Raw genomic sequence first — 54,131 nt, 5'->3', positions numbered from 1 at the left:
GTCGGGTTGGCGAGCTGCGCCTCGAAGATCATCGAGAACTTCACGGAACTTCCTCCTGGAGAGCTCAGGCAGGCGTGCCGGCCAGATGTGCCGGCCGGGTCATCGACTATGTATTTCGAATAGAAATATGTCTAGCAGGTATACGAGGGCTGGGGAAGTGGAGTTGGCGATGTCCTGTCAGGTGCGGTGTGAGGCGGACCGTAGACTGCGGACCGTGACGGAGAAGAAGGCGAGCGGACCGAAGGCCGGCGACGTCGAACGCCCGGCGCTGCCGGCGACGAGTTGGGCGGTGCTGGGGTTGCTCTCGTTCGGCGAGGAGCTCTCCGGCTACGACCTGAAGAAGTGGTCGGACTGGTCGTTGCGCTTCTTCTACTGGAGCCCGTCCTTCAGCCAGATCTACGGCGAACTGAAGCGGCTCGAGAAGGTCAGTTACGTCACCTCGCGGATGGTCGCGCAGGAGACCGGCAACCGCGACAAGCGGGTCTATCTGATCACCGACGAGGGGATGGACGCGGTGCGCCACTGGGCGCGCGAGGCGTCGGTGGAGCCCCCGGTCCTCAAGCACGGCGTGATGCTGCGGCTCTGGCTCGGCCACCTGCTCGAGGGTGACCAGATGCGTGAAGTGCTCGGCCGGCACCGGGAGTACGCCGAGACCATGCGCCGGCGCGCCGAGGTCGATGCGGCGGGCGCCCGGGACAAGGAGGAGTGGGCCTACCCGTCACTCGTCCTGAAGTGGTCGGAGCGGTACTACGCCTCCGAGCGGGATCTGGCCGACGCGATGCTGGCCGACCTGGACGAGATGGACCGCAAGCGCCCGTAGGTGCGGCGGAAGTAGAGCAGCGGACCGGTGTCCCGGACCCGGTCCGCGGGCGTGAGCGCGGTGACCCTGCCCAGCGCGATGACATGGTCGCCGCCCGGCAGGGTGTCCACCAGGTCGCATTCGATCGTCGCGAGCGCGGCGGTTAGCAGCGGCGCTCCGTTCACCCCGGTCCGCCAGTCGACCCCGGTGAACTTGTCCCCGCCGGTGACCGCGAACCGGCGGCACAACTCCTGCTGATCGGCCGCCAGAAGATTGACCGCGAACCGCCCGGCGGCGCTGATCTTCGGCCAGGTGGTGGAGGTCCGCGCCGGGCAGAAGCACACCAGGGGCGGGTCGAGGGACACCGAGGCGAACGACTGCACCGCCATACCGGCCGGCCGGCCGTCGGGCCGGCGCGCGGTGATCACGGCGACGCCGGTGCAGAAGCTGCTCAGTGCGTCGCGCATCGCCGCGTCGTCGACGGAGGGCGCCGGTGCGGCGGGCGGCGGCGGGGTGTCGGGGGCGAAGGTGGGCGCGCGGCCTCCCAAAGTTGTTTCTACTAGGTATATGTCTAACCGAAACACTGTGATTGGATACCGGCCACGTCCGCACGTCAAGTAGGCGGCACCGCGCGGGACCGCGGCCGCCACCCCCGAGCAAGGGAGCGGGAGGCCATGACCAGGGCACACCACCATCAAGGGCCGCCTGACCAAGGAGAGCCGGCCACCATCGCACAGCTCGTCGCGCACGCCGCGCGGGCATTCGGCGACCGGGAAGCGCTCGTCGACGGCGAGGTCCGCTGGACCTTCGCCCAGCTGCGGGAGGAGATAGCCGCCGCGGCACGCGCCGCCATCGCACACGGTGTACGGCACGGCGACCGGATCGCCGTCTGGGCCCCCAACAGCCGCCAATGGATCACCGCGGTGCTCGGCGCCGTCTCCGTCGGGGCCGTCCTGGTCCTCCTCACGGTGCGCCGTCCGCGGAAGACGCCGGAGCGCCGCACCCGGCCACCGCGACCGCGACCTTCGGCGACTATCTGGACGGCGGCCGTACCGTCACCGACGCCGAACTCACCGCCCGCCAGGACGCCGTCGGCCCCGACGACCTCGCCGACATCCTCTTCACCTCCGGCACCACCGGCCGCCCCAAGGGTGTGATGACCACCCACGGCCAGACCCTCCGCGTCTTCGACGCCTGGTCCCGCCTGGTAACCCTGCGCGAGGGCGACCGCTACCTCCTCGTCAACCCCTTCTTCCACACCTTCGGCTACAAGGCCGGCATCCTCGCCTGCCTCCTGCGCGGCGTCACCATGCTGCCCGAACCGGTCTACGACACCGACCGCATCCTGCGGCGCATGGCGGCCGAATCCGTCAGCGTGCTCATGGGCCCGCCGACCGTCTTCCACGGCCTGATCCACCACCCGGCCCGCGACCGCCACCACCTCACCGCGCTCCGCCTGGCCGGAACCGGAGCCGCCACCGTGCCCACGGAACTCGTCCAGGAGATCCGCGACGTGCTCGGCGCCCCGGACGTCTTCACCGCCTACGGGCTGACCGAGTCCGCCGGTGTGGTGACGGTCTGCCCGACCGACGCCGACGCCTGGACCCTCGCGCACACCGTCGGCCTGCCACTGCCCGGCACCGAACTGCGCATCGTCGACCCGGCCGGGGAGCCGCTACCCACGGGCGAACCGGGCGAGGTGGTCGTCCGGGGCTACCACGTCATGCGCGGCAACCTCGACGACCCGGTGGCCACCGGCCGGGCCATCGACCCGGACGGCTGGCTGCACACCGGCGACGTCGGAGTGCTCGACGAACGCGGCTTCCTCGCCCTCACCGACCGGATCAAGGACATGTACGTCGTCGGCGGCTTCAACGCCTACCCCGCGGAGGTCGAACAGGTGCTGCGCGGACATCCCGCCGTCGCCGACATCGCCGTCGTCGGAGCCCCCGACGACCGGCTCGGCGAGGTGGGCATCGCCTTCGTCGTGCCCACGCCGGGCACCGCCCCCGACCCCGACGAGCTCACCGCCTGGACCCGCGAACGGCTCGCCAACTCCAAGGCGCCGCGCCGCTACCACCTGCTGCCGGAACTGCCCCGCAACGCCGGCGGCAAGATCCTCAAGGGCGAGCTGCGCCGCATGGCACGGAAAGGAGCACTCGGCGCATGAGGCTGACCGGGGAACACGAGGAACTGCGCGCCGCCGTACGGGCGTTGCTCACCCGCCATCCGGACGAGAGCGCATGGCGCCCGCTGACCGAGCAGATCGGTGTGGCCGGGCTGGCGGTGCCCGAGGAGTACGCAGGCGCGGGCTGCGGCGCGCTCGAAGTCCATGTCGTCATGGAGGAACTGGGGCGCGCGCTGGCTCCCGTACCGTTCCTCGGCTCCGCCGTGCTGACGACCCAGGCCGTGCTCGCCGCGGGCGACGCCGGCCTGCTGCCGGGGCTGGCGGGGGGAGGCGTGGTGGGCGCGCTGGCCTGGGCCGAGAACGGTTCCTGGCATCCGGACGCGGTCCGCGCCGGGGCCCGCCGCTCGGCAGCGGGGACCTGGCGGCTCACCGGCGTCAAGGAACACGTCCTGGACGGCGCGGACGCCGGTCTCCTCGTCGTGGCCGCGCGCACCGATGCGGGGCTGTCGCTGTTCGAGGTGGCGGTGGACGCTCCGGGGCTGCGGCGCGAGCGGCTGGTGACGATGGATTCCTCCCGGCCGCAGGCGCGAATCGTCCTGGACGGGGCCGAGGGGCGGCTGATCGGTACGGACGGCGACGGCGGGCGCGTGCTGCGGCACGTAACGGACCTCGGCTGTGTGGCACTGGCCGCCGAGCAGGTGGGCGCGGCGGAGCGCTGCCTCGAACTGACCGTGGCGTACGCCGGGGAGCGGGTGCAGTTCGGCCGCCCCATCGGCTCCTTCCAGGCCGTCAAACACCGGCTGGCGGATGCCTATGTACGGGTGGAGGCGGCGCGGTCGGCAGCCCTGGGCGCCGCCTTCGCGGCGGCCGAGGGGGCGCCGGAGCTCCGCCGTTATGCGGCCGTCGCCAAGTCGGCCTGCTCGGAGGCGTTTTCGGCGGTGGCGGGGGAGATGATCCAGCTGCACGGGGGCATCGGGATCACCTGGGAGCACGATGCCCATCGGTACTTCAAGCGGGCGCATGGCGCAGCTCAGCTCCTGGGGGCCCCGGCCCGGCACCGGGAGCGGATCGCCAAGGAGCTGGGATGGGTCGCGAGCCGGGGCTGATCCGCGCACGTGACGTGGCGGGGCGGCGCCCATCGGATCCCGATGCGCAGGACGCCGCCCCCGGCCCGCGGCGGTGCGTACGAGAAGGCGCCGCGAGCCCGACCTGACCGAACGACAGGCCCTAACCCGCCAGCACGAGGGCCCGGCACTCGGCAGGCGTCCCCCAGGCGTCCCGTAGCGCGCGGGCCTTGCGGATCCAGAGGGAGAGGTCCAGCTCGTCGGTGTAGCCGAGGGCGCCGTGCAGCTGGAGTGCGGTACGGGCCGCGGCGTAGCCGGCCTCGCCCGCCGCGACCTTCGCCGCGGCGGTCTCCCGGCCGGCCGACGGGGCGCCCGCCGCCATGGCCAGCGCCGCGGCGTCCACCAGCGGCTGCGCGAACTCCAGCCCGATGAGGGTGTCGGCCAGCCGGTGCTTCACCGCCTGGAAGGAGCCGATGGGCACCGCGAACTGGGTGCGCTGCTTGACGTAGGCGACGGTCGCCGCCAGCAGTGCGCGGCCCAGGCCGAGGGACTGCGCCGCCGTGGTCAGCCGCGCGATGCCGACGGCGTGCGCGGCGGCGGCGGTGACCGCCGGGCCCTGGGCGAGGACGGTGCCGCCGACGGGACGGGACAACCGGCGGGCCGGGTCGAGGGACGGCTGGACGGGGCCGTGGCGTCCGGTGAGACGCGCGGTGTCGCCCTGGACGGCGATCACGGCGTCGGCGGCGTCCGCGTCCAGCGCGTACGGGCCGCCGGCGCACATGCTGACGACGGCCTTTCCCGATGCGATCCGCGGCAGCCACTCACCGGCCGCCGCACCCTCACCCAGGCGGCCCAGGAAGACGGCCGCGGCCACCGTCTCCACCAGAGGGCCCGGCACCACGTGGCGCCCCAACTCGGCGAATGCGGTGGTGAGTTCGACCGGCAGTACGCCCATCCCGCCCTGCTCTTCGGCCACGGCGAGACCGAAGACCCCCGCCTCCGCCACTCGCGCCCACACGTCGCGTCCCGGCTGGTGATCCCCGGCAGCCCAGGCTCGTACGGCGGCAGGGGTGCCGGAGGCGCCGAGCATGTCGTCCAGCGTCCGTCCGAACTCCCGCTGTTCATCGGTCAGGAGGAACCGCATCACCGGCATCCCTTCGCCAGGCCGAGCAGCCGCTCGGCGATACCGCGCTGTCCCGGGGGACAGCCCCCGGACCCCCGGCCGGACCGGCCCGCCCGGCGTGCGCCGCCTGCTGGGCGTGCGTCGTCGTTGCGCGGGGTGAGGCCCCTGCACACGGTCTGTGTTGTCACGTCCTTCGCCCCTTCGGCAGCCCGAGCAGCCGCTCGGCGATGATGTCGCGCTGGATCTCGTTGGTGCCGGCATAGATGGGGCCGGCGAGGGAGAAGGTGTAACCCTCGGCCCAACTCCCGTGCGCGGGAGCGTCGTTGGCGTCGTCGGCGAGGGTGCCGTACGGGCCGAGAAGGTCGAGTGCGGTCTCGTGCAAGGCGATGTCCAGCTCGGACCAGAAGACCTTGTTGAGGCTGGACTCGGCGCCCAAGGAGCCCCCCGCGGCGAGCCGGGAGGCGTTGGCGTAGGTGAAGAGCTGGTAGGCGCGGGCGCCGATCACCGCGTCGGCGACCCGGTCGCCGAGCGCGGCGTCGGGGTTCTCGCGCCACAGCGCGGCCAGCCGGCCGGCCGTCGCCGTGAAGCGTCCGGGGCTGCGCAGCGTCAGCCCGCGCTCGTTCCCGGCCGTACTCATCGCGACCCGCCATCCCTGCCCCGGCTCGCCGATGACGTCCGCATCGGGCACGAAGACCTCGTCGAGGAAGAGTTCGGCGAAGGCGGGCTTGCCGTCGAGGCGGCCGATGGGGCGGACCGTCACGCCCGGCGCGTCCAGCGGGAACATGAGGTAGGTGAGCCCCTGGTGCGGCTTCGGCCGGGTGGCCGGGGGCATCCCCGGGGAAGGCGCGGTCGGGTCGCTGCGGAAGAGCCCGAAGGCGCGGTCGGCGAAGGCGGCCCGGGACGACCAGGTCTTCTGTCCGCTCAGCAGCCAGCCGCCGCCGGTGCGTACGGCCGTCGAGCGCAGCGACGCCAGATCCGAGCCCGACTCCGGCTCCGACCAGGCCTGCGCCCAGATGACCTCGCCGCCGGCCATGGGGCCCAGGATGCGGGCGCGTTGCTCGTCGGTGCCGTGCTCGAAGAGGGTGGGGGCCAGGAGGTTGATGCCGTTCTGGCTGACCCGGCCCGGCGCGCCCGCGGCGTAGTACTCCTCCTCGAAGATCAGCCACTGGAGGATCGATGCGCCCCGGCCGCCGTACTCCGCCGGCCAGGAGACCACCGACCAGCGGTCCGTGGCGAGGGTGTGTTCCCAGGCGCGGTGGGCGGCGAAGCCCTCCGCGGTCTCCAGTGAGGGGAGGGGCGTGGCGGGTACGTGCCCGGCGAGCCAGGCGCGGGCCTCGGCCCGGAACGCGTCCTCATCGCCGGTGAAATCGAGGTCCATCAGGCTCCCGCCTTCTTCATCGCCGCGATGTCCATGCCGCCGAGCGGGTCCGCGGCCGTCTCCGCGTTGTGCGCGTGCGCCAGGTGGTGCAGGCCGAAGACGGAGTCCATGCCGGTGTGCAGCCCCTGGAGGTCCTCGGCCTGGTTGACGGCGCGCTTGGTCAGGGCCAGCCCGAGGCGCGGCATCTCCGCGATGCGCAGCGCCAACTCCTCGGTACGGTCGGCCAGTTCGGTGCGCGGTACGACGCGGTTGACCATCCCCACCTCGTACGCCCGCCGGGCGCTCATCCGGTCCCCGGTGTAGAGGAATTCCTTGGCGATGCGCGGTGGCATCACCCACGGGTGGGCGAAGTACTCGACGCCGGGGATCCCCATCCGTACGACGGGGTCGGCGAAGAAGGCGTCGTCGGAGGCGACGATCAGATCGCAGATCCAGGCGAGCATCAACCCGCCTGCCACACACGCCCCTTGTACGGAGGCGATGACCGGTTTGGGCAGCTCCCGCCAGCGGCGGCACATGCCCAGATAGACCTCGGACTCGCGGGCGAACCGGCTCTCGGCCCCGCTCTTGTCCGAGTGGTCCCACCACAGCCCCGCCGTCCGCTCGAAGGGCAGATGCGCATCGCGCTCGGGGGTGCCGATGTCATGGCCCGCGGAGAAGTGCCGGCCCTCGCCGGCCAGTACGACGACCTTGACCTCGCTGTCGTCCGCGGCGCGGTAGAGGGCGCGGTCGAGGGCGTAGGTCATCGCGGAATTCTGGGCGTTGCGGTAATCCGGCCGGTTCATGGTGACGGTCGCGACCGGCCCTTGCCGTTGATAGCGCACGGGCCCGTCGTCGTGGGCAGCGGTCATTCCCCGCCCCTCCTTCCCTCACGGACAACTTCCCTAACAAGTGTTTGGTAGGTTAACGTACCGCCATGAGCAGCGTCGAGGCCCCACCCCACGTCGAGAGCTTCCGCACCGAGTTCCGCGGCTGGCTGCGGGACAACCTCACCGGCGAATTCGCCGCCCTGCGCGGCCGCGGCGGCCCCGGCCGCGAACACGAGGCCTTCCCCGAACGCCTCGCCTGGGAGCGGCACATGGCCGCCGCGGGCTGGACCTGCGTCGGCTGGCCGGTGGAGCACGGCGGCCGCGGCGCCACCCTGGAACAACAGGTCGCCCACCACGAGGAGTACGCCCTCGCCGACGCCCCCGCACGGGTCAACCACATCGGCGAGCAGCTGCTCGGCCCCACCCTCATCGCCCACGGCACGCCCGAGCAGCGCGCCCGCTTCCTGCCGCCGATCCGCGCCGTCGAGGAACTGTGGTGCCAGGGCTACAGCGAGCCGGACGCCGGCTCCGACCTGGCCAACGTACGGACCCGGGCGGTACGGGACGACAACCGCGGCGAGTGGATCGTCGACGGCCAGAAGATCTGGACGTCACTGGCCCATGAGTCACAGTGGTGCTTCGTCGTGGCGCGGACCGAGGCGGGCTCCGTACGGCACCGAGGCCTGTCCTACCTGCTCGTCCCGCTGGACCAGCCGGGTGTCGAGATCCGGCCCATCGTCCAGCTGACCGGCACATCGGAATTCAACGAGGTCTTCTTCGACGGAGCCCGTGCCCGGCACGTCGTGGGCGCGCCCGGCGACGGCTGGAAGGTCGCCATGGCCATCCGCGGCGCCGGCGGCACCCTGGCCGCCGGGGAACCGTACGACCTGGACGACTGGCAGCGGCTGTTCCTCTTCTCCCGCGCGGACACCCTCTACGCCGGCTCCAACGAGATCCAGCGGAACATCATCGCCGAGCGGGTGCTCGGCCTGCCGAAGGAGGCTCGCGCATGACCGCCGTACCGCCCCCCTACGTGCCCGGCCACCACCTGCTCGCCGGCCGGACCGCCGTGATCACCGCCGCCGCCGGAGCCGGCATCGGCGGCGCCACCGCCCGCCGGTTTCTCGAGGAAGGCGCCCGCATCGTCATCGGCGATGCGCATGCGCGACGCCTGACGGAGAGCACCGACGCGCTCGCCGCGGAATTCGGTGCGGACAAGGTGGCCGGTCTGCCGTGCGACGTCACCGACGAAGCCCAGGTCAATGCGCTGCTCGACCTCGCACAGGAGCGCCATGGCCGCCTCGACATCATGGTCAACAACGCCGGGCTCGGCGGCACCGCCGACCTCGTCGACATGACCGACGACCAGTGGAGCACCGTCCTCGACGTGACGTTGAACGGCACCTTCCGCTGCACCCGGGCCGCACTGCGCCGGATGAAGGCGGCGGGCGACGGCGGAGTGATCGTCAACAACGCCTCCGTCGTCGGCTGGCGCGCCCAGCGCGGCCAGGCCCACTACGCCGCCGCCAAGGCCGGGGTGATGGCCCTGACCCGCTGCGCCGCCATGGAGGCCGCCGCGTACGGCGTACGGATCAACGCGGTCGCACCCAGCCTCGCCATGCACCCGCACCTGGTGAAGGTCACCACCCCCGAGCTGCTGGCCGAACTCACCGAGAAGGAGGCGTTCGGCCGCTACGCCGAGCCCTGGGAAGTCGCCAACGTCATCGTCTTCCTGGCCGGCGACTACGCCTCGTACATGACCGGGGAGACCGTATCGGTCAGCTCGCAGCATGCCTGAAACCCGCCGCGGCGAACTCCTCGCCACCGCGGCGGAGGTGTTCGCCGCCCAGGGCTACAACGCGACCACCGTCCGGCAGATCGCGGACGCGGCCGGCATGCTCGCGGGCAGCCTCTACTACCACTTCGACTCCAAGGAGTCGATGCTCGACGAGATCCTCGCCACCTTCCTGGACGAGCTGGGGGCCGGCTACGAGGCGGTGCTCGCCGCCGGGCTCGGCCCCCGGGAGACCATCGAGGCCCTCGTCACCGAGTCCTTCCGGGAGATCGACCACCACCGCGCGGCCGTCGCGATCTACCAGAAGGAAGCCAAGCACCTGGCCGCCCAGCAGCCGCGCTTCGGCTACCTCGCCGACGCCCAGCGCAACTTCGAGCAGGCCTGGCTGGGCACGCTGCGGCGCGGGGTGGCCGCCAACGTCTTCCGCGCCGATCTCGACCTCCGGCTCACGTACCGGTTCGTCCGCGACACCGTCTGGGTCGCCGCCTCCTGGTACCGGCCGGGCGCACAGCACAGCCCCGAGGAGATCGCCCGCCAGTACCTGTCCATGGTGCTCGACGGCATCGCCTTGCGGAACCGACCGGCACATCTGCAGACTTTCCAGTAAGGAGACCAGCATGGCCGAGGCATACATCGTCGATGCGCTGCGCACTCCCGTCGGCAAGAAGGGCGGCGGACTGGCCGCCGTCCACCCCGCCGACCTCGGCGCGCATGTGCTCCAGGCGCTGATGGAGCGTACGGGCGCCGATCCGGCCGCCGTGGAGGACGTCGTCTTCGGCTGCCTGGACACGGTGGGACCGCAGGCCGGGGACATCGCCCGGACCTGCTGGCTGGCCGCCGGACTGCCCGAAGAGGTGCCCGGCGTCACCGTCGACCGCCAGTGCGGCTCCTCGCAGCAGGCCGTCCACTTCGCGGCCCAGGGCGTGCTCTCCGGCACCCAGGACCTGGTGGTCGCGGGCGGCGTACAGAACATGTCGCAGGTCCCGATCGCCTTCGCCGGCCGCCAGGCCGCCGAACCGCTGGGCCTGACCGAGGGCCCGTACGCCGGCTCCGACGGCTGGCGGGCCCGCTACGGCGACGCCCCCGTCAACCAGTTCCACGGCGCCGAGCTGATCGCCACCAAATGGGGCATCTCCCGCGCGGACATGGAGGAGTTCGCGCTCCGGTCGCATCACAGGGCGGTGCGCGCCATGGACGAAGGCCGCTTCGACCGGGAGATCGTCGCCTACGGGGACATGACCGCCGACGAGGGACCGCGCCGGAACACCTCGCTGGAGAAAATGGCCTCGCTGGCACCGGTTGTCGAGGGCGGCCGGCTGACCGCGGCGGTCTCCTCACAGGTCTCCGACGGCGCGGCCGCCATGCTGCTGGCCTCCGAGCGGGCGGTGGCCGAATACGGCCTGACCCCGCGCGCCCGCATCCACCACCTCTCGGTACGCGGCGATGACCCGATCCGGATGCTGTCCGCGCCGATCCCGGCCACCGCGTACGCGCTGAAGAAGACCGGCATGACGATCGACGACATCGACCTGGTCGAGATCAACGAGGCGTTCGCGCCGGTGGTACTGGCCTGGCTGAAGGAAACCGGCGCCGACCCCGAGCGGGTCAATGTCAACGGCGGTGCCATCGCGCTCGGCCACCCGCTCGGTGCCACCGGCGTCCGGCTGATGACCACACTGCTGCACGAACTGGAGCGCACCGGCGGCCGGTTCGGCCTCCAGACCATGTGCGAAGGCGGCGGCCAGGCCAACGTCACCATCATCGAGCGCCTGTGATGCGCTGGGACGCCGAAACCGATCCCCGCGCTGTGGGATGCGGCGCCGCCGGGGCGTCCACCGCCATCGAGGCCGCGGACGCGGCGTTCTCCGGCCGCCGCGCCGGGGCCCGCGCCACCGCCCGCTGACCGGGCGGCGGACCCCGACCGGGTCAGCGCAGCAGATGGGCGCGGATCCGGTCCGGCGTGGTCCGCGCCGGCCCGAGCCCCTCGGCGAGATAGCGCGGGACGCCGCCGTATTCCTTGCGCAGCTCCGCCGGCCCCGCGTCCAGATAGCTGGTGCGGACCTCCTGAAGCGGCCGCAGCAGATCCGTGTCCCGCATCATCCCGGCCTTCTCGAGACCCGCGTTGACCTTGGCGTCCGCCGGGCGCCGGATCGTGTGGGAGAGCAGGTAGTCCTGCACCGCGGCGGCATGCGGGACGCCGAGCAGGCGCAGCAGCAGATAGGGCGGGGACCCGCAGGCGGTGACGGAGCCCGGACCGCCGAGGGTGAGGGCGGAGCCGAAGAGGAGAGTGGTGGCGCGGCGACGGGAGGGGAACACGCGGCAGCTCCAGGTCAGGGGAGGGGGAGATGGTGAGGGGGAGAGAAGGGGAGGGCCCCACCCGGGCCGGCGTTCGGCTTGAACTCCGGCCCGGGGCGAGGGCGTTGACCCGTGCGCGGGAAGCTCAGCGCGGCAGGGCCGCCAGCGCCGCATGCGCCTCGGCCATGATCCGGTCCACGAGTTCGGCGCACGACGGCAGATCGTCGATCACGCCGGCGACCTGGCCGGAGGCCATCACGCCGAGGTCGGTACGGCCGTCCACCATCGACGCCTTCAGCAGCATCGGGGTGTTGGCCGCGAGCAGAACCTGACTCCAGGTCAGATCCTTGCCGTGCTTCATCGCCAGACCGTCGCGGACCATCTGCACCCAGCTCAGCCCGGACAGCTTCTTGAATGACGCGGCATGCCGCACCGCCTTGGCGAGCGCGGCGGTGCGCCCGGACCGCTCCAGCGCCGCGACCAGCTCGCTGCGCAGCATCCGGTGCGGCAGACCGTCCACCTTGGTGGTGACGGTGATGTCCTTGACGGACGCTTCCAGATAGCGGGCCTGTACGGCCTGCGGCACGGTGCTGTCCGAGGTCAGCAGGAAACGGGTGCCCATCGCGATCCCGGCCGCACCGTAGGCCAGCGCGGCGACCAGGCCCCGGCCGTCGAAGAATCCGCCGGCGGCGATCACCGGAATGCCGACCGCGTCGACGACCTGGGGGAGCAGCACGGTGGTGGCGACGTTCCCGGTGTGGCCGCCGCCCTCGCCGCCCTGGACGACGACCGCGTCGGCTCCCCAGGCCGCGACCTTCTCGGCGTGCCGACGCGCGCCGATGGACGGGATGACGATGACTCCCGCGTCCTTGAGCCGGGCGATCAGCTCACGGGACGGGGCCAGCGCGAAGGAGGCGACCCGTACGCCCTCCTCCACGAGGATCCGTACGCGTTCGGCGGCATCGCCCGCGTCCGCGCGCAGATTTACGCCGAACGGCTCGTCCGTACGGGAGGCGACCTCGCGGATGGCGGCCCGCAGCTGATCGGGGGTCATGGTGGCGGAGGCAAGGATCCCGAGAGCGCCCGCGTTGGCGGCCGCCGACACCAGCCGGGGTCCGGCCACCCAGCCCATGCCGGTCTGCACGATCGGACGCCGCACGCCGACCAGCTTCGTCAGCGCGGTCGCGAGGTCCGCACCACTGGTACCGCTCGCCTCGCTGGTACGGCTTGCCTCGCTGGTACCGCTCGCCTCGCTGGTACGGCTCGCCTCACTCGCACCGCTCGCCTCACTCGTCTCGCTCACGACGGCACCTCGCGGTCGCGCAGCCCCTTCGGGTCGATGACCTCGCGGATCAGCCGCAGCTCCTCGGGGGTGGGCTCGCGGGTGTACGGGATGTCCGCGGGCAGGGTGAGCGGGAAGCCGGTGGCCTCCAGGATCTCGTCCACCGTCACGCCGGGATGGCGGGAGGCCAGGCGCATGGCGCGGCCGGGGGTCTCGAAGTCGAGGACGCCGAGGTTGGTGACGACTCGCGGGATGCGGTGGTAGCGGGTCGCCGACGGGCCGGCCGCGGCCGCGCTGTCGTAGCCGACGCCGCTGATCATGTCGACCCGCTCCACGAAGACCCGCGTCGAGTGCTTCGGGACCCAGTAACTGACCGGATTGTTCAGGGTGTTGACGGGTGCGCCGCGGACGCCGAGAAGCTGGCGGGCGGGCTGCTGCCAGTCGCCGATACAGGAGATGTTCTGGTTGCCGAAGCGGTCGAGCTGGCTCGCGCCCATCATGACGTGACGCTTGCCGCCGGTGACCATGACCAGGTGCTGGCGGTAGGGCAGCCAGCCCTCGGCCTCCCCGTCGAGCCCGACGATCATCGCCTCGCCGTCGGTGAGGAGAAGGTCGGGGGAGAAGGTGCGCTTGGCGAGCCGGGCGCCGATGGAGGGAATCACGCCCATCGGGCTGGCCAGCACCTCGCCGTTGTCGCGCCAGGCGTCGGCGCAGGCGACCACGCAGTACTCGGCGCGGCCGGCGGTCGTGGTCGTGGCTCCCGTGGTCGTGCTCACTTCTGCTCCTCGTGCCAGGTCTGGACCGCGGACTGGTACGCCTTCTCGTCGCCGTACAGGAACCGTTCGGCGAACTCGGGCCAGGGGGTGGTGGCGTACAGCTTCTGGAAGGGCTCGTCACGGCCGTAGTCGGGGGCGCAGGAGGTGAAGTGCGCACCGTTCGGAGTCTCGGTGACTCCGGTGACCGCGTGCCGTTTGATGAGCAGGCTCTGTGGGACGGCACCGGCGAAGGTGTCCACCAGCCGCTCGCAGGAGACATACGCGCTGTCCGCGGCCTCGCAGAACAGGTCGTCGAAGTACGGGTCCGGGCCCAGGTACTGCCCGTTGCCGAACCGGTCGGCGCGGTTGACGTGCACCAGCGCCGCATCCAGGCGCAGGGCGGGCATCGCGACGAAGGTCTCCCCGTCCTCGTACGGCGAGGTCACCGTCTTCAGGCCGGGGTTGACCCGCATGACGTCGGAGCCGAGGCCGGCGCGAACGGGGAGGAAGGGCAGGCGGTTCGCGGCGGCGTGCAGGCCCCACATGAACATCGCCTCGTCGACCTCCATCAGCTCGAAGCCGCCGCGCTGGCGGGCCGCACGGAAATGCGGTTCGAGGGGGATGGTGTCGAGGGTCGCGAACGGGGCGACCAGCTTGCGGATCTTCCCGGCGGCGGCGAGCAGGCCGACGTCGGGACCGCCGTACGAGACGACGGTGAGATCGCTGATCCCGGACCGGAGCAGCGCTCTCACCAGCGCCATCGGCTTACGGCGCGAACCCCAGCCGCCGATGCCGAGGGTCATCCCGCTGGTCAGCCGCGAGACGACGTCCTCGGGTGTCATGGTCTTGTCGGTCAACGGTCAGTCCTCCTTGCTGTCTGCCGCGCCCTGGGCCCCGAAGGTGTCGCGGACGCGGTCGGCGACGCCGCTGAGGTTCGCCTCGAAGGTGAAGCCCTGCTCGAAGCGGTAGCTGCGGTGGACGTCGACGGGGTCGATGCCGTTGATGGCGGCCTTGGCGAGGCGGATGAGAGAGCCGTCCTTCCGGGCGATCTCGCGCGCCAACTCCAGTGCGGCATCGCGGAGTTGGTCGCGCGGTACGACCTCCCAGACCGAGCCGTGGGCGTGCAGTTCGGCGGCGGTGGCGGTGCGCGAGGTGTAGTAGAGCGCCCGCATCAGGTGCTGCGGGACCAGCCGGGCCAGGTGGGTGGCCGCGCCGAGCGCGCCGCGGTCCAGCTCCGGCAGGCCGAACGTGGCATCGTCGCTCGCCACGATCGCATCCGCGTTCCCGACGAGGCCGATGCCGCCGCCCAGGCAGAAGCCGTGCACTGCGGCGACGACCGGCACCTCGCACTCGTAGACCGCCGAAAACGCCTCCGCACAGCCCCGGTTGGCGCCGATGAGCGCTCCATGGCCGCCGGACGCCGTATCGCGCTGCATCTCCTTGATGTCGACGCCCGCATTGAAGCCGCGTCCCTCGGCGGCGAGCACGACACAGCGGACGTCGGGGTCGCGGCCCGCCGCTCGGACCGCGTCCGCGAGGTCGTACCAGCCCTGTACGGGAAGGGCGTTGACCGGCGGGAAATCGACGGTGATGACCGCGACGCCCTTGTCCGGCCGGGAGGTGGAGACACCCATGAGCAGATCAGCTACCTTTCCACCAAGCGTTTGTTAGGTAGCGAAGTTAGCAGCGGATCGCGCGCTGCGGGAGGGGTGCCACATGAGCCTGACCCTCGATCTGACCGGGCAGGTGGCCGTCGTCACCGGCGGTACCAGGGGCGTCGGCGCGGGGATCGCCCGCGCATTCCTGCAGGCCGGGGCGGAGGTCGTGGTCTGCGCACGGAGACCGCCGGACACACCCGTCGAAAGCGGCGGCCGCTCGGCACACTTCCGCCCCCTCGACCTTCGCGACCCGGCGGCCGTACGGGACTTCCTCCCCCAGGTCGCCGCCGACCACGGCCGCCTGGACTGCCTGGTCAACAACGCCGGCGGCACCCCGTACCGCCTCCTCGGCGAGACCGACGCCGAACGCCACGCCCGGGTCGTCGAACTCAACCTCACCGCACCGATGACCGCCTCGCTCGCCGCATACGACGTCATGCGCACCCAGCCGGGCGGCGGCGCGGTCATCATGATCGGCAGCGTCAGCGGCACCCGCCCCTCACCCGGTACCGCCGCCTACGGCGCCGCCAAGGCCGGCCTGGACAACCTCGCCCGCTCCATGGCCGTCGAATGGGCGCCGACGGTCCGTGTCAACACCCTCGTCCTGGGCATGGTGCGCACCGAACTCTCCGCCCTCCACTACGGCGACGAGGCGGGCATCGCAGCCGTCGGCGCCACCGTGCCGCTCGGCCGGCTCGCCGAACCCGCCGAGATCGGCGACGCCTGCGTCTTCCTCGCCTCCGACCGCGCCACCTACCTCAGCGGCGCCAGCCTGCTCGTCCACGGCGGCGGCGAGCGCCCCGCCTTCCTCGACGCCGCCACCGTCAACCACACCGAAGACAGCAAGGAGAAATGACATGACCGGAATCTGCACCGGCCGCGTCGCCGCCGTCACCGGAGCCGGCCGGGGACTTGGCCGCGCCCATGCACGCGCCCTCGCCGCCGAAGGAGCCCACGTCGTGGTCAACGACCTCGGCGTGGCCGCCGACGGGGCCGGCTCCTCCGCGGGACCGGCCCAGCAGGTCGTGGACGAAATCCGCGCCCTCGGCGGCCAGGCCGTCGCCCACACCGGCGACATCACCACCACCGACGGCGCCGCCTCGCTCATCGCGACCGCACTCGACTCCTTCGGCCGCCTCGACACCCTCGTCAACAACGCCGGCTTCCTGCGCGACCGGATGCTCGTCAACCTCGACGAGGACGACTGGGACGCGGTGATGCGCGTCCACCTCAAGGGGCACTTCCTGCCGCTCAAGCACGCCGCCGCACACTGGCGCGCCGAGGCCAAGGCCGGCCGTACGCCCGCCGCCCGGGTCGTCAACACCAGCTCGGGCGCCGGACTGCTCGGCAGCGTCGGCCAGGGCAACTACTCCGCCGCCAAGGCCGGAATCATCGGCCTCACCCTCGTCGCCGCCGCCGAAATGGGCCGCTACGGCGTCCAGATCAACGCCATCGCCCCGGCCGCCCGCACCCGCATGACCGAGCAGACCTTCGCCGAGACGATGGCGGCACCCGCCGAGGGGGAGTTCGACGCGATGGCCCCGGAAAACGTCTCCCCGCTGGTGGTCTGGCTGTCCTCCGCCGCCAGCGACGGCGTCACCGGCCGGGTCTTCGAGGCCGAGGCCGGCCGGATCACCGTGATGGAGGGCTGGCGCCCCGGCCCCACCGCCGACAAGGCCGCCCGCTGGACCCCGGCCGAGGCGGGCGAGACCGCCCGCAAGCTCCTCACCGCCGCCGAGCCGCCGCAGCCGGTGTACGGGGCGCGGTGACGGGGCACTGACGGCGTGGGCACTGACGGCGCGGGGGCGGGCGGCGGGGGACGGGCGGCCCGCCCCCCCCGAACCACCCCGCCGGCAGGGTGACTTACCAACGGGTAATAACTCCACGCGCCGAAATCCCGCTCAGCGGGAACGCACGCTCCCCGCCCGCAGGCCGCCCCGCTTAGCCTCCCCGGACGAACCGACCGCTCCGCGGAGGACCACCCCATGCTCACGGACCGCCAACGCCACCTCGCGGCAGAACTGCTGCGGGACGCCGAGCGCAGCGGCACCCCCGTCGCCCCCTCGTCGACATCTTCCCGGGCATCGACGCCGAGGACGCATACGAGATCCAGCTGATCAACATCCGGCAGCGGTGCGCGGCCGGCGCCACCGTCACCGGCCACAAGGTCGGACTGTCGTCCCCGGTCATGCAGCAGATGATGGGCGTCGACGAACCCGACTACGGCCATCTGCTCGACGGCATGGAGCTGCACCGGCACCGGCGGGTGCGCCGCGCGCCCACGCCGGGTTCCGCCCGGCGTGGGGCGCGCGGCCCAGGCAGCGTCTTGCCGATAACCGGCACCCCTAGGGGCGGGGCCCGATGACGTTCCCGGTGTCGTCGGACACGCTGATGGCCATGGCCGGACAGACGTCGGCGGCGTCCAGCGCCCGCTCGTCCGCCGCGATCTCCTCGTCCACCGGGCGGGAGTAGCTCTCACCGAGGACGAACAGCTCCGGCGCGATGTTCGCGCACATCCCCGATGCCATGCACTGCTTCGGATCGATCGCCACTTTCCACGTCATCCGCAGTCACCACCCCACCGGCATGACCCGCGGGCCACGCACCAGCATCTGGCTCTTCCACACCACGTCGCCGGCCAGGCGGAGACCGGGGAACCGCGAGATGAGAGCACCGATCGCTTCCTGGAGCTCCAGTCTCGCCAGTGGCGCGCCCAGGCAGTGATGCACGCCGTGTCCGAAGCCCAGGTGCTGATTGCCGTCCCGGGCGATGTCCAGCGTCCCCGGCGAACCGAACCGCAGCGCATCGCGGTTGGCGGCGCCCACCGCGACCAGTACGGGTGATCCGGCCCGTACGAGCGTGCCGCCGACATCGATGTCTTCCTTGGCGTAGCGCGGCTGGCTCGCACCGCTGCCCAGCGGGACGAACCGCAGCAACTCCTCCACGGCGCCGCCGATCAGCTCCGGCCGGTCGCGGAGCAGGGCGAGTTCGTCCGGATGGTCGAGCAGCGCGAGCACAAAGTTGGGGATCTGGGTGGCGGTCGTCTCATGGCCCGCGACCAGGATCCCGACACACAGATCGACGAGTTCCAGCTCGGACAGCCGGTCGTCGACGTCCCGCGCGTCGATCAGCGCCGTCATCAGGTCATCGCGCGGCGCCCGCCGGTGTTCCTCGATCAACTGCCCCATATAGGCGCGGAGTTCTTCAAGATTGGTATCGAATTCCTCCGCCGTCAGCGAGCTGGTCGACAGCGCCGCATCGCTCCAGACCCGGAATCGCGGCCGGTCCTCGGCCGGTACCCCGAGCAGGCGGCAGATCACCGCCACCGGAATGGGCAGCGCATACCGGTCGACCAGATCGACCGGCGGTCCGGCCGCCTCCAGCTCGTCCAGCAGCTCCCGCGTCAGTTCCTTGACCTGCGGCCGCAGCTTCTCGACCTGACGGACGGTGAAGGCCTTGGCGACCAGGGAACGCAGCCGGGTGTGATCGGGCGGGTCCATGCCCAGGATGCCGCTGCTACGGCGGCCCTCGGACTGCCGGGGCTCGTCGTGCAGCGCGCCCTCGGCCCGGCTGAAGCGCTGATCGCCGAGGACGAGTCGGGCCTCGGTGTACCGGGTGACGAGCCAGGCCGGCTCCCCGTAGGCCATCCGTACTCTGAGCAGGCCGGGACGGTTGCGCGCCTGCTCGTATTCTTCGGCGAGCTCAAGGCTCTCGGGCGTATTGAAGGGGTAGGAGAGTGGTGCTGTGTCGGCCGTGGTCATGGTGACCTCCCTCATGTAAGCACCTGCTTACACAAGGATGACCGCTCCCTCCGGAGCGGTCAACGACGCATTGTGGCCGTCATCGTGACGTGCCGCCGGAGAGGAGTGTGGCAATGGGGCAGACCCCGCACGACAACGCCGACACGGCGAAGGAACACCGCCGCGACGCACAGGGCACCCGGCTGCGGTTGCTCGACGCCGCCTCGGAACTGTTCGCCGAACGCGGCTATGAACGCGCGACCGTACGCGACATCGCCGCCCGCGCCGACGCCAACCAGGCCCTTCTCTTCCGCTACTTCGGCTCGAAGAAAGCCCTGTTCGGAGAGGTGATGGCGCGCGGCGGCCAGGAGCAGCTCCGGGCCACCCCGCCGGACCGGCTCTTCGAGGTCGCGCTCCGGGACATGCTCGCCGGCGACGGCGCGGCCAAGGACCGCCTGCTGGAGGTGTGCCTGCGTTCCATCGGGGGCGGCGACGAAATCGGGGAGGCGCTACGGGGGCTGGGTGAGGAGTACGCGGCGGTGCTGGCGACCCTCTCGCGCGCCGAAAACGGCGACCTTCGGGCCGATCTGGCGCTTTCGTGGCTGCTCGGAATTGGCTTGATGCGAGTGGTTGTCGGAAAAGAACCTCTGGCGAGCGCCGACCCGGACACGATATGCGCCCTGACCGGCAGCGCCTTGAGCGCACTGCTCGAGGAACTGCCGCAGAGCCCGGCTCCCACCGAGCCCGGATGACCGGTCTACCGCACCGGCATGACGGGCGCCCCGGCCCCGGCGGCCGGAGGCTTCCCGCAGAACTCCGCCTCGATCACGCTCCCGTAGAGCGAACCGTCCCCCAGCCAGTCCCCGTTGATGTCGAACGTCAGCTGATGCCTGCCGTCCCTGGTCCCGGTCACCGCGGACACCGACCCGTTGGCGCGCCCGGTGTGCCCCCAGACCGTCACCCCGCAGGACAGCTTGAGGGAGTCGATCCCGAGCCCGAAGGCGTAGCCGTCGCCCGCCGGCACCCCGTCGAACATCTCCTTCATCTGGGGGGCGGGCAACAACTTGCCCAGCACCAGGGCGCGTTGGAAGCGATTGAGGTCCCTGCCGGTGGATATCAGCTCGCCGGATGCCCCCAGCCACGTCATGTTCTGTTCCGTCGCGTCATGGACCGGGGCGTCGGGCGCCGTGTCGTGCAGCCGGGAGTACGCGACCGGGTGCGGCGCCGGCAGTCGCGGATCGGTGCCGGGAAAGGACGTCTCGCGCAGCTTCAGCGGTCTGATGACCCGCCGCGTGACCTCCTCGGCGTACGAATGACCGGTGACCTTGCCGATCACCATCCCGGCGAGGACGTAGTTGGTGTTCGCATACGACGGGGCCTTGCCGGGTTCGGACACCGGCGGGTGCTGCATCGCCACGGCCACCAGATCCTCCGGCCGGTAGGTGTCGTACCGGTGCTCCGGGAAGTGCTTGCCGGAGGTGTTCCCCTGGAAGGTGCTGTCGCCGGAGAAATCGAAGAGGCCGCTGGTGTGGTTGAGCAGCTGACGCAGGGTGATCCGGCTGCCGTTGTTCCCGTTGCCCCGCACGACGCCCGGCAGCCACTTCTCGACCGTGTCGCCCAGGCTCAGCTTCCCCTCGGCCTCCAGCTGGAGCAGAATGGTCGCGATGAACATCTTGGTGTTGCTCGCCGCCCGGAAGTGGTCATCGGCCGACCACGGGCGCCCGGTAGCGGTATCGGCGGAGCCCGCCGAGGCGAACCACCGTCCCTTCCCGTCCTGGACGGTGGCCGCCACGCCGGGCAGGCCGCCCCGCTCCACCACCTGCCGCAGTGCGGTCCGTGTGGCGGCGTGGCCGCGCCCGGCTGCGTATGCGGGGGCGGTGAGGGTGCCGGCCCCGACGGCGGCGGCCGTCGTCAGGGCGAGTAACGCGGCGCGGGCCGCTCGCTGCTGCATGGAATTCCTCCGGCTGAGTCCGTGTGGCGTAAATGACGCCGAACTCAGCCCGGAGGTTGATCAGTTGGCCTGCCGGCTCCGACGGGACATCTCCTGGTGGATCCGGTGCAGGTCGGCGGTGAGGGTGTCCAGCCAGATGACCGAATCGACGAGTAGCGCCGCGGACACGGCGTGCGCCTGACCGTCGCTGCTCTCGCCCGCCGGCGGGGGTGCGGCGACCGTGAACAGGCCGCGGATGTCCAGTGGTTGGGTGTCATGGAGCGCGTCGGCGGTGTCGTCGGCACGCAGCTGCTCGGCGAGAGCGCGATAGCCGGCCGCCGTCTGCCCGGCCGCATGCCGTAGCCAGCCGCCGACCGCCGGATCGGTGATCCGCCCGGGACGGCCGGGCAGCAGCCGCTCGCCGCGCCGCGCGTGTGCCCCGGCGGCCAGCACCTTCGGCCAGTCCGGCTGCCGGGACGTCTCCTCGCGCGGCTCGCTCTGATACTGCGCCAGGCTCTCTTCGGCGAGGACGAGGGCGCTGTTGATGGCGGCGACATCGGCATCGCCGGCATCGCCGGCGGTCCGCTCCACCACCCGCGCCGTGGTCCGCCCGACGGCGTCGGCGACGGCCGAGCACACGCCCGCCATGCTCCGGCGCACCTCACTGCCCGCGCCCCGCGGCCACGCCAGCAGCCCGCAGGCCAGCCCGATCAGACTCCCGGTGAGCACATCCGCGAAGCGGGTCGGGGCCAGGTGCCACGTCACGGGCGCGACCTGCGCGAACAGCGAAGCGACGACCAGCGTGAAGCCACCCTGCGTCCAGGCCGGCCCGCGCAGCGGCCCCACGGTGAACGCCGCCAGCATCACCGCAGGCAGCACGATCGCGTACACCGTGTCCCGGTTCTGGACCAGCGCCAGCAGCACCCCGGCCGCCACCGCGCCGACCAGCGTGCCGATGAGCGCCTGCCGGACCACGGAACGGGTCTCCAGACTGGTCGTCCGGGTGAGCGTCAGCGTGGCCAGCAGAACCCAGAAGCCGTGCGACAGGTCGAGGACTCCGGCGATCGCCCGCGCCGCGGCCAGGCCCAGCGCGAACCGGCAGGCGTTCTGGAAGATCACCGAGCGCGGGGTGAAGTGCGTGGACAACCGCTGCCACCACAGCTGCGGGGCGCGCGCCCGTGCGTAGGCGAAGGCGTGCCCGGCGGGGTTCTCGCCGACGCTGCGGTCCCCGAGCAGCAGCCGGGTCGCCAGCACCAGCACCACCGCCGAGTCGGCCGCCTGCACCGCCAGCGCCCGGCGCCGCAGATAGGCCAGCCGGTCGTCGGCACCGAGCCGCTCCAGCGCGGCCACCGCCCGGTGGGTGCGTACGGGGTCCAGCTCGGCCTGCAGCGCCGCCGCGGAGGGGCCGGGCCGCCGGGCCCCGCGCAGCGCCCACGCCGTCTCCCGTACGGCGTCGCCGATGCCCCGCAGCAACGCCACCGTCTCCGGCCGGTACGAGCCCGCCGGCCCGGCCCCGCCGTGCAGCGCCGCCAACTGGGCCAGCAGCGTGCGGGCCGCCTCGGCGGCATGCCCCATGGCCTTGTGCCGCAGCGTGGGAGAGGCGGGCAGGTCGGCGGGCGGCACCCGGGACGGACGCAGCCGGTCGGCCGCCACCTCGGCCACCGCGAGCGCCCGCTCGGGGGCGGGCCCGCCATGGTGATCCGCCAGCACCCCGGCCGCCTCGGCGGCGTCGGCCAGCAGCGACCGGAACGGCGGCGTATCCGGCTCGGGCAGGACGAAACGCTGCGCCGCGGCCAGCAGCACCGTCCCCAGCACAAACCCGTAAACCCGCTGGTCCAGCGTGTCCGGCGCGTACGGCGGGAAGCACGGCAGGATGTACAGCAGCTGCATCCCCGGGGCCGCCCCGGCGATCCGCGGGCCCGCGATCCCGGCGTAGGCGACCATGAAGCCGATCACGAGCATGCCGAGGACGGCCGCCCAGGTGCGCACGGCAAGCAGCGTGCCCAGTGTGACGAGCGCCGCTCCCGCGGGGACCGCCATCAGCGTCGTGGCGGCGCGCTGCCGCCCCGACCCCGGGATCCGGGCGAGCGCGCCGAGCGCCACCGCCGCGAAGGTGGCGTACAACGACATGACCGTCTCGTCGAGCCCGTAACGGCACAGATAGAAGGCGGCACAGGCGGCAACCGTCACCCGGGCCGCGTTGCCCACCACGGCCCGGTGCCCCCGCAGACCAGGTCCGCCACGCTCCACATCTCCACTATTGGCCGTCCGCCGCGGCCGCGCACAGCGAGGCCCGGCTCCGTGCGGACGGGGCCCGGGTTTGGCGGAGCCGCCCCCGGCTACGTACAGTTCCGCCGAAGCGTGAACAGAACACACAATCCCAAGAAAGCGGCACAACGGCGATGACGGTGACCGAGGAAGGCCGGGCCGATGGCGCGGGTATCGACTTGGAGCGGATGGCGGTCTGCCTGAGCGTGCTCGAGGAACTCGACGCACTCCCGCTCGACCACCCCGACGCGATCGCCGTACGGCGCGCCACCGCGGGCATTTTCCGCAAGGTCAAGCAGCGCCGTCGGCAGGAACGCCGGGCCGCCAAGACCGCCAACGACCTGGCCGTCACCGCGGCCACCGCCACCGGAGCGCCCGACCGCATCGACGACGAGACCCAGGGCCTGGCTCTGACCAGCTCCGTGACCTCGGAGATCGCCGGGATCCTGGAACGGCCCCGGTCCTGCTACGTCTGCAAGAGCCGCTACGTCGAGGTCGACGCGTTCTACCACCAGCTCTGCCGGACCTGCGCCGCCGAGAACCGGGCGCGCCGCGACGCCCGTACGGACCTCACCGGACGGCGCGCCCTGCTCACCGGGGGCCGCGCCAAGATCGGCATGTACATAGCGCTGCGCCTGCTCCGCGACGGCGCGCACACCACCATCACCACCCGCTTCCCGAACGACGCGGTCCGGCGCTTCAAGGCCATGCCGGACAGCGCGGAGTGGCTGCACCGGCTGAAGATCGTCGGAATCGACCTGCGCGACCCGGCCCAGGTGATCGCCCTCGCCGACTCGGTCAGCGCCGAAGGCCCCCTCGACATCCTGATCAACAACGCCGCGCAGACCGTCCGCCGTTCCCCCGAGGCGTACGGACAGCTGGTCACCGCCGAATCCGCGCCCCTGCCGGCCGGCGAGCTGCCCGCCTCCCTCGTCCTCGGCCACTTCGGCAGCGGTGCCCCGGCGGCCCTGCCCGCGGCCACGGGGGAGAACGGCGGGCTCACCGCCGAAAACCTCACCTCCCTCGCCCTGACCGGCGGCTCCGCCTCGCTCGCCCGGATCGAGGCGGGCACCGCGATCGACGCGGGCGGGCTGGTACCCGATCTGCACGCGTCCAACAGCTGGATCCAGAAGGTGGACCAGGTCGAGCCGGTCGAGCTCCTCGAAGTCCAGCTGTGCAACATGACCGCGCCCTTCCTCCTGGTGAGCAAGCTGCGCCCGGCGATGGCCGCGGCCGCCGCCCGCCGGAAGTACGTGGTGAACGTCTCCGCCATGGAAGGCCAGTTCAGCCGCGGCTACAAGGGCGCCGGCCATCCGCACACCAACATGGCCAAGGCCGCGCTGAACATGCTCACCCGCACCAGCGCCCGGGAAATGCTGGAGACCGACGGCATCTTGATGACCGCCGTGGACACCGGCTGGATCACCGACGAGCGCCCGCACCCCGACAAGATGCGTCTGGCCGAGGAAGGCTTCCACGCCCCGCTCGACCTGGTCGACGGCGCGGCCCGGGTCTACGACCCGATCGTCCGCGGCGAGCTGGGTGAGGACCTGCACGGCTGCTTCCTCAAGGACTACGCGCCTGCGGCCTGGTGAACCCGTCCCGGAAGACCGGTGGCGGGCTCCGGCCCGCCACGCCGGACCACGCTCGTCGAGTTGCCGCGCACCCGGCGCCCGGCAACGGAGCTCACGCCGAAACGGTCATGTCCACCCGCTGAGCGAGCGGATCGACCGGCCGGGTGGGCCGCGAGTGGGCCAATAGCCGCACGCCGCGGGCCAGTTGCTGCCCGGCACGCCGGCGCGGCCCGATATTGTGCCGCGGTATGCACAATGCCGAGCCGTTCATCGATGACACCACCGACCATCGCGCCTGCTGGTTCTGCCCGTCCCTGCGGCTGCCCGCGGGCGGCTTCGACGTGCTGGACCGGCCGAGCCGGGACTACCCGTTCGATGCCGCGGACGGTTTCCGCTATCACCGCGTGACGCGGGTACCGGCGTGCGTCCACCCCGAGCGGGTCGGCCTGGCGGCGGGCAAGTACCGCTCCGAGGGCCGCACGCCGGAGCCGCCACAGCCGGCCGGCGTCATCGGGAGCGCCCCGGTTGCCGCCGTACTGCCGGCCCGCGAGTCCGATGCGGCGCCGCGGCCGCCGACGCTGGGGCCGGGGGAGCGCCGACGGCGTACGAGGCGCCCGGTCATCGACGAACTGGCGCCCTTCGAGGGGCCGTTGCCGCCCGGCGTACCGGACCGGATCGACAACCTCGCCTCCTGGATCCAGGCACTGCTGGCCGACGCGGAGCCCGAGCGGTTCGCCGACGTACTGGCCGGCGCCGAAGCGGCCGCCCGCGAGCGCTTCCCGGACGAGGCCGTGCTGTGCGTCCTGCGCCAGGTCCTGGCCGACGGGTGACGGGCGACGGCGCAGCGGACCCGGCCGTAGGCGCCGGCGTCACCCCAACCCGCCCTCGCCGCCGCGCATTTGGTGCTCATACCGCCGGCCCGTAGCCGCACCGCCCGTAGCCGCACCGCCCGGATCGCCACCGCCCGGATTGCCGCGGACCGACTGAACGCCCGCGCCGCCTCTCCCGTATTACTCCTCATTACTCATCGTCTGAGGAGGGGCACATGACCGAGCCCACCACCCCACCGCTGATCGCCTTGCCCGACGGCGAAGCCGAACTCCGCGTGGTACTCCGGCTGCAGTGGGAGGACGTCGCCGCACTCGGCCAGGAGGCCGGCCGGCTTGCCGCTCGGCTGCGGCGGCCGGTGAGCCTGGACGAGGCGGCCAGTCACCGGCTGCGCGGGCGCCCGTCCGCGGCGCACGCCAAACCCGTGGTGCAGGAGCGGGCCCAGCCGGCCGTCGCGCCGCCCTCCCCCGTATCGCCGCTGCCCGCCCGCTCGCCGGGTGATCAGGCCCGCCAGGCGATCGAGAAGATCACCGGTGGCGCGGGCCACGAGACGGCTTAGGGCGTCGGGGCTCCCCGCGTCCGGCGTCCGGGTACGCGGGGAGCCCAGCGGCATCGTCCGGGCCCGCCCAAGGGGTCAGGACTGGGGCCGCTTCCCGTGGTTGGCCGCGTGCTTGCGGCGGGACTTCTTCTTGCGGCGTCGCTTCGAGGACATGCCGCCTCCTTTCTCGCTGCTAGCGCCTCAGTGATTTCGCCTCATTTCTACCATTTCACACGGCTGCCCCTTTGGCCCCGCACGCCCCTTGATCCCGCATGCCCAGGCCGCCCCGCTCACTCGTCCCTCGGCGGGTGGCGCAGCACGTACAGGCCGACGCACACCGCCAGCACGATGACGCAGCCGGAAAACGTCAGGCCCGCGCCGCGCAGCCCCAGCGCCAGCGTGAGCGCTCCGACGCCGACGACCGGCAGCGAGATGCCCAGGTAGGCGACGAGGAAGAAGGCGGAGATGGTGCCGCCCCGGTGCTCGGGCGGCGCCGCGCCGCTGACCGCGGCCAGACCCGCACGGAAGGCGAGACCCTGGCCGATGCCGCCGCACACCGCGCCGATCACCAGCACCGGCAGCGACTGCACCGCCAGGGACGTACCGACCAGCACCAGGCCCACCACCAGCACCAGGCAGCCGCCCGGCAGGGCGCGGCGCACGCCCAGCCGCCCCGCCAGGAACTGGCCGAGGGTGGACCCCAGGAACACGGTGAAGACGATCGCGCCCGACACGGCCAGGTTGTGCACGTTCAGCGTCTGGCCCACGAAGCTGGGGGCGACGGCGGTGAACAGCCCCAGCAGCGAGAACCCGGCGAACGCCGCCACCGCGGACGGCGTGAACACCCCGCGGACCTCGGGCGGCAGCCGCAGCCCCTGCGGCCGCAGCCCGAGGTCCGCCGACGGCGCGCGACGGTCTCCGGCAGGAGCCAGGTGAGCACCGCCGCCACCGCCACCAGCAGCAGATGCGTCAGGAACGGCAGGGTCAGCGGCCAGGGCGCGTACTGGGCCAGTACGCCCGCGAGCAGCGGACCGCAGCCCAGGCCACCCATGTTCGCCGCCGTCGCGGCGAACCCCGCACGCCCCTCCTGTCCGGGCTTCGCCAGCTCCAGCACCGTGGCGGTCGCCGCGCCGCTGAACAGCCCCGCGGCGAATCCGGAGAGCACCCGCCCGGCGAACAGCGCCGGCAGCCCGCCCTCGAAGATGAAGCACAGCGCGCTGGCCGCGGACAGCCCCAGCGCGCACAGCAGCACCGGACGCCGGCCGACCTCGTCGGAGACGTTGCCGGCGAGCAGCAGCACGGCGATCACCCCGATCGCGTACGCGGCGAAGACCACGGTGACCATCAGCTCGGAGAAGCCGAGCTTCTGGCGGTAGAGCCCGTACAGCGGGGTGGGCAGTGTGGTGCCGGCCATCCCGATGGCGAACACCACCGCGGCCACGGGGTATCCCAGGCGTCGCTTCTGCCTCCGGGTGGTCCGCGCCGTCCGTGCTGTGTGAAGGAACATGATGGCAACGGTAGGAGCCGGTCGTACAGACTTGCTGCCGCATCGCGCCTATCTTGTGCCTTTATGACCAGGACCGCGCGTGATACGCCCGATGAGACGAACCCCTTGCTGGGGCTCTCCCTCGACCGGCTCCGGCAGCGTACGAGCATGAAGTGGCGCAGGTATCCGCCCGACGTGCTGCCGCTGTGGGTGGCCGAGATGGACGTGGCGCCGGCCCGGCCGGTGGTGCGGGCGGTCGCCGACGCGATGGCGCTCGGCGACACCGGCTATGCGTCCGGGACGGCGTACGCCGAGGCGCTGGCCGAGTTCGCGCGGACGCGCTGGGGCTGGGACGGGCTCGCCGTGGCACGTACGGCGATTGTGCCCGACGTCATGCTGGGCGTGGTCGAGATGCTGAAGCTGGTCACCGGACCCGGCGACCGGGTGGTCGTCAACTGCCCTGTGTATCCGCCCTTCTATCAGTTCGTCAGGAACATGGACCGGCGGGTTGTCGAGGCGCCGCTGGGCCAGGACCAGCGGATCGACTTCGCCGCGCTGGAGGCCGCGTTCCGGCGCGCCGCCGCGGGCGGACGCCCGGCCGCGTACCTCCTGTGCAGCCCGCACAATCCGACCGGCACGCTGCACACCGCCGACGAACTGGCCGCCGTCGCCGCACTGGCCGACCGGCACGGTGTACGGGTCGTGGCCGACGAGATCCACGCCCCGCTCGTGGCCTCGGGCACCGCCTTCGTGCCGTACCTGAGCGTGCCCGGCGGGGAGCGCGGCCTCTCCCTGATGTCGGCATCGAAGGCCTGGAACCTGGCCGGGCTCAAGGCCGCCCTCGCCGTCGCGGGCCCCGCCGCTGCCCAGGACCTCGCACGCCTCCCCGAAGAGGTCAGCCACGGCCCCAGCCACATCGGGGTCATCGCCCACACCGCCGCCCTGCGCGACGGCACCCCCTGGCTCGACGCCCTGCTGCCCGGCCTCGACGACAACCGCCGCCTGCTCACCGGCCTGCTGGCCGAGCAACTGCCCGCCGTCCGCTACCGGCCGGGCGAGGCCACCTACCTCGCCTGGCTGGACTGCCGGGCACTCGGCCTCGGCGAAGACCCCGCCGCCGTCTTCCTGGAACGCGGCCACGTGGCCCTCAGCTCCGGCCCGGCCTTCGGAACCGGGGGAGCGGGCTACGCACGGCTCAATCTGGCGACCTCACCGGAAGTGATCACGGAGGCGGTACGGCGCATGGCCTCGGCCGCTACACGTACCTGACGCAACGTCAGGCCGTCCCGCCTCCGCACACTCACGCGTCCCTCGTACCCGAGGGGGCCGGTACACGGCCCTGGCCCCTGGATGCCGGCCGGGCGTAGGCGCGGACATCGGCGTCCGGGTCGTCGGCGACCGTGGCCAGGGCGCGGAGGGCGTCCGGGCTCCCGGTGTGGCCGCGCAGGGCCAGGACCGCTGCCTTGCGTACGTCCGCATGGCTGTCGGTGAGGACGGATTGCAGTGCGGGCACGGCCGGTTCGGGGGCGGCGGCGGTCAGGGCCTTGGCGGCGCCGGCGCGGACCTGCCAGGCGGCGGCGCCCAGCGCGGCGGTGGCCAGGGCGTCGTACGGGGGCGGGCAGCCGGTGGTGGCCAGTGCCGCGAGCGCCGCGGCGCGTACGAGGGGGTCCGTGTCGCACAGCAGCGTCGCGAGGTCGTCCGGGGCGCCGATGGTGCCCAGCCCGTGCGCGGCGGCGACCCGGACCTCGCGCGAGGGATCCGTGGCGGCGCGCTGCAGGTCGTCGGCGGCGTCGACGGAAACCAGGGCGCGGATGGCCTGGATGCGGACGTCCACCGCGGCGTCGGCGAGGGCGGCGGCGAACAGCGGGCCGTCGCCGAGGCCCAGGACGTACAGGACGTTCAGGGCGGCCGACCGGACGAGCGCGTCGGAGCCGTGCGCGGCGACCGTGACCAGCGGTTCGCGCAGCTCGGGCGCCGCCGGCAGGACCTCGACCAGTTCGCGCAGGGAGGCTGCGGCGGCCGCGCGGACGGCCGGGTCGGCGTCGGCGAGGAGGGCGGCGAGGGCCCGGCCGGTGCCGGCCGGGACGCTTTCGGTGAGCGCATCGACGGCGGCGCGGCGCACGGCCGGTGCGGGGTCGGCGAGGTACGGACGCAGGGCCTCCAGGTCCGGCTGGTCCTCGGCGAGGGCGAGGAGCTCGAGGATGCGGGGGGAGGGGGCGGGCTCGGGCGCGACGGCGGCCGCACCCTCGCTCACCGCGGCCGCGCCCGCCGTCGTAGCGTCTCCCGTCGCCGTATCCACCGGCGGTGTGTCGCGCGCCCCCGCCGTGGCGACCTGCTCCGGATGCACCTCTCCGATGAAGCGGGATGCGCCGCCCGTCGGGGCGTACTCGTCCACGGGGATGAGATACGGCGCCACCGGCCGGGCCGTGAACTCCATCGCGCCCGTGGCCGACTTGCGCAGATCGAGGTGGTGCAGCCACTGGCTGTCATCGCGCTCCGGGTGGTCCGTACGCTCGTGATAGAGGCCCCACCGGGACTCCGTGCGGGCCAGCGAGGACCGGGCCGCCATCTCCGCGCAGTCGCGGATGAAGGTGACCTCGGCGCAGCGCATCAGCTCGTGCGGGGTGCGGGCGCCCATGGCGGCGATGTCGGTGCGCATCCGCGCGAAGTGCTCGACGGCCAGCGACAGGCGGGCGCCGCTCTTGGGCGGGGCGACATAGTCGTTGACGAAGCGGCGGAGCTTGTATTCGACCTGGGGCTGCGGCGGGCCGTCGGGGTTGCGCAGCGGCCGGTAGATCAGTTCATGGGCCGCACGCAACTGGTCGGCTGGCAACTCGCCCTCGTGCGGGCGGAATTGGGCGGCGTCCGCGCCCGCCAGATCGCCGAAGACGAACGCCCCGATCATGTAGTTGTGCGGGACGCAGGCCAGGTCCCCGGCCGCGTACAGGCGCGGCACGGTGGTGCGCGCGTGGTCATCCACGCGTACGCCCGACGCGGAATGGCCGCCGCACAGCCCGATCTCCGAGATGTGCATCTCCACGTCATGGGTGCGGTAGTCGTGGCCGCGCCCGGCGTGGAAGGTGCCGCGGGTGGGGCGTTCGGTGGTGTGCAGGATGGTCTCCAGGGCGGAGACGGACTCCTCGGGGAGGTGGCTGAGCTTCAGATAGACCGGGCCGCGCTCGGAGGCGACCTCGGCCGCGAACTCGGCCATCATCTGCCCCGACCAGTAGTCGGATTCGACGAACCGCTCGCCGTGCCGGTTGACCTGGTATCCGCCGAAGGGATTGGCGACATAGGCGCAGGCCGGGCCGTTGTAGTCCTTGATCAGCGGGTTGATCTGGAAGCATTCGATGCCGGTCAGTTCGGCGCCCGCGTGGTAGGCCATGGCATAGCCGTCGCCCGCGTTGGTGGGGTTCTCGTAGGTGCCGTAGAGATAGCCGGAGGCGGGCAGGCCCAGCCGCCCGCAGGCGCCGGTGGCAAGGATCACGGCGCCCGCGCGGACCGTGACGAAGCCGCCGGTGCGGGTGTGGAAGCCCGCCGCTCCGATGGCGCGGCCGTCGTGGCCGGTCAGGACGCGCACCGGCATCACACGGTTCTCGATACGGATCCGCTCGCGCATCTCGCGGCGGCGCAGCTGCCGGTAGAGGACCTTCTTGACGTCCTTGCCCTCGGGCATCGGCAGCACATACGAGCCGGAGCGGTGCACCTGGCGGACCGCGTACGCGCCGTGCTCGTCCTTCTCGAACTTCACCCCGTACGACTCCAGCCGCTGCACCATCGCGAAGCCGCGGGTCGCGGTCTGGCGGACGGTGGACTGGTCGACGATGCCGTCGTTGGCGCGGGTGATCTCGGCGACGTAGTCGTCGGGTTCGGCGCGGCCGGGCACGACGGCGTTGTTGACCCCGTCCATGCCCATGGCGAGCGCCCCGGAGTGGCGGACATGCGCCTTCTCCAGGAGGAGGACGTCCGCGCCCCGCTCGGCGGCGGTCAGCGCGGCCATGGTGCCGGCCGTGCCGCCGCCGATGACGAGGACGTCGCAGGAGAGTTCCTCGGGGGCGTCGGGGGCGGGGATCTCCATGGCGATGCCTTTCGGTTGCGGGGTACGTCGGGTCGGGGCGTGTCGTGCCTGGGGGTCACGCCCTCCGCCGTGCCGCCGCAGCCCGTGAGTGCGAGGGGGAGCAACAGGGCCGCGGCCGCGGGAGGGATCGTGCGCTTCCTGAGGATGTGCTGCATGGGACGTGCCTCTCATCGCAACAAATAGGGCATGTTGACCGTGACCGCTCCGGTGGGACAGCGGGCGGCGCACGGGCCGCAGTACCAGCACTCGTCGACGTGCATATACGCCTTGTTGCTGGCCGGATCGATGGCGAGCGAGTCCAGCGGGCACATGTCGACGCACAGCGTGCAGCCGTCGATGCACTTGGACTCGTCGATGGTCACGGGCACGTCAGCGCGTTGGGGTGCAAGAGGCATGGGGGTCTCCAGGCAAGGCGGAGGGACGGCGGGCCAACGGGGATCACCGGGCGCGGCGTACCAGGCCCCGCAGGGTGAGGCGATCGCCGCGATGGGCATGGGCGGACCATACCGACGTGTTCCGGCCCATGGTGTTGCCGCAGTATTGCGCCACCCGTGACCTCGCCGGCAGCGCTGTGACCTGCCCGTTTCGCCTCAAGCAGGGAAGATCCGCCACCCGGAAGCAGGCGGCGGTGAGATCAGGGGGAAGCGGCCGGCCGAGGCGCCGGACCGTCCTCCGGCGAGGCAGCGGAGACGCTGCCCGGACCGGCCGGGGCCTCGTCGGGTTCGGTGTCGTCGCCTTGCGGGGCGTATCCGCGGGGACCGTGGGTCCCGGACAGCAGAGCTTCTTCCTCGGGTGTGAGGCGGGGGCCGTTACTCATGGGGACCGCTCCCTTCGCTGCTCGAGTCGGGAGCTTCCACCGGCGGACCGGTCGGCCGGGGCGGCGCTCCGTCGAGGAATTCCAGTATGTCGAGGGAGTCGCTGCTGACGTACAGACCGGCACTCCGCTCGGTCCTGCCCGCGAAGCTCCCGTCGGGATGCATCCGCCACGCCGACTGCAGGAAGAACTCCGGAGGCCGGGGGTAGGAGGACGCATAGGAGTGGCGCCCGTACCAACCGCCCACCCAGGAGCCGTCCTTGAGCCGGGCGCGGACGAAACAGGGGCCACGGTCCCGGAAGGCGTGGTCCCAGGCGGTCGGCGTCGTACGGAAGACGGCGCGCAACCGGCGGCGCTGCCACCAGGACACGCCCCCCGCCGCCGCGGCCGGCACCACAACGAAGAGGGCGAGTCCGGTCAGCCCGGCCAAGCGCGGTGACTCGGCGATCCCGCTCCCGAAGACCCCGTCCTTGCCCCGTACCAGCTCCAGCAGCAAGGGACCCGCGACGACCAGATACGCCCCGTCGAGCACGACGGACGCCGTCACCGCGCGCAGCACCCGCTCGCCCAGATCCCGTTCACCCGGAACCGGCCCGCGCAGCCGCTCGCGCAGAAATTGGTACGTCACTCCGGGGAGCACGACCAGGACCAGCATCGCCAGCTGCGCCAAGGTCGAGGGAGCCTGTCCCAAAATCCCTCCCGGGATCGGTCGTTGGGGATCACGTTAGCGCCAGGTGAAGAGCCCGGCAGGCGGATTTGCCTATGCTGACGCCATGGGTATCGCCGAGCTGACCGCTGCCGTGAACAGCCGCCTGGAACGCCTCGCCGAGAGCCGCGACCGGCAGTGGGTGACCGGCCCCGATGCGCTTCGCGACGCGGAAGAGCTGCGGCGGCAGCTCGCGGCAGCCACGGGACCCGCTGTCCCGGCGCACCACGCGCTCGGCCGCCTCTACTGGCGCAGGTATCAACTGACCCTGGGCCGGGAGGAGTTCTCGGCCGCGGTGCTGCAGCACGCCCTGGCCTCGCTTGCCGTCGTCCATCCCGTGGACCCGCTGCTCGTCCCCGACACCGTGCGCGAGTTCTTCACCGAGGTCGCCGACGCCGCGTCGCGCGGCACCATGATTGGCTGCGACGCCGCCGCATTCCTCACCGTCCAAGCGGGCCGCGCGATCGACCACGCGCTACGGGCCGGCGGCTCGTTACCCATGACCAATACCGCGATCACCCTGCAGGAGTGGGCGATCGAGGCACTGCCGTCCGACAGCGACCCCCGGTGCGCCGCCTACCTCCACAACCTCGGCCGGGCCCAGTCTCTCCGGTTCGAGGCCACGCGGGACACCCACGACGCGGCGCGCGCGGTGGAAACCCTGCGGCTGTCCGTGGCCCAGAGCGGCCGCGGACCCCGCTCCGCGCACGGGGACCGGGAGCAAGCGGCCCACCTGTCCGGCCTCTGCGCCGCCCTGCACTCCATCTTCCTCCGCACGGGATCGGCAGCCGGTCTGGACGAAGCGATCGACGCGGGCCGGCGGGCGACAGCGAAGGACGGCGGGCACCCGGGCCATGCGTCGAACCTCTCCGGTGCGCTCCTGTCGCGGTACGAACACGCGGGGACCGTCAACGATCTCGACGAATGTATCGCCGTGATGTCACAGGCGAGGCACGGGATATCCCCGCAGCACCCGATGTACGCCATGCTCTCCACCAACCTCGGACTCGCCCTGCAGGCGAGGGCCGAGGAAACCGACGGCGACGACGACTGGGCCGGCGCCGTCGACACGCTCCAGGAGGCACTGCGGTCGACCCCTGACCATGATCCGCAGTCCGGGGGGCGCCATTTCAACCTCGGTGACGCGCTGGGCCGTTGGGCCATCCGCCACGGCGACCTGCCCGCGCTCGACGAAGCCATCGGCCTGATGCGTAATGCCGTCACCGCTCGGGGTTCCACCGGCGCCTCCGAAGCGGAACTCGCCGTCCGGTGGACCGGCCTCGGGCAGGCGCTGCGGTTCCGGGGCACCCGTACGTCGTCCCCGGCCGACCTGGACGACGCCGTCCAGGCCTCCAGGCGCGCGGCACAGCTGATCTCGTCCCATGACGCCGGCTGGGCGGACGTCCTCGCGAATCTCGCGACCGCGCTGCACGCCCGCTACTGGCACACACAGGTGGCCGACGACGCACAGGAAGCCGTCGCCCTCATGCGCCGCGTCAGCCAGACCCTCACCGCCGGCCGGCCGGAATACCCGGCGGCGCTGTCCCGGCTCGGCTCGTTCCTGCGGGATGTCTTCGGGCACACCGGCGAGCCGGAGCTCCTGTCCGAGTGCGTGGACACGCTCCGGCAGGCCTACCGTGCCCACACGACGAACGGTTCGGAGCGCGCCCGCACCGCGGCCCAGCTCGGCGCGGCGCTGCACACCAGATTCCAGGTCGCGGGCGAAGCGGCCGACCTCAACGACGCCGTCTCCCTGCTCCGGCAGGCGGCCCGGAAGCTGCGACCGGACGACCCCGCCCGCACCGCGACCCTCATCGGATGGGCGGCGGCCCTGACCGACCGCGCCCACCGGTCCGGGCAACTCGGGGACGCCTACGCCTCCGTGGAGATCCTCCAGCGGTCCGTCGGGGAGATCCCCGAACGGGACGTGAACCGTGCGGCCGCGCTGCGGTCACTCGCCCTCGCGATCGCCGCCCTGCCCGGCGCCGCGGACTCCGCCGCCGGGCAGGAGGAGGACGACCCCGTCAGGATCGCCCGTACGGCACTGGCCGCGGCCCCTCCTGGACATCCGCACCGTTCCGCGATGCTGATCACGCTCGCCGAAGTCCTCGAGTCGAGCCGGCCGAACGGCCTCCAGGGCGACACCCACGAGGAGGCCCTCGCCCTCCTGCGCGAGGCCGCCGACGCGACACCCGGCGACCGCCCCGAAGCCGGCCGCACACTCGTCCTGGCCGCCGAGGCGCTGCTGCGGCGGCGCAACGGCGGTGACCGCGAGCCCCGCGGCGCGGACACCCGCGACGCGCCCGAGCCCGATGCGGCGACCCGTGATCTGGAGGCCGCAGCGGCGTACGGCCGCCGCGCGGCCCGGATGGAGCTGAGCCCGCCGTCCACGCGCGTACGGGGCGCACGGGCCTGGGGCAGGGCGGCGGCCGGCCTCGGCCGGTGGGCGGAGGCCACGGAGGCTCTGACGGCCTGCGTACAGCTCCTGCCGCACCTGGCTGCGCCCTACTCGGCCCAGGCGACGCGACAGTACTGGCTCCGTGCCACCGCCGGCATCGCCCGCGACGCCGCACACTGCGCGATCCTCGCGGGAGATCCGCTGCAGGCCCTCACCCTGGCGGATCAGGGCCGCGGAATACTCCTCGCCCAGAGCCTGGGCCTGCGCGAAGACCTGACGGAGGTGCGCGCACACAGCCCCGAGCTGGCCGACCGCTTCGTACGCCTCCGCGACCGGCTCGAAGCCGACGCGGCGGCCCCCGGCCAGGGCTTCGGCCCGACAACGCTCCTGGCCGACGGAACACAGCAGCCGTACTCCGCCGAAGATGCCACCACCCGCCGCCGGCGCACCTACGACGAACTCTCCGAACTGACCCACCGCATCCGCGAACTTCCCGGCCACGGCGCCTTCTTGGAGCCTCCCGCCGCACCCTCGCTCCTCGCACAGGCCCAGGCGGGCCCCGTCGTCCTGCTCAACATCGCCACCCCCACCCCCACCCCCACCTCCACCTCCTCCTCTCCCTCCCCTTCCCATGCGCTGATCGTCACCATGGGCTCCGTCACGGTCGTCGACCTGCCGGGGGCGTCACCGGCGAAGGTGGCCGAGCAGGCGGAGGCGATGACCGAGGCCCTACGCGCCTCCGACCGGGCCTGGGTCACGCGAGACCGAAACGCTCAACTAGCCGCCCAGCAACGGCTGTTCGACATCCTGGCCTGGCTCTGGGACGCCATCACCGAACCGGTACTCGACCACCTCGGCGGCCGTGTAACGGACGGCAGCCTGCCCACCACGGACGGGGCACGTCCCCGCATCTGGTGGATCCCGACGGGCCCCCTCACGGCCCTGCCCCTGCATGCCGCACAACGCGACCGCCACAGCCTTCTCGACCGCTTCGTCTCGTCCTACGCGCCCACCCTCTCCACCCTCGCCCGCCTGCGCGCCCGCGCGGCCGGTCCGGCGGGCCCGCGGAGCCTGCTGACGGTGGCCATGCCGCGCACCCCGGGAGCCGGTGACCTGCCAGGCGCCGCGCAGGAAGCGGACTTCCTCGCCGCGCACTTCCCCGGTGCCGTGTCCCTGGCCGGGCCAACGGCGACCCGTGACCGCGTACGGGCCACGCTGCTCGAGCACCCCTGGATCCACCTCGCCTGCCACGCCTCCGACGCCCCGGACCCCGCACAGCGGCAACTCCTGCTGCACGACCACCGCTCGGCCCCCTTCACTGCCGCGGACATCGCCCGGCTCCACCACGAAACCGCCGAGCTCGCTTTTCTCTCCAGCTGCCGGACGGCCACCCCCGCCCAGGGCCTGGAGGACGAGGCCGTCCATCTGGCGTCGGCCTTCACCGCAGCCGGCTACCGCCACACCATCGCCACCCTGTGGCCCGTCCAGGACCCCGTCAGCGTGCCCGTGGCCACCCACTTCTACCACCGCCTCACTGCAGGCCACCCCACCGTGACCCCGGCAGCCGCCCTCAACGAGGCCTGCCGGACGGTACGCGACCAGTACCCCAACTTCCCTTCCCTGTGGGCGGGCCATGTGCACACCGGGCCGTAGCGGCCCCCTCGTCGGCCCCTGGCGCACCATCCCGTTCCGGCCGGGCTCTGACTCCGGGGCGGGGTGACAAGCCCCCTACCGCACCCGCCATTTCCTACCTGTTGTTCCTCGGTTGCCGTTTCCTGCCAGCCGATTCTCTCCACCAGAGGAGTTCATCCTGTCCGCGCATCCACCACCCCAGGGCAACCCCAACCCCTACGGCCAGCCGGGCCAGGCTCCGTACGGTCAACCGGGTCAGGCCCCCTACGGCCAGTACGGTCAGCCGAATTACCCGGGGCAGCAGCCGCAGTTCGGCCCACCCATGGCACCTCAGAACGGCTTCCTGGGCGCACCCGGATTTCCGGTACCCGGCGGCCGCCGCACGAACACGACCAGGGCACGCATCATCGCGGTGGTCGCGGTGGTCGTCGTCGGAAGCGTCTTTTGGGTGTGGGGGCGAGACGCTGACACCCGTGACCGCAGCACCAGAGCAGCCAAGGTCGGCGACTGCATGCAGGACAAGGGGTCGCACGCCGACCCGGTCCTCGAGATCATCGACTGCGGCAACGCCAAGGCGGAGTACAAGGTCGAGGTGATGGACTACAGGGACTTCGGATGCCCCGCCAAGTACAGCCACTACCAAGAGACCCGCAACGACGTCGTGAACCTGACGATCTGCCTCTCGAAGGTCGACCACTGATCCGAAGCGTGGCAGACGCATGGGGTCTCCGGCTCAGGGACTGACCGAAGAGGGCGGCCGCGTTCCCGTCACCGGTGTCCGTACACAACGTGCCCGCCATACCCACGCGTCCCGGCCTCCGCTTTCACGACAATTTCGCCCCGCCATTGGCCGAATTCCAGCCGGTACGCAACGCCGTTGTCACCCTCCCCATCCTTCCGCATGCACGTGTAATCACTTCTTCTGTACTCATTTCTTCTGTGGAGGTAAATCTTGCGACGGTTGGGAACAGCGGCCGCGGTGCTCGTGCTGGCTGCGGCCGGGTTGGCGACCACGGCCGGGGCGGCCAATGCCGCGACCGGCACGGCGGGCAAGGCCACCTCGGCCAAGGCTTGCCCGGCCGGCTGGGGCAGCGGCAACAAGTCGGCCACGGACGCCTACGCCAAGCCGCTGAAGGACATCAAGACCAGCCAGAGCGCGTGCTATGACCGCATGGTCTTCGACATCAGCGGTGCGGGTGGCAAGGTCGGCTACCACGTCGGGTATGTCGACAAGTTCTACCAGGACGGCTCCGGTGACCTCATACCGGTCAAGGGCGGCGCCATCCTGCAGGTCTTTGTGTCCGCGCCCAGCTACGACTCGTCGACCGGCAAGCAGACCTATGCCGGGAAGGCCGGGAAGCCGCTGCCGGGTGTGAATATCACGGGATACAAGACGTTCAAGGACACCAAGTTCGGGGCGAGTTTCGAGGGGCAGACCCAGGTCGGCCTGGGCACTCGGGCCAAGCTGCCGTTCCGGGTGCTGCAGTCCGGCCATCAGCTGATCGTGGACGTCGCACACTCCTGGTGATCCACCGCAAGCAAAGGGCCGCCCGGCCGCACCTGAGGTGTGGCCGGGCGGCCGGGTGGCCGAAGTGCGACGTACCCAATATTTCGGGTGGGTCCGTCTGCAACCGGCAGGAGGGGCAAATAGTCCTACCGGGTATGAAACGACTTCTGAACCTTCGCAAGCGGCGGTCCGGCGCCGGTCGCCGCGCGGGTGCGGCGCTTGCCGTCACGGCGTTGACCGTGCCCCTGACGGTGGCCTTCAGCTCCACCGCCTCCGCCGTGTCCACCACCTCCGCCGCCTCCCTCTCCTCCGCTTCCGTTTCCTCTTCCTCGTGCACCGCGGCCCGCGGCCCGTATCAGAAGCAGGCCGAGAAGTTCCTCGGGCTTCGGGTGGACGGGCGGCAGTCGGCGTCCGACTGCCGGGCGATCCGTGCCTTCCAGACCAGCCACGGCATCACCCCGAACATCGGCTATGCCGGTCCCGTCACATGGGGTGTGATGCGCGTCGTCGCCCAGCAGCAGGCTGCCGGGCACCACCCGAACAAGGCCCACAAGTGCCCGACCGGCAAAGGGCGAATAGCCTGCGTCGACCTGACCCGCCAGCTCAGCTGGATCCAGGACGGATCGAAGCTGGTGTTCGGCCCCGTCCCGGTCCGCACCGGCCGCGACGGCTATGAGACCCGCACCGGCGCCAAGAAGGTGTACTGGCGCCACCTGCACCACGTGTCGACGCTCTACCACGTGGCGATGCCGTACAGCCAGTTCTTCGACGGCGGCCAGGCGTTCCACTCCATCAGCGGCAGCGTCTGGTCGGCCCCCGGCTCGCACGGCTGCGTCAATATGCGCGGCAACGACGCCAAGAAATACTGGTCCCTGCTCAGGAATGGCGATGACGTCTACGTCTACGGCCGCAAGCCCGGCACCTGAGCCGCAAATCCCGCTACGGCGGTAAATCCGCTACGGCGGTGATTCCGCCACGACTGCTAGGGCCGTTACGGCTGCTGCGGTGTGGTGCGGGAGGCGGTGGGCAGCGCGCAGGCCGCGGTGCCGCCCGGCATGCGGTGGCGATTGTTCGCGACAAGTCTGTACAGGCCGTGGGTGGCCCAGCGTACGGGCGGAAGAGTGAGCAACGCACCCACGAGCGGCCATCCGCCGTGTGCGCTCAGCAGCAGCTTGGCGACGGCCTGCGCTCCACCGTGCACGGATCCGGCCGGTGTCACCCACAACACCTCGTGCTCGGCCCGCCGTTGACCGATCCCGAGCTTCTCCAGATCGGTGAACTGCCAGGGCGTTGCGTCACAGCGCGGGCGGAGGCGCCGTTCGGCGAACCGAACCGCGGAGGTGCAGAAAGCGCAGTCCCCGTCATAGACGAGTACGGGTTGCTTCCGCATCAGTCCGTACCTCCTCGCCCGCGCCTTCTTGCCGACCACGGCCTTGCCGACCACGACACGGCAAACGTTACCGCGCGGCATGGTGGGCCGATCAATGGGCTGCGCACTGCGGAGGCACGCCGCGGCGGGGCCGACGATCTGGGCCGGTCCCGCCGCGGTGTGCTCGGTCCCGGGTCAGCGGGCGAGCAGGTTGTGCAGGGCCATCGGCGTCACATAGCCGGGCCAGCGGCCGTCGGCGAAGAGATGCACATCGGCGTCCTGGTAGCACTGGTCGACGAGCTGGGAGCAGATCATGTGGCGGGTGCTGGCGATGTAGCGGCGCAGCCCCGGAAGCGGCAGGTGGAAGCGGTGCGCGGCGATGGCGAGGTAGTCGAGGAAGCTGTAGGGCACTCCGACGTACCGGGTCGCCGCGTCGCAGATGGCGGTGCGCTGCTGCTCGGTGAGCCCTTCCGGGCAGACGTACAGCACGTTGGCGCCGTTGTATCGGGTGAGGGGGCTGATGCGGGCCCCGCCCGGCTCGGCTTCCAGCAGCCGGTCGTCGGGCAGGACCAGGAAGGCGTGTTCGTAGTCGGCGAAGCCGTCTTTGTTGATCCACTGTCCAAAACGGATCAACTGGCCGGTGACCCCGGAAATCTGGGTGAGTCCGATGTCGCCGGGCAGGGGGTGGGTGTGCTTCATGAGCAGCTCCCGGGAGCGCAAAGGCGGATTACCAAGGGTGATACCCCGTGCCCGCTGCGTAGCACCACATCTGCCGGCGCCACATCTGCAGGCACCACATCTGCAGGCGCCACATCGGCCGGCGCCACATCTGCGGTCACCCCAAGTACGGGCCCGGTCAGGCCCGGCGCACGACAAGCTCCGTATTGCGGTCCGCCGCGGTTCCCGCCATCGCGTCGAGGACACCACCGGTCATGCCCGCGGCGAGACCAGGGGCGTTGTACGACAGCTCGCGGTAGAGGGACGCGAGACCCACGGCCGACAGGTCGTGGAAGTCCGTGCGGTGCGGTGCGGCGGATTCGATGAGGGTGGTGAACAGCGACAGGGTGCCGTCGTGGTTGTCGACGAGCTCGATCAGCCGTGCGTGCTGCGGATAGTCCACGTGTGAGGCGGTGTTGACCTCCCAGAAGGAGCGGGCGGCCGTGGGGTGGGGGTGCGGCGTGATGCGGTTGATGTGACTGTGGCCGTTGAGCCATGCGACCACGTTCGGGAACCGGCCGAGCAGCGCGATCACCTCTTCGCCGTCGTGCCGCCTCTCCTCGGTACGTGCCGCGTCCGGGCGCCGCGTCATGCTGGGGCTGTGGTGGTGGCTGAAGATCAGAACGTGCGCGTCATCGGCCCCGGAATTGCGCACCAGCCGCCCGTCCGCGTCGTAATAGCGGGAACTGTGCGCGGCCAACGTCCGCTCCAGCCAGCCGAGTTGTTCGCTGTCCAGGGACCCTTCGTAGTGGCCGCTGCGGTAGGTGGTGTCGATGCTGATGCCGATGACCCCGTCCGCGATGGCGAACGTGTAGTACATCCGCTCGCCGTCCAGGTGGTTCTCGTCGTATCCGTGTCCGGCCGGTCCCGCTCCGGCGTGGGCCGGGTCCAGGTGCGCACGCAGGTACTCGTGCGGCGTGACCATGCGCCGGCGCTCGTCCGGGGTCACGGTCCGGGCGCCGGCGGCATTGCGGCGCAGGATCTCCTTGAGCACGGTGCTCTTGGGGTCGCCGCCGCTCTGCAGTACGCGCGCGAGGGCGGCCACATCCGTATCCGGTACGGAGAACAGCTTGCGCGCCCCGGTGATGTAGTCCCGCAGTGCGGAATCCTGCGGCGCCAGACAGCCGCCCGGCAGGTCGTCGTGATTGCCGGGCGTCGAGTACCAGGGGACGCGCAGTCCGGGGCTGACCACCGGCCGCAGCGCGGCGTCCAGATAGCCGGGTATCTGCGGCAGACCGCGCCGCTTGTCCTGGTCGCGCAGGCCGTCGTCCGGATGCCAGTACATCGCCAGGCCGGAGTTCTGCACGCCTTCGTACGCTGTCGGGTCACCGGTGTTGGGCGTGATGCGGCCACCGCTCATGAGGGTGAGGAACCACTCCAGCTCCACCGCGGAGTGGTTGTCGATGTTGTCCCCGGTGGACATGACGAACGCCGGGGGCCGACCGGTGTGCGGACCGCCGCCGAGCGCGTTGACCTGCTCGACAAGTGACACGGAGCCGGCCACCGACAGCGCCTCCTGCGCCCGCCACGACCCCGCCGACCCGGCGCGCAGGAACTCGGTACGCAAAGGACTTTGGACATCGGCCACATGCAGATCGGTGAACTGTACGAAGCACGCCAGCGCCGTCCGCCGGTCCTGGCGCCCGCTTCGGGCAGTGGCGAGCTCGGGCCGGACGACCATCGGCCAACCGGGGCCGGAGACGATGCGCCGATAGCCGCCGCTGCCGGCGAGGCGCGCCGTTGTCTCCAGGGTCGTGGCCCCGTACGGAGCCGCTCGCCCGGCGCCAGGGGCTGCCGGCGACAGCCGGGGGCCGGACTGCGCGGGCGGGGTGTCCGCAGCCGCACTCACGCGGCGCTGGCCCGGCAGCACCAATGCGGCCCCGGTCCCGGCGACGGCGGCGCCGGAGGTGAGAAGGAATCGACGACGGTTGGTGGGGGTTTCGATACCGGCCATGAGGCCCTCCGTGCCGCGACCGGAGGGCCGGCCACAGCGGTGTCACCAAGCGGAACATCTCCTTCCGAAATCGTGTGCGGTGAGCGTGGCCAGAACCTGAACGGGGCCGGAATGGTCCACACCCATCACCTGTCAGAACGGACGTGCCGATCGGATGACTGTCGGCCTGCTGCCGGACTTGATCCACGGGGGCCGCGCCGGCGACGCCCGGGGGCACAGCCCGCCGGTCCGCCTGCCCCGGGCCCCTGCTCGCCGTCTACTCGGCCGCTACGCCGGCCTCACCGCGGGCTCCTGCCCCCTGCCCCCTGCCCCGGGCACCGGCCCGCCAGGCGGCATCCTCGTACGGTCGGCCGGGTCTGCAGCTCCCGCGCGGCGCCGCCGGGCTCAGACCCGAGCGGAGAAGGGGCACGCCCAATCGGCCGGCTTGCGGCGGCCCGAATAGCGTCGGGCCTCGGAGAGCATCTCGTATTCCACGAGGTTGGGATTGATATTGCCCTGCAGCTCGATGTCCTGCTTGCGGATCTTCTCCTGCAGCCGGTCCCACAGGCCGGCGGCCTTTATTCGGTCGAACTGGGCGTGGGAATTGAAGGCGAGCATCGGGAAGGGCGGGCGGCGGCCGATACGGCTGTGTGTCTCGTGCAGCCCGATCACAAAGAACGGGTGCCCGGCGACGCTGTACGCGAAAGCGCCGGACGACGGATCCTGGTCGTAGCCATCGGCCCAGGCGTGCGTGCGGCTGTCATGATCGTGTACGGCCTGCAGCTGCCGCCACATCAGCCGTTCGAACTCGACCTCCGAGACCATCAGCGGGCCCGAGAAGGTGGCCACAAAGCTCGTGAAGGGCTTGGCGCTCCAGTCCACCGCCGCCACGTACGCCTGCAGATCAGCGGCCATCTGCTGGGCCGACACGTCGTCCCCGAACGATGTGTAATGGCAATGGGTGATCCCGCCCTGCCGCCAGGCCGAACGGCCGGCCAGGCAAGGAAACGAGTCGCCGAGCAGGAACTGCCCGACTTCAGTGGCGGCGGAGACGTCAACCGTCATGTTCGCGAGACCTTTGGTAAGGGGAACTACCCGGGGTGGGGACCACGGCAGTCAAGATCGGACATGGCCATTTCGTCAAGCCACGGCCGTGACACCACCCCTACGACCGCCCTCGTGGTCGCTGAGGGTTGCGACGGGATGCGGTGCACGTAATCGAGGGCACGGTCGCCGGTGAGTACGAGGCAGTGCCCGGCGTGGGCCGCCGGATGCCGGCCGTCATGCCGGGTCCTACGGGTCCTACGGGCACTCCGGGTCCCCGGGTCCCGGGTCCTCCTGCTCCTCCGGGTCCGCCTGGGACAGCCGCCCGACCAGCGGGCGGCTGTCCCCTCACGGCGCTCTCAGTTGGCGTCCTGCTCGACGATGGCGATCGCCGCGGCGGGGCATAACCCGGCGGCCTCGCGGGCGGCTGTGCGGTGCTGGTGCGGCGGCTGGGGTTGCAGGAGCACTATCCGGCCGTCCTCGGTGTCCTGATCGAACACTTCGGGGGCGGTCAGTGCGCACATACCGGCGCTGACGCAGCGGTCGCGGTCGATGCTGAGTTTCACCGGGTTACTCCTTGTCCCAGGTGACCGGGAGCTTGCGCACGCCGTAGATGTTCATGTTGGTGCGCAGGGGCACGTCCTCGGGTGGGACGGCCAGGCGGAGGGTCGGGAAGCGGGTCAGGAGCGCGGGAAGGGCGACGCGCATCTCGACGCGGGCCAGCTGCTGGCCCAGGCACTGATGGATGCCGTGGCCGAAGCCCAGGTGTCCGGTGGCCTTGCGGTGCAGATCGAGGACGTCGGGGTCGTCGAAGCGCGCCGGGTCACGGTTGGCGGCCTGGAGCGAGAGGGTGACCGTCTCGCCGGCCTTGATCAGCCGACCGTTCAGCTCGACGTCTTCCAGCGCTGACCGCGCCCCGGGGTCGGCGATGCTCAGGTAGCGCATCAGCTCCTCGACGGCCTGGTCGGCAAGATCCGGATCGCTGCGCAGGGCGGCGAGCTGGTCCGGGTTGCTCAGCAGCGCGAAGGTACCGTGCGCGAGCATGTTGGCCGTGGTGTCGAGACCGGCGGCCAGCAGGAGGCCTCCGATGCCCGTGAGCTCCTCATCGGTGAGGTCGCTGCTGGTCAGGTCGCTGAGCAGGTCGTCGGTGGGCTCGGCGCGCTTGGCCGCCACCAGCTCGTGCAGGTACTCCTGAAGCGCGGTCATCGCGGCGTACTGCTGATCCTGGCTGGAGCCCTGGGTGAGCAACGTCGTCGTATGACGCTGGAAGATCTCCCGGTCGGCGTAGGGCACACCCAGCAGTTCGCAGATCATCAGCGCGGGGATGGGCTGGGCGTACGCCTCGACCAGGTCCACCGGCCCGCCCTGGCGCTCCATGGCGTCGAGGTGGTCGGCGGTGATCTGCTCGACGCGTTCGGTGAGCGCGCGCATCCGGCGGACGGTGAACTTGCCCATGAGCAGCCGCCGGTAGCGGGTGTGCTCGGGGGCGTCCATACCGGTCATGTCGCCGACCGGAGCCGGGGGCAGTTCGCCGATGTCGGCGAGCGGGTGATGCATGAGCTCCTGCCGCGAGCTGAAGCGGGGATCGGCGAGTATCGCCCGGACCACGGAGTGCCCGGTGGCCAGCCAGCCCGCGTGCCCGTCTGGGTAGCGCATCCGGATGAGCGGCTGCTGTTCGCGCAGCTGCGCCAGCTCGGCGGGCGGGTCGAAGGGACAGTCCGTGGGGCGGGCCGTCGGCAGTGACACCGGCTCGGAGCGCGGCGCTGCTTGCCGGGTGGCCGGCTCTGTTGAGTTGGTTGAGTCGGTCGACGGTTCGTAAGGCATGGTTGTCCTCGGGTGATGAATGACGTGCGGTGAACGTTGACGTGGGGTGAGCGCTGCCGTACGGAGTGACGTGGCGTGGTGGCGCGGCTTGCCGCAGCGGAGGGGGGAGTGGCTTGTTGCAGTGTCTGCGTGCGGCTTGACGCCCTACCGCTTGACGCCCTACCGCTCGGCGCTGTAGCGCTTGGTGCCGGACCGCTGCGCGCTACCGCTTCGCGCCGCGGTTGAAGGCCGTCCGGGCCCACAGGTAGCCGGCCAGGCTGAGGCCGACGCCCCAAGCGACCGCGGCGATCGCGCTGTTGCCGATCTCCGTGCCCATCAGCAGCCCCCGCAGCGTCTCGATGATCGGCGTGAAGGGCTGGTACTCGGCGAACCAGCGCAACCCGGTCGGCATCGACTCCGGCGGGACGATGGCGCTGCCGATGAAGGGGAGAAACTGCAGCGGCATGGGTATGTTGCTGGCGGTCTCGGGGTTCTTGGCCACCAGGCCGATCGCGGCCGCCAGCCAGGTGAGCGCCAGGGCGACCAGAGCGAGGAGACCGGCGGCGGCGAGCCACTCGATGGGCGTGGCGTTGGGCCTGAAGCCCATCAGGAGCGCGACGCCGATGACGAGCGCGATGCTGACCAGCGTCTGGATCACGCTGCCGACGACATGCCCGGTCAGGAACGATGCGCGGGAGATCGCCATCGTGCGGAACCGGTTGACGATGCCTTCGGTCATGTCGACGCAGACGCCGACCGCGGTGGCCAGGGCTCCGGAGGTCGCGGCCATCAGGATGATGCCGGGGGCGACGTAGTCGATGTATGCGACGCCGCCGGTGGACGTACCGCCGATGCCCGTACCCAGCGCGCCGCCGAAGACGTAGTTGAACAGGAGCAGCATCATGACGGGCATCGCGATGACCGAGATCGTCATGGAGGGGTAGCGCAGCGCGTGCTTCAGGTTGCGCCGCAGCATTGTCGCCGAGTCGCTGACGGCATAGGACAGGGTGTTGGTGGTCATCTGACGTTCTCCTTAAGGGAGTTGGTGGCCGCATCGCCGGAGCGGGGCCGGCCGGTGAGAGTGAGGAAGACGTCGTCGAGATCCGGGGTGTGCACGGTGAGCGTCTCGGCCTCGATCGAGGCGTTGTCCAGGACGTCGAGGACGGCTCGCAGGGCGGGAATGCTGCCGTCGCTGGGGATGTGCAGGGTGAGCGCTTCGCTGTCGCGCGCCGCGGAGTCGAAGAGGGCGGCGGCCGATTCGAGTCCGTACGCGTCGGGGAACCGGAGACGGATGTGGCCACCGGGGATACGGCGCTTGAGTTCCTCGGCGGTGCCTTCGGCGACCAGCTTTCCGTGGTCCAGGACCGCGATCCGGTCGGCGAGCTGGTCCGCCTCTTCCAGGTACTGCGTCGTCAGGAAGATGGTCACGCCGTCGTCGGCGACCAGGCCGCGGATGATCTCCCACATCGTGCGGCGGCTGCGTGGGTCGAGGCCGGTGGTCGGCTCGTCGAGGAAGATGATGCGAGGGTTGCCGACCAGGGTCATCGCGAGGTCGAGCTTGCGGCGCATACCGCCGGAGAAGGTGACAACGGGCTTGGCGGCCGCCTCGTCGAGGTCGAAGCGGCGCAGGAGTTCGGTCGCGCGCCGGCGGCCTTCGCGGCGGTCCAGATGGTGCAGGTTCGCCATGAGGAGCAGGTTCTCCTTGGCGGTGAGCAGGTTGTCCACCGCCGAGAACTGGCCGGTGACGCCGATCGCGCGGCGTACGGCATCGGACTGCCGGGCCAAATCGTGGCCCGCGACGTACGCCTCGCCGGCGTCGGCCGGGATGAGCGTGGAAAGGATCTCCACGGTGGTGGTCTTGCCGGCGCCGTTGGGGCCGAGCAGCCCGAAGACCGTGCCCTCCGGGATGCGCAGATCGATACCGTCCAGCACCAGCTTGTCGCCATAGGACTTGGACAACCCGACGGCTGTGATCGCCGTGGAAAGGGCGGTTGCGGTGGATGCGTGCATGGCAGCCATGTCTCTTTTCTGTTGTGGATGGTCACGTCGCTGCTGCGCGGTGGGCCTGTGGACCGGTCGCTGCTGCGCGGTGGGCCGGTAGACCAGTCGGTGCTGCGGGGGGCAGGTCAGGAGCGGCGGATCACGATGTCACCTGAAGTACGATCCGGCCGCGCTCCACTTCACCGATCCGGATGCCGCCGTTGGCGGTCTTGGCGTCGACTCCGGCCTGCGCGACGCCGACGGAGATACGGCCGTTGGCCGGCTTGCCGTGATCCGGGCGGCTCCGATGTCGAATTCGAGGGTGACGGTGATCGGGTCGGGAGTGTCGAAATCTGGCATGGCTGTCTCGTCCTCATGGCTCTGGTGTCAATTCCCGCTGGTCGGGCGGGTGATGGCAAGTGGTGCTGTGTGCGGGCCGGCCGGCCGCTAGCGGACCCAGCCGGTACGGCCCTGCCCGCCCAGGCGGCTGCCGCGGCCGGCGGGACGGCCCAGGTCGCCTGGTTCCAGGTCGCCCGGTTCCAGGGCGGTGGTGACGGCTCGTACCAGCCAGGCGTTCGCCGAGAGGCCTTCTTGCCCCGCGGCGTCCTCTACCCGGGTCTTGAGGTGGGCGGGAAGCCGGAAGTTGATGCGCGCCGTACCGCCCTCGTCGCTGTCCGAAGCAACCGGCGGCACGGGAGCTCGGACCCCACTCGGCGCGCTCTCGCGCACCTCGGTGTTCTCGTACGGCTCCTGGTACGACTCCTGGCCCGGCGGTGGCGTCACCACGAATTCGGGGTCGAGTCCGCGCAGCCGTACATCGACCGAGCCCGGCGCCAGCTCCCGGGTGATCTCGTCCATGGCGACCGACAGCGCATTCAGCAAGGCGAGCCGAGCGGCGGACTCCAGGGGCGCGGTGAGCCGCTCGGCCAGGGCGCGGGCCTCGTCCCCGCCCGCACCCGCGGCGACCGCGAGTTCGTGGCGGAGGTTGTCGACGTAGGGGGTGAGGTCCATGACGCCACTATGGCATCACTGTGGCGCCATGACAAGTCATGGTGGTGCGGGGATGGCGCCATGAGAGGGTTGATGGGGGCTTCGGTGGGCTCGGGAAGGGTCTGTGGAGGACCTGCGGGGGCGGCCTTGAGGGGGGGCTTGAGGGGGGCTTGGGTGGGGCTTGAGGGGGGCGCTCGGGTGGTGAGTGGGGCTGTGATCTGCGGTTTTACGAGGCGGGGGATGTCGGGGTGGAGTGGGGGGCGGCGGGTGATTGGGGTCGGCGGCCGCAATTTCCTCGCAGGCGCCGACATTGGCGCCATCGATGGTGCCAGTGGTGGCGCCGGCGTCGGTGCTGGCGCCTGCCCGGCGGCACGCGGTGCACGGCGCCCTTTGGCCGGCAGCCCGGCAGCCCGGCAGCCCGGCGGCGCGGCTGCACGACGCGGCGCCGCCGGCTGCGCGAGCGTCCGGCCGAAGTCGGCCTGGGTGCGTGGCGGCCGCTCGGGGGCTCGCCCTCCGGCGCCCAACTCCCGCTCCTCGTAGCCCCGGAGGGCCGGCAGGGTGAGCACGATACGTACCAGCGGTCGCCCCGATTATGCATGTGCCCGGCGTCACGTCATGGCGCGTTGACCTTCACATCAATGTGATGGTTCGAGCATGGACATCAAGCGAAACCGCAGCACACAGCACACAGCGCACACGAGGTGAGTTCTGATGGACAACCAGCTCTTCGACTACAGCCCGATCATCGAGCGTGAGGCGATCCACTGGCCGGGTGGCGCCAGGGTTGCCTTCTACGTCGGAGTGAACGTCGAGCACTACCAGGTCGACCGTCCCTCGACGAGCATCTTTCCGGGTACCGCGGGGCTGGCGCCGGATCCGTTGAACTACGGCTGGCGCGATTACGGGCCCCGGGTGGGCATCTGGCGGTTGATCAGGACTGGTCCAACGACGACCAGCCGTACCGGCTGAACGTGCCTGGAATGCTGAGCGTGCCGTATTCCATCGAGGTCAATGACATCAGCCTGTTCGTCGGCAAAAGCCTCAGTGGGCCGGACTTCGTTCAGATCGTCAAAGACCAGTTGGACCAGCTCTACGACGATTCTGCGGAGAGCGGCCGGGTGATGTCGCTGGTCCTGCACCCGTTCGTCATCAACCAGCCGTTCCGGCACAAGTACCTGGACCAGGCACTCGAGTACGTCGCGAACCACCCCGGCGTGTGGTTGACGACCAGCGACGAGATTGCCGAGCACTACGCCGGAACCACTGGCGGGGAGTCGGCATAGCGACATGACCGCGGACCGGCCTGCTGGAGCGGTAACCCACGATGTGGGAGCAGCAGCGAAGTAGTTGTTCGGGTGGGTCGGGTGGGTCGCGTACACGGGGAAAACGGGGGTGACGGGCCGAGGCGGGTGGACGGGAGGCTCCGGCACCCGGCGGCCGTATCCGGGGCCCGACCGGTGACGAGACTGTCCGGCCCCGCCCTCCCGTCCTCCCGCCCTCCCGGCCCTCCCCGCCCTCCTGGCCGGTCCCGCGCCCGGCTCCGTCGTCCAGCGATCGCTCTGGGGATCTGAGTAGTGGACTGAGTAAGAACGCTCAGGACGGAGGACGGCCGGGGCCGGATGCTGGTGCCATGACGTCACCTCTCGCCGACCCGCCGCCGCGCCCGCCCGATCTGCCGCTCCCGGCCGCCCGACCGCGGAACCGACGGGCGCTGATGGCCGGCATCGTCGCCGTACTGGTCCTCCTGGCAGTCGGCGGGACCGCCACCGCTTGGTGGCTGACGCGAGGTGACGACAAGGGTAGTTCGCCACTGGCCGGCAGGCCGCGTGTGACGGACGGGAAGGCCGGACTCTCCTACGCGATACCGGAAGGCTGGGAGAACAAGAAGCGCGACAAACTGATCGGGGCGTTCACGTCGTCGATCGCCACCAAGCGTGCCCACGACGAGGGAGGCAGTGTCGTACTCGCCGGCCGAGCCCGTAGCATTCCGCAATCCGCCCTGAAGCAGCAGGCGGAGTCCGCGGCCCGGTCGAACGCGGAGTTCTTCTACCCGGACCAAGGCGCGACGCTCGAGGAGTCCCGGGCCACGGCAGTCAGCGGCCGCCCCGCACACACCGTGGCGCTCAAGGTGAAGGACAGAAAAGGCGACACAGGCCATCTCCGCCTGACACTGATCGCCGCGGACAACAGCCACTCGGCCTTCCTCCTCGGCGTCGCCCAGCCGGCCGGGCCGAACGAGCGGAAAGAGGTCGACACGGTGCTGGAGAGCGCGACCGTAAAGTGACCGTCTCAGCCGCCCCGTTCGCAGACGCTGCGGCGCCGGCAATGGCGACCGGTGATCCGTCGTGCACCGCCCCGGACCCGAGCCCCGGCGTCGCCGTACGCGGCAGGTGATCAGGCCAGATAGCCACCGTCGATATCGAGAACGGCGCCGGTGATGAAAGACGCCTCTGGCCCGGCGAGAAACACGATCCCCGCCGCGATTTCAGCGAACCTGCCGCCGAGATAGCTCGCGGCGTTGTTGACAAGAACGTCGAGCCGCCCGAACCCGGCCGCCACGGCGTTCACAAGGCAAGTGCCCGACGACCTTCGTGTCCGGGACAGACGCCGCAATCGATGTGGTAGGTGGTAGGTGGTAGGCGCCCATTCGCTGGGCGCTGGGCGCTGAGCGACGGGGCGAAGCGGTTCAGCGAACTCAAGCGCTGCCTGGACGGCGTCAGCGAAAAGACGCTGATCCAGCACCTGCCGTCGAGCCTTGGCTGATTCGACATCATCCATAGCGCCACTGATCCCCACGGCGCCAGTGGTCTCGCCGGCTTGCTGCCGTGGGTCGGCCGAGCGGCTTCGGCCCGGCCGTTGCTGTGGCCGCCGCGTCCCCAGAACGACGTACTCCCGTCAGAAATCGTTGCCTGAGCTGATTCTTCTTCGGTAGTGGCAGTGGCGGGCAATGGCTTGGTGCTGTCTGCGCCAGAGAGACCAGTTCAGGGCATGGGTGGCTGGTGCGAGGCGGGGTGTGGGGCGAAGCAGCAGAGCGTCCAAGAGTCGGCGGACTTCTGCCACGGTGAAGCGGATGGTGCTGGTGGGGTCGTTTCTGCGGCCCCCTTTCGGTGGCCTGGGCTGCGACGGCGGCCAGGAAGGCGTGGGTGAGCATGGCCAGGGTGATGTGCCGGTACCAGCCCGGGTAGCGGCGGACTTCGTACTGGTCAAGGCCGCATTCGTGCTTCGCTGCCCGGAAGGTTCCTCGATCGCCCAGCGCGAGCCGGCGACCCGGGCCAGGTCGGCGACGCTGGTGCTGTTGGGTGCGTAGGCGAGGTAGTAGGCGATCTCGTCCGGTCGGGCCGGACTGCGGCGGGCCAACGCCCACCGCTGACGGGTGGGCCGGTCGCCGTCGAAGGCATCGATCACCGGCAGACGGGCGGCTGCCCAGTCGTAAACGCGCGGCCCTTTGGCGTTGGCCGCCATGACCCCGGCGCGAGTGTGACCGGCGGACAAGAAGAACACGAGGCCCTAACGGACCAGTACCACACCCCCGTGGTGCCGGGGCCGCAGTCATCCCCAACCACCTGGCAGACACGCCCACTTGTGGCACCGTGGGACCAGCGCGACACGAAGGGAGCACCATGAGCACAAAAGTATGGGTGACCGCAGCATCGGCGTTCCTCGTCGGCGTCGGCGCAACCCTCGCAGTCACCGCCGCGATGGACAACGACGCCACGGTGACCGTCCAGCCCGAATCAGCAGCCGCCCATGACATGCCGACAACCCGTGAGGGCCTCGTCACCGCGTGGACAACCGAACTGAAGAAGGCGGGCAAGACCAAGCCGGACGGGTGGGAGTTGCTGACCACCGGCGAGATCCGGGGCCGCTACATCCACCAGCAGTCGATGAACACCCCGAAGGGCGCCGACATCGACCCAGGGTTTGCCGGGCCGCAGCCGGGCGCCGCGTGGGCGACGCGCCAGGGGAAGACGGTCATCGTCGCGGTCGGCACAGTCCTGACGGGCGGCGCCGTGGTGTGGGCGACACGCAGGCGCAAGACCGGCACAGCCGCCCAGTAGGGCCGCACACCAAAAAGGTCCCCGCATCCGGTCGCGGATGCGGGGACCCCAGTGCTTCAGGGTGCGTCAGTTGAGTTCGTTGATCTTGTCGATCACGGAGACGGCGTTGTCCTCATGAGCCGAGGACCACATCTTGTCGCTGGCCGGGTGCCCGTTGCCGTCGTCTTCACCGTGGCTGTTCGCGCCGATGATCTGGCCGTCGGTGTTGGCCATCGGGCCGCCCGACGAGCCGTGCCCCATGTCGCAGCGCATCAGCAGCCGGTCATCCAGCGGGAACATGTCGCTGGCATCCTCGGTGTGACCGGTGCAGTAGAACTGCGTGTACCCGTCCATGTCGGTGCGCTTGTATCCGTCGCCGGGGAACCCGGAGTCGATCGCGTCGGACCAGTCCGGGCCCGACCCGAACTTGTAGCCCAGCGCGCCAACCGTATCGGTCAGGTTCGTGTACTCCGGCGGAGCGGTGACGGTGAAGGCCGCCATGTCAGCCCAGAGAAGATCCCCGTCCTCGGTCCAGCCGGTTGGTGAAACAAACGACTTGGCGACCCACTTGCCCCAGGGCGCTTGGTAGGCGGTGGGGTCGGTCGGGTTGTCGGGGTCCCTCTTGTACCCGGGGATGAACAGAACCTTGTCGTAGAACCCAGGGGCGCCGGATCCGTCGCCGGGGTGAACACAGTGACCGGCAGTCCACACGGTGTTGTTGCCGTCGGCCGCGATCGACGCGCCGCTACAGCCGTGCTCCTTGCCCTCATGGTCGACGAACAAAATCTTGCCGACGACGACGGCCGGCTACGACTGCGGGAACGGGACGGGCTCAGCGTGGGGCATCTCGGGTACGTCGGTCGCAGGAGCGACAGCGCTTCGGTTCCCACCGGCGGCGGAAGGCAGGATCCGCGGGGCCTGTGCGGTGAGGCCGAGCTGCTTGCCGGCGCCCGGGGCGGTGTCCTGCTTGGCCGCTGCTTTGGTGGCGGCCTGCTTGGCGGCGGCTGCGTTGGCGGCCTGGTCGCCCACTTCGTTGTCGACGGCGGACTTGATGCGGGCCGGGGTCCAGAAATCCCGCACGGCCTGCTCGTCGGCGCTCTGGACGCCGGTCGTCACCGGCGGCGCAGCGGCCGGAGAGGGAGCGTCGGCCGCCGTCGCGGTCGTCAGGGTCGCGGGGATCAGCGCTAACGCGAGCAGAGCAGCCGAAACCGTTCTGCGGGTGCGAGGTCTATGCACAGGTAAAGCCTTCCGGTTGATCGTCATGTCCCTGTCGCACCACGGCAGTAGAGCACGGTCACCGACCAGCAATCTATGAACTCCCTTTATGTGTCGGCGAGTTGGTGCACTCACACGGAAGACTCCGAAACCTTCTGTTCATCCAGTGACCGGCCGGTAACGTTGGATCACCAAGCGAGTAGTCGGCCAGGCCGTTTCCTTCGGATCATCGGCAGTCCAGACGTGGATGGCCGCGAGGCGGAGTGCTGCTTGGTAGATGGCGGCGGTCTTGTCGTATCGGGTGGCGAGGCCGCGCCACTGCTTGAGTCTGTTGATGCAGCGTTTTGATCCGAAGGAAACGCCCTAGTGACCTGAGTCAGAGATTCGGTGGCAGTAGGCGGCGATTTTGTCGAGGATTTCGTCGGCTGTTTTCGTCCAGGTGAAGGGTCTGGGTTGTT

56 protein-coding genes and 3 pseudogenes (1 of these 59 running past the window's edge) are annotated in these 54,131 nt (G+C 71.2%); 25 read left to right on the top strand and 34 right to left on the bottom strand.

What is annotated here, in order from left to right; all coding sequences use genetic code 11:
- On the bottom strand, positions 1-44 hold the start of the coding sequence (locus ACZ4S3_RS36860) for an LLM class flavin-dependent oxidoreductase (RefSeq protein ID WP_467942764.1). 1,093 nt of this gene lie to the left of the window's left edge; only the first 44 of its 1,137 coding nucleotides appear in the window; it begins with the start codon at positions 42-44; its stop codon lies beyond the left edge, outside the window.
- A 170-nt stretch (positions 45-214) separates the two neighbouring features.
- Here ACZ4S3_RS36860 and ACZ4S3_RS36855 point away from each other — a divergent pair, with 170 nt between their 5' ends.
- Positions 215-820 carry a PadR family transcriptional regulator gene (locus ACZ4S3_RS36855; RefSeq protein WP_467942762.1) on the top strand — a complete coding sequence of 202 codons (606 nt, stop codon included), beginning with the start codon at positions 215-217 and terminating at the stop codon, positions 818-820.
- Here ACZ4S3_RS36855 and ACZ4S3_RS36850 read toward each other — a convergent pair.
- Complete coding sequence (locus tag ACZ4S3_RS36850; RefSeq protein ID WP_467942760.1) at positions 748-1,347, bottom strand: flavin reductase family protein; 600 nt, start codon at positions 1,345-1,347, stop codon at positions 748-750. The genes ACZ4S3_RS36855 and ACZ4S3_RS36850 overlap by 73 nt on opposite strands.
- A 126-nt stretch (positions 1,348-1,473) precedes the next feature.
- Here ACZ4S3_RS36850 and ACZ4S3_RS36845 point away from each other — a divergent pair, with 126 nt between their 5' ends.
- Genes ACZ4S3_RS36845 through ACZ4S3_RS36835 form a run of 3 tightly spaced genes read left to right on the top strand, consistent with a single transcriptional unit; the run spans position 1,474 to position 4,033 of the window.
- Positions 1,474-1,956, top strand: coding sequence for an AMP-binding protein (locus tag ACZ4S3_RS36845; RefSeq protein WP_467942758.1), 483 nt, complete (start codon positions 1,474-1,476; stop codon positions 1,954-1,956).
- Positions 1,914-2,969 carry an AMP-binding protein gene (locus ACZ4S3_RS36840; RefSeq protein ID WP_467942853.1) on the top strand — a complete coding sequence of 352 codons (1,056 nt, stop codon included), beginning with the start codon at positions 1,914-1,916 and terminating at the stop codon, positions 2,967-2,969. The genes ACZ4S3_RS36845 and ACZ4S3_RS36840 overlap by 43 nt, the downstream gene beginning before the upstream one ends.
- Entirely contained in the window at positions 2,966-4,033 is a 1,068-nt protein-coding gene (locus ACZ4S3_RS36835) for an acyl-CoA dehydrogenase family protein (protein ID WP_467942756.1), read from the top strand. Before ACZ4S3_RS36840 ends, ACZ4S3_RS36835 begins: the two co-directional genes overlap by 4 nt.
- Before the next feature lie 121 nt (positions 4,034-4,154).
- Here ACZ4S3_RS36835 and ACZ4S3_RS36830 read toward each other — a convergent pair whose 3' ends face one another.
- The 3 genes from ACZ4S3_RS36830 to ACZ4S3_RS36820 form a co-directional block, all read right to left on the bottom strand.
- Positions 4,155-5,135 (bottom strand): acyl-CoA dehydrogenase family protein, encoded by a 981-nt coding sequence (locus tag ACZ4S3_RS36830; RefSeq protein ID WP_467942754.1) that lies wholly within the window; start codon positions 5,133-5,135, stop codon positions 4,155-4,157.
- Positions 5,136-5,298: 163 nt separating this feature from the next.
- The gene (locus ACZ4S3_RS36825; RefSeq protein WP_467942752.1) at positions 5,299-6,492 is read right to left on the bottom strand and encodes an acyl-CoA dehydrogenase family protein; all 1,194 of its coding nucleotides are present in this window, start codon (positions 6,490-6,492) and stop codon (positions 5,299-5,301) included.
- Positions 6,492-7,343, bottom strand: coding sequence for an enoyl-CoA hydratase (locus ACZ4S3_RS36820; protein ID WP_467942750.1), 852 nt, complete (start codon positions 7,341-7,343; stop codon positions 6,492-6,494). Before ACZ4S3_RS36820 ends, ACZ4S3_RS36825 begins: the two co-directional genes overlap by 1 nt.
- Before the next feature lie 65 nt (positions 7,344-7,408).
- Between ACZ4S3_RS36820 and ACZ4S3_RS36815 the strand changes: the two genes are divergently transcribed.
- From ACZ4S3_RS36815 to ACZ4S3_RS36795, 5 genes are read left to right on the top strand one after another with little or no spacing between them, the layout of a single operon-like run.
- Positions 7,409-8,314: an acyl-CoA dehydrogenase family protein gene (locus ACZ4S3_RS36815; protein WP_467942748.1), complete on the top strand. Its 906-nt coding sequence runs from the start codon at positions 7,409-7,411 to the stop codon at positions 8,312-8,314.
- Complete coding sequence (locus ACZ4S3_RS36810; protein WP_467942746.1) at positions 8,311-9,099, top strand: SDR family oxidoreductase; 789 nt, start codon at positions 8,311-8,313, stop codon at positions 9,097-9,099. Before ACZ4S3_RS36815 ends, ACZ4S3_RS36810 begins: the two co-directional genes overlap by 4 nt.
- Positions 9,092-9,703, top strand: coding sequence for a TetR/AcrR family transcriptional regulator (locus tag ACZ4S3_RS36805; RefSeq protein WP_467942744.1), 612 nt, complete (start codon positions 9,092-9,094; stop codon positions 9,701-9,703). The genes ACZ4S3_RS36810 and ACZ4S3_RS36805 overlap by 8 nt, the downstream gene beginning before the upstream one ends.
- Before the next feature lie 10 nt (positions 9,704-9,713).
- Positions 9,714-10,871, top strand: a complete 1,158-nt coding sequence (locus ACZ4S3_RS36800) for an acetyl-CoA C-acetyltransferase (protein ID WP_467942742.1) — start codon at positions 9,714-9,716, stop codon at positions 10,869-10,871.
- On the top strand, positions 10,871-10,999 hold the full coding sequence (locus tag ACZ4S3_RS36795) for a hypothetical protein (protein WP_467942740.1): 129 nt from the start codon (positions 10,871-10,873) through the stop codon (positions 10,997-10,999). The genes ACZ4S3_RS36800 and ACZ4S3_RS36795 overlap by 1 nt, the downstream gene beginning before the upstream one ends.
- Positions 11,000-11,022: 23 nt before the next feature.
- Here the strand turns inward: ACZ4S3_RS36795 and ACZ4S3_RS36790 are convergent, their stop codons facing one another.
- The 5 genes from ACZ4S3_RS36790 to ACZ4S3_RS36770 form a co-directional block, all read right to left on the bottom strand.
- Entirely contained in the window at positions 11,023-11,412 is a 390-nt protein-coding gene (locus ACZ4S3_RS36790) for a tyrosine-protein phosphatase (protein WP_467942738.1), read from the bottom strand.
- A gap of 124 nt (positions 11,413-11,536) precedes the next feature.
- Positions 11,537-12,694 (bottom strand): NAD(P)H-dependent flavin oxidoreductase, encoded by a 1,158-nt coding sequence (locus ACZ4S3_RS36785; protein WP_467942736.1) that lies wholly within the window; start codon positions 12,692-12,694, stop codon positions 11,537-11,539.
- On the bottom strand, positions 12,691-13,449 hold the full coding sequence (locus tag ACZ4S3_RS36780; RefSeq protein ID WP_467942734.1) for a CoA-transferase subunit beta: 759 nt from the start codon (positions 13,447-13,449) through the stop codon (positions 12,691-12,693). The genes ACZ4S3_RS36785 and ACZ4S3_RS36780 overlap by 4 nt, the downstream gene beginning before the upstream one ends.
- Positions 13,446-14,285 (bottom strand): CoA transferase subunit A, encoded by an 840-nt coding sequence (locus ACZ4S3_RS36775; protein WP_467942733.1) that lies wholly within the window; start codon positions 14,283-14,285, stop codon positions 13,446-13,448. The genes ACZ4S3_RS36780 and ACZ4S3_RS36775 overlap by 4 nt, the downstream gene beginning before the upstream one ends.
- Positions 14,286-14,288: 3 nt before the next feature.
- A complete protein-coding gene (locus ACZ4S3_RS36770; RefSeq protein ID WP_467942731.1) occupies positions 14,289-15,062 on the bottom strand; it encodes an enoyl-CoA hydratase family protein in 774 nt (257 codons plus the stop codon).
- 82 nt (positions 15,063-15,144) lie between these two features.
- Here ACZ4S3_RS36770 and ACZ4S3_RS36765 point away from each other — a divergent pair, with 82 nt between their 5' ends.
- Positions 15,145-15,942, top strand: a complete 798-nt coding sequence (locus tag ACZ4S3_RS36765) for an SDR family oxidoreductase (protein WP_467942729.1) — start codon at positions 15,145-15,147, stop codon at positions 15,940-15,942.
- A gap of 1 nt (position 15,943) precedes the next feature.
- Positions 15,944-16,855, top strand: a complete 912-nt coding sequence (locus ACZ4S3_RS36760; protein WP_467942727.1) for an SDR family oxidoreductase — start codon at positions 15,944-15,946, stop codon at positions 16,853-16,855.
- A 576-nt stretch (positions 16,856-17,431) separates the two neighbouring features.
- Here the strand turns inward: ACZ4S3_RS36760 and ACZ4S3_RS36755 are convergent.
- Both ACZ4S3_RS36755 and ACZ4S3_RS36750 read right to left on the bottom strand, forming a co-directional pair.
- The gene (locus ACZ4S3_RS36755) at positions 17,432-17,650 is read right to left on the bottom strand and encodes a ferredoxin (RefSeq protein ID WP_467942725.1); all 219 of its coding nucleotides are present in this window, start codon (positions 17,648-17,650) and stop codon (positions 17,432-17,434) included.
- A gap of 6 nt (positions 17,651-17,656) precedes the next feature.
- Positions 17,657-18,847, bottom strand: a complete 1,191-nt coding sequence (locus ACZ4S3_RS36750; RefSeq protein ID WP_467942724.1) for a cytochrome P450 — start codon at positions 18,845-18,847, stop codon at positions 17,657-17,659.
- A 113-nt stretch (positions 18,848-18,960) separates the two neighbouring features.
- Between ACZ4S3_RS36750 and ACZ4S3_RS36745 the strand changes: the two genes are divergently transcribed.
- On the top strand, positions 18,961-19,578 hold the full coding sequence (locus ACZ4S3_RS36745) for a TetR/AcrR family transcriptional regulator (protein ID WP_467942722.1): 618 nt from the start codon (positions 18,961-18,963) through the stop codon (positions 19,576-19,578).
- Between the two features lie 5 nt (positions 19,579-19,583).
- On the opposite strand, the gene ACZ4S3_RS36740 is transcribed toward ACZ4S3_RS36745, so the two are convergent.
- Both ACZ4S3_RS36740 and ACZ4S3_RS36735 read right to left on the bottom strand, forming a co-directional pair.
- A complete protein-coding gene (locus ACZ4S3_RS36740) occupies positions 19,584-20,777 on the bottom strand; it encodes a serine hydrolase domain-containing protein (protein ID WP_467942721.1) in 1,194 nt (397 codons plus the stop codon).
- Between the two features lie 60 nt (positions 20,778-20,837).
- Positions 20,838-23,006: an FUSC family protein gene (locus ACZ4S3_RS36735; RefSeq protein ID WP_467942719.1), complete on the bottom strand. Its 2,169-nt coding sequence runs from the start codon at positions 23,004-23,006 to the stop codon at positions 20,838-20,840.
- Between the two features lie 152 nt (positions 23,007-23,158).
- Here ACZ4S3_RS36735 and ACZ4S3_RS36730 point away from each other — a divergent pair, with 152 nt between their 5' ends.
- From ACZ4S3_RS36730 to ACZ4S3_RS36720, 3 genes are all read left to right on the top strand, one after another.
- Complete coding sequence (locus ACZ4S3_RS36730; protein ID WP_467942717.1) at positions 23,159-24,619, top strand: SDR family NAD(P)-dependent oxidoreductase; 1,461 nt, start codon at positions 23,159-23,161, stop codon at positions 24,617-24,619.
- Positions 24,620-24,846: 227 nt separating this feature from the next.
- Entirely contained in the window at positions 24,847-25,428 is a 582-nt protein-coding gene (locus ACZ4S3_RS36725; RefSeq protein WP_467942716.1) for a hypothetical protein, read from the top strand.
- A 215-nt stretch (positions 25,429-25,643) separates the two neighbouring features.
- Positions 25,644-25,985: a hypothetical protein gene (locus tag ACZ4S3_RS36720; protein ID WP_467942714.1), complete on the top strand. Its 342-nt coding sequence runs from the start codon at positions 25,644-25,646 to the stop codon at positions 25,983-25,985.
- 75 nt (positions 25,986-26,060) lie between these two features.
- On the opposite strand, the gene ACZ4S3_RS36715 is transcribed toward ACZ4S3_RS36720, so the two are convergent.
- The gene (locus ACZ4S3_RS36715; RefSeq protein ID WP_373287922.1) at positions 26,061-26,138 is read right to left on the bottom strand and encodes a 50S ribosomal protein bL37; all 78 of its coding nucleotides are present in this window, start codon (positions 26,136-26,138) and stop codon (positions 26,061-26,063) included.
- Between the two features lie 116 nt (positions 26,139-26,254).
- A pseudogene (locus ACZ4S3_RS36710) lies at positions 26,255-27,471 on the bottom strand (MFS transporter).
- A gap of 63 nt (positions 27,472-27,534) precedes the next feature.
- Here ACZ4S3_RS36710 and ACZ4S3_RS36705 point away from each other — a divergent pair.
- A complete protein-coding gene (locus ACZ4S3_RS36705) occupies positions 27,535-28,719 on the top strand; it encodes a MalY/PatB family protein (protein WP_467942712.1) in 1,185 nt (394 codons plus the stop codon).
- A gap of 31 nt (positions 28,720-28,750) precedes the next feature.
- Here the strand turns inward: ACZ4S3_RS36705 and ACZ4S3_RS36700 are convergent, their stop codons facing one another.
- From ACZ4S3_RS36700 to ACZ4S3_RS36685, 4 genes are all read right to left on the bottom strand, one after another.
- Complete coding sequence (locus tag ACZ4S3_RS36700) at positions 28,751-31,528, bottom strand: fumarate reductase/succinate dehydrogenase flavoprotein subunit (RefSeq protein WP_467942710.1); 2,778 nt, start codon at positions 31,526-31,528, stop codon at positions 28,751-28,753.
- 167 nt (positions 31,529-31,695) lie between these two features.
- Positions 31,696-31,923, bottom strand: a complete 228-nt coding sequence (locus ACZ4S3_RS36695) for a 4Fe-4S dicluster domain-containing protein (protein ID WP_362700003.1) — start codon at positions 31,921-31,923, stop codon at positions 31,696-31,698.
- A gap of 239 nt (positions 31,924-32,162) precedes the next feature.
- The gene (locus tag ACZ4S3_RS36690) at positions 32,163-32,345 is read right to left on the bottom strand and encodes a hypothetical protein (protein ID WP_467942709.1); all 183 of its coding nucleotides are present in this window, start codon (positions 32,343-32,345) and stop codon (positions 32,163-32,165) included.
- Entirely contained in the window at positions 32,338-33,033 is a 696-nt protein-coding gene (locus ACZ4S3_RS36685) for a DUF6338 family protein (RefSeq protein WP_467942707.1), read from the bottom strand. Before ACZ4S3_RS36685 ends, ACZ4S3_RS36690 begins: the two co-directional genes overlap by 8 nt.
- 82 nt (positions 33,034-33,115) lie before the next feature.
- Here ACZ4S3_RS36685 and ACZ4S3_RS36680 point away from each other — a divergent pair, with 82 nt between their 5' ends.
- The 4 genes from ACZ4S3_RS36680 to ACZ4S3_RS36665 all read left to right on the top strand — a co-directional run bounded on the left by ACZ4S3_RS36680 (position 33,116) and on the right by ACZ4S3_RS36665 (position 39,511).
- Complete coding sequence (locus ACZ4S3_RS36680) at positions 33,116-37,099, top strand: CHAT domain-containing protein (protein WP_467942706.1); 3,984 nt, start codon at positions 33,116-33,118, stop codon at positions 37,097-37,099.
- A 301-nt stretch (positions 37,100-37,400) separates the two neighbouring features.
- Entirely contained in the window at positions 37,401-37,778 is a 378-nt protein-coding gene (locus ACZ4S3_RS36675) for an LppU/SCO3897 family protein (protein ID WP_467942704.1), read from the top strand.
- A 252-nt stretch (positions 37,779-38,030) separates the two neighbouring features.
- On the top strand, positions 38,031-38,606 hold the full coding sequence (locus ACZ4S3_RS36670) for an AMIN-like domain-containing (lipo)protein (RefSeq protein WP_467942702.1): 576 nt from the start codon (positions 38,031-38,033) through the stop codon (positions 38,604-38,606).
- 134 nt (positions 38,607-38,740) lie between these two features.
- A complete protein-coding gene (locus ACZ4S3_RS36665) occupies positions 38,741-39,511 on the top strand; it encodes a L,D-transpeptidase family protein (RefSeq protein WP_467942700.1) in 771 nt (256 codons plus the stop codon).
- A 65-nt stretch (positions 39,512-39,576) separates the two neighbouring features.
- Here the strand turns inward: ACZ4S3_RS36665 and ACZ4S3_RS36660 are convergent, their stop codons facing one another.
- The 9 genes from ACZ4S3_RS36660 to ACZ4S3_RS36620 all read right to left on the bottom strand — a co-directional run bounded on the left by ACZ4S3_RS36660 (position 39,577) and on the right by ACZ4S3_RS36620 (position 48,442).
- Complete coding sequence (locus ACZ4S3_RS36660) at positions 39,577-39,975, bottom strand: thiol-disulfide oxidoreductase DCC family protein (RefSeq protein WP_467942698.1); 399 nt, start codon at positions 39,973-39,975, stop codon at positions 39,577-39,579.
- Positions 39,976-40,149: 174 nt separating this feature from the next.
- Positions 40,150-40,653 carry a hypothetical protein gene (locus tag ACZ4S3_RS36655; RefSeq protein ID WP_467942696.1) on the bottom strand — a complete coding sequence of 168 codons (504 nt, stop codon included), beginning with the start codon at positions 40,651-40,653 and terminating at the stop codon, positions 40,150-40,152.
- 157 nt (positions 40,654-40,810) lie between these two features.
- Positions 40,811-42,625, bottom strand: a complete 1,815-nt coding sequence (locus ACZ4S3_RS36650) for a TIGR03767 family metallophosphoesterase (RefSeq protein WP_467942694.1) — start codon at positions 42,623-42,625, stop codon at positions 40,811-40,813.
- A 384-nt stretch (positions 42,626-43,009) separates the two neighbouring features.
- On the bottom strand, positions 43,010-43,669 hold the full coding sequence (gene gntA / locus ACZ4S3_RS36645; RefSeq protein WP_467942692.1) for a guanitoxin biosynthesis heme-dependent pre-guanitoxin N-hydroxylase GntA: 660 nt from the start codon (positions 43,667-43,669) through the stop codon (positions 43,010-43,012).
- Between the two features lie 338 nt (positions 43,670-44,007).
- Positions 44,008-44,214, bottom strand: a complete 207-nt coding sequence (locus tag ACZ4S3_RS36640; protein WP_467942690.1) for a ferredoxin — start codon at positions 44,212-44,214, stop codon at positions 44,008-44,010.
- Between the two features lie 4 nt (positions 44,215-44,218).
- Positions 44,219-45,472 (bottom strand): cytochrome P450, encoded by a 1,254-nt coding sequence (locus tag ACZ4S3_RS36635; RefSeq protein WP_467942688.1) that lies wholly within the window; start codon positions 45,470-45,472, stop codon positions 44,219-44,221.
- 202 nt (positions 45,473-45,674) lie between these two features.
- Positions 45,675-46,472, bottom strand: coding sequence for an ABC transporter permease (locus ACZ4S3_RS36630; RefSeq protein WP_467942686.1), 798 nt, complete (start codon positions 46,470-46,472; stop codon positions 45,675-45,677).
- Positions 46,469-47,461, bottom strand: coding sequence for an ATP-binding cassette domain-containing protein (locus ACZ4S3_RS36625; RefSeq protein ID WP_467942851.1), 993 nt, complete (start codon positions 47,459-47,461; stop codon positions 46,469-46,471). Before ACZ4S3_RS36625 ends, ACZ4S3_RS36630 begins: the two co-directional genes overlap by 4 nt.
- Before the next feature lie 417 nt (positions 47,462-47,878).
- Complete coding sequence (locus tag ACZ4S3_RS36620; RefSeq protein ID WP_467942684.1) at positions 47,879-48,442, bottom strand: hypothetical protein; 564 nt, start codon at positions 48,440-48,442, stop codon at positions 47,879-47,881.
- Between the two features lie 690 nt (positions 48,443-49,132).
- On the opposite strand from ACZ4S3_RS36620, the gene ACZ4S3_RS36615 reads away from it, so the two are divergent.
- From ACZ4S3_RS36615 to ACZ4S3_RS36605, 3 genes are all read left to right on the top strand, one after another.
- Entirely contained in the window at positions 49,133-49,390 is a 258-nt protein-coding gene (locus ACZ4S3_RS36615) for a hypothetical protein (protein ID WP_467942682.1), read from the top strand.
- A 20-nt stretch (positions 49,391-49,410) separates the two neighbouring features.
- Positions 49,411-49,704, top strand: coding sequence for a hypothetical protein (locus tag ACZ4S3_RS36610; RefSeq protein WP_467942680.1), 294 nt, complete (start codon positions 49,411-49,413; stop codon positions 49,702-49,704).
- Between the two features lie 347 nt (positions 49,705-50,051).
- Positions 50,052-50,705: a hypothetical protein gene (locus ACZ4S3_RS36605; RefSeq protein ID WP_467942679.1), complete on the top strand. Its 654-nt coding sequence runs from the start codon at positions 50,052-50,054 to the stop codon at positions 50,703-50,705.
- 110 nt (positions 50,706-50,815) lie between these two features.
- On the opposite strand, the gene ACZ4S3_RS36600 is transcribed toward ACZ4S3_RS36605, so the two are convergent.
- Complete coding sequence (locus ACZ4S3_RS36600; RefSeq protein WP_467942677.1) at positions 50,816-50,989, bottom strand: SDR family oxidoreductase; 174 nt, start codon at positions 50,987-50,989, stop codon at positions 50,816-50,818.
- Positions 50,990-51,046: 57 nt separating this feature from the next.
- Here ACZ4S3_RS36600 and ACZ4S3_RS36595 point away from each other — a divergent pair, with 57 nt between their 5' ends.
- Positions 51,047-51,184, top strand: a complete 138-nt coding sequence (locus ACZ4S3_RS36595) for a winged helix-turn-helix transcriptional regulator (protein ID WP_467942675.1) — start codon at positions 51,047-51,049, stop codon at positions 51,182-51,184.
- Positions 51,185-51,509: 325 nt separating this feature from the next.
- Here ACZ4S3_RS36595 and ACZ4S3_RS36590 read toward each other — a convergent pair.
- Positions 51,510-51,871: pseudogene (locus ACZ4S3_RS36590) on the bottom strand (IS701 family transposase); the annotation flags it as partial.
- A gap of 170 nt (positions 51,872-52,041) precedes the next feature.
- On the opposite strand from ACZ4S3_RS36590, the gene ACZ4S3_RS36585 reads away from it, so the two are divergent.
- Positions 52,042-52,479, top strand: coding sequence for a hypothetical protein (locus tag ACZ4S3_RS36585; protein ID WP_467942673.1), 438 nt, complete (start codon positions 52,042-52,044; stop codon positions 52,477-52,479).
- A gap of 66 nt (positions 52,480-52,545) precedes the next feature.
- Here the strand turns inward: ACZ4S3_RS36585 and ACZ4S3_RS36580 are convergent, their stop codons facing one another.
- The 3 genes and pseudogenes from ACZ4S3_RS36580 to ACZ4S3_RS36570 form a co-directional block, all read right to left on the bottom strand.
- Positions 52,546-53,241: a trypsin-like serine peptidase gene (locus tag ACZ4S3_RS36580; protein ID WP_467942671.1), complete on the bottom strand. Its 696-nt coding sequence runs from the start codon at positions 53,239-53,241 to the stop codon at positions 52,546-52,548.
- A gap of 24 nt (positions 53,242-53,265) precedes the next feature.
- The gene (locus tag ACZ4S3_RS36575) at positions 53,266-53,694 is read right to left on the bottom strand and encodes a hypothetical protein (protein WP_467942669.1); all 429 of its coding nucleotides are present in this window, start codon (positions 53,692-53,694) and stop codon (positions 53,266-53,268) included.
- A 138-nt stretch (positions 53,695-53,832) separates the two neighbouring features.
- Positions 53,833-54,018: pseudogene (locus tag ACZ4S3_RS36570) on the bottom strand (hypothetical protein); the annotation flags it as partial.
- Positions 54,019-54,131: the final 113 nt, after the last annotated feature.

The sequence above is a fragment of the Streptomyces sp. NPDC028368 genome (genome assembly GCF_055565615.1).
This window is presented reverse-complemented; position numbering and strand designations above follow the sequence as displayed.

Excerpts from the sequence above, each read along its gene's own strand:
- ACZ4S3_RS36585 (WP_467942673.1), top strand. The coding sequence starts at position 52,042 with ATGAGCACAAAAGTATGGGTGACCGCAGCATCGGCGTTCCTCGTCGGC.
- ACZ4S3_RS36660 (WP_467942698.1), bottom strand. The coding sequence starts at position 39,975 with ATGCGGAAGCAACCCGTACTCGTCTATGACGGGGACTGCGCTTTCTGC.
- ACZ4S3_RS36615 (WP_467942682.1), top strand. The coding sequence starts at position 49,133 with ATGGACAACCAGCTCTTCGACTACAGCCCGATCATCGAGCGTGAGGCG.
- ACZ4S3_RS36825 (WP_467942752.1), bottom strand. The coding sequence starts at position 6,492 with ATGGACCTCGATTTCACCGGCGATGAGGACGCGTTCCGGGCCGAGGCC.
- ACZ4S3_RS36680 (WP_467942706.1), top strand. The coding sequence starts at position 33,116 with ATGGGTATCGCCGAGCTGACCGCTGCCGTGAACAGCCGCCTGGAACGC.
- ACZ4S3_RS36760 (WP_467942727.1), top strand. The coding sequence starts at position 15,944 with ATGACCGGAATCTGCACCGGCCGCGTCGCCGCCGTCACCGGAGCCGGC.
- ACZ4S3_RS36765 (WP_467942729.1), top strand. The coding sequence starts at position 15,145 with ATGAGCCTGACCCTCGATCTGACCGGGCAGGTGGCCGTCGTCACCGGC.
- ACZ4S3_RS36750 (WP_467942724.1), bottom strand. The coding sequence starts at position 18,847 with ATGACCACGGCCGACACAGCACCACTCTCCTACCCCTTCAATACGCCC.
- ACZ4S3_RS36795 (WP_467942740.1), top strand. The coding sequence starts at position 10,871 with ATGCGCTGGGACGCCGAAACCGATCCCCGCGCTGTGGGATGCGGCGCC.
- ACZ4S3_RS36690 (WP_467942709.1), bottom strand. The coding sequence starts at position 32,345 with ATGAGTAACGGCCCCCGCCTCACACCCGAGGAAGAAGCTCTGCTGTCC.
- ACZ4S3_RS36725 (WP_467942716.1), top strand. The coding sequence starts at position 24,847 with ATGCACAATGCCGAGCCGTTCATCGATGACACCACCGACCATCGCGCC.
- ACZ4S3_RS36705 (WP_467942712.1), top strand. The coding sequence starts at position 27,535 with ATGACCAGGACCGCGCGTGATACGCCCGATGAGACGAACCCCTTGCTG.
- gntA (WP_467942692.1), bottom strand. The coding sequence starts at position 43,669 with ATGACGGTTGACGTCTCCGCCGCCACTGAAGTCGGGCAGTTCCTGCTC.
- ACZ4S3_RS36630 (WP_467942686.1), bottom strand. The coding sequence starts at position 46,472 with ATGACCACCAACACCCTGTCCTATGCCGTCAGCGACTCGGCGACAATG.
- ACZ4S3_RS36605 (WP_467942679.1), top strand. The coding sequence starts at position 50,052 with ATGACGTCACCTCTCGCCGACCCGCCGCCGCGCCCGCCCGATCTGCCG.
- ACZ4S3_RS36800 (WP_467942742.1), top strand. The coding sequence starts at position 9,714 with ATGGCCGAGGCATACATCGTCGATGCGCTGCGCACTCCCGTCGGCAAG.
- ACZ4S3_RS36665 (WP_467942700.1), top strand. The coding sequence starts at position 38,741 with ATGAAACGACTTCTGAACCTTCGCAAGCGGCGGTCCGGCGCCGGTCGC.
- ACZ4S3_RS36755 (WP_467942725.1), bottom strand. The coding sequence starts at position 17,650 with ATGACGTGGAAAGTGGCGATCGATCCGAAGCAGTGCATGGCATCGGGG.
- ACZ4S3_RS36835 (WP_467942756.1), top strand. The coding sequence starts at position 2,966 with ATGAGGCTGACCGGGGAACACGAGGAACTGCGCGCCGCCGTACGGGCG.
- ACZ4S3_RS36700 (WP_467942710.1), bottom strand. The coding sequence starts at position 31,528 with ATGGAGATCCCCGCCCCCGACGCCCCCGAGGAACTCTCCTGCGACGTC.
- ACZ4S3_RS36695 (WP_362700003.1), bottom strand. The coding sequence starts at position 31,923 with ATGCCTCTTGCACCCCAACGCGCTGACGTGCCCGTGACCATCGACGAG.
- ACZ4S3_RS36815 (WP_467942748.1), top strand. The coding sequence starts at position 7,409 with ATGAGCAGCGTCGAGGCCCCACCCCACGTCGAGAGCTTCCGCACCGAG.
- ACZ4S3_RS36820 (WP_467942750.1), bottom strand. The coding sequence starts at position 7,343 with ATGACCGCTGCCCACGACGACGGGCCCGTGCGCTATCAACGGCAAGGG.
- ACZ4S3_RS36845 (WP_467942758.1), top strand. The coding sequence starts at position 1,474 with ATGACCAGGGCACACCACCATCAAGGGCCGCCTGACCAAGGAGAGCCG.
- ACZ4S3_RS36770 (WP_467942731.1), bottom strand. The coding sequence starts at position 15,062 with ATGGGTGTCTCCACCTCCCGGCCGGACAAGGGCGTCGCGGTCATCACC.
- ACZ4S3_RS36715 (WP_373287922.1), bottom strand. The coding sequence starts at position 26,138 with ATGTCCTCGAAGCGACGCCGCAAGAAGAAGTCCCGCCGCAAGCACGCG.
- ACZ4S3_RS36740 (WP_467942721.1), bottom strand. The coding sequence starts at position 20,777 with ATGCAGCAGCGAGCGGCCCGCGCCGCGTTACTCGCCCTGACGACGGCC.
- ACZ4S3_RS36620 (WP_467942684.1), bottom strand. The coding sequence starts at position 48,442 with ATGGACCTCACCCCCTACGTCGACAACCTCCGCCACGAACTCGCGGTC.
- ACZ4S3_RS36655 (WP_467942696.1), bottom strand. The coding sequence starts at position 40,653 with ATGAAGCACACCCACCCCCTGCCCGGCGACATCGGACTCACCCAGATT.
- ACZ4S3_RS36625 (WP_467942851.1), bottom strand. The coding sequence starts at position 47,461 with ATGCACGCATCCACCGCAACCGCCCTTTCCACGGCGATCACAGCCGTC.
- ACZ4S3_RS36810 (WP_467942746.1), top strand. The coding sequence starts at position 8,311 with ATGACCGCCGTACCGCCCCCCTACGTGCCCGGCCACCACCTGCTCGCC.
- ACZ4S3_RS36730 (WP_467942717.1), top strand. The coding sequence starts at position 23,159 with ATGACGGTGACCGAGGAAGGCCGGGCCGATGGCGCGGGTATCGACTTG.
- ACZ4S3_RS36830 (WP_467942754.1), bottom strand. The coding sequence starts at position 5,135 with ATGCGGTTCCTCCTGACCGATGAACAGCGGGAGTTCGGACGGACGCTG.
- ACZ4S3_RS36720 (WP_467942714.1), top strand. The coding sequence starts at position 25,644 with ATGACCGAGCCCACCACCCCACCGCTGATCGCCTTGCCCGACGGCGAA.
- ACZ4S3_RS36635 (WP_467942688.1), bottom strand. The coding sequence starts at position 45,472 with ATGCCTTACGAACCGTCGACCGACTCAACCAACTCAACAGAGCCGGCC.
- ACZ4S3_RS36675 (WP_467942704.1), top strand. The coding sequence starts at position 37,401 with ATGGCACCTCAGAACGGCTTCCTGGGCGCACCCGGATTTCCGGTACCC.
- ACZ4S3_RS36805 (WP_467942744.1), top strand. The coding sequence starts at position 9,092 with ATGCCTGAAACCCGCCGCGGCGAACTCCTCGCCACCGCGGCGGAGGTG.
- ACZ4S3_RS36650 (WP_467942694.1), bottom strand. The coding sequence starts at position 42,625 with ATGGCCGGTATCGAAACCCCCACCAACCGTCGTCGATTCCTTCTCACC.
- ACZ4S3_RS36745 (WP_467942722.1), top strand. The coding sequence starts at position 18,961 with ATGGGGCAGACCCCGCACGACAACGCCGACACGGCGAAGGAACACCGC.